This is a genomic window from Streptomyces sp. LBL, assembly GCF_029893585.1.
Lineage (GTDB): Bacteria > Actinomycetota > Actinomycetes > Streptomycetales > Streptomycetaceae > Streptomyces.
The window spans coordinates 285302-340733 of sequence record NZ_JARXYX010000005.1; the positions used below are offsets into that span (position 1 = coordinate 285302).

Below are 55432 nucleotides of genomic sequence, written 5' to 3' on the forward strand. Positions count from 1 at the left end.
GGTTCAGCGCGCCCATCATGCGCACGACCTGGTCGACGTACGGCTCACCCCAGGACGGCTTGAAGGGGTTGACCAGGTGCTTCCAGTTCTCCGGCCGCCGCAGCGCCCCGTCGCCGACACCGAAGGCCTTGCCCTGGAAGACGTTCTCGGCCTCGATGAGCCGCTCGTCGGTGGCGATGTCCAGCCCGTGTGCCTTGGCGATCGGCGTGGCCGTCTCCTGCGCCCGCTCCAGCGGGGAGGCGCCGACGTGACTGATGTCGCGGGCGGCGAGGTGCTCGGCGACCCGGTCGGCCATCTGCCGGCCCAGCTCCGAGAGGTGGTAGCCCGCGAGACGGCCGTAGAGGACACCGTCGGGGTTGGCGACCTCGCCGTGCCGCATGAGGTGGACGACGGTGATGTCGCTGGTGCTGTTGCTCATGCTGCGGTGGCCTCCGCTGCCGCTCGGGCCGCCGCCGGAAGGGCGTCGGCGATCCGCTGGATGGCCCGCTCGTCGTGGGCCGTGGACACGAACCAGGACTCGAAGGACGACGGCGGCAGATAGACGCCGTTCGCCAGCAGCGAGTGGAAGAACGCGGTGTAACGGTACGACTCCTGCGCCTTGGCGTCCTCGTAGGTGCGCACCGGCCGGTCCGTGAAGAAGACGCTGAACATGTTGGAGGCGTTCTGCACCGTGTGCGCGACCCCCTCCTTGGCGAGCGCGTCCGAGACCAGCGCCTGCACCTGCGCCGACACGGCGTCGACCGTCTCGTACGCCGCGTCGTCGAGGAGCCGCAGCTGGGCGAGGCCGGCGGCGGTGGCGACCGGGTTCCCGGAGAGGGTGCCGGCCTGGTAGACGGGCCCGGCGGGCGCGAGGTGCTCCATCACATCGGTGCGCCCGCCGAAGGCGGCGGCCGGGAAGCCACCGCCCATGACCTTGCCGAAGGTCATCAGGTCGGGCCGGACGCCGTCGATGCCGTACCAACCGGCCCTGCTGGTCCGGAAGCCGGTCATGACCTCGTCGGAGACGTACAGGGCGCCGTTCGCGGCGCACGCGTCCTTCAGCCCCTGGTTGAAGCCGGGCAGCGGCGGTACGACGCCCATGTTGCCCGGGGATGCCTCGGTGATCACGCAGGCGATCTCACCGGGGTGGGCCCGGAAGGCGGCGTGCACGGAGTCGAGGTCGTTGTACGGCAGGACGATCGTGTCGCCGGCCTGGGCGCCGGTGACGCCGGGGGTGTCGGGCAGCGCGAAGGTCGCGACTCCCGATCCGGCGGCGGCGAGCAGCGAGTCCACGTGACCGTGGTAACACCCGGCGAACTTGATCACCTTGCTGCGGCGCGTGAACCCGCGGGCGAGCCGGATGGCCGACATGGTGGCCTCGGTGCCGCTGGACACCAGCCGCACCTGCTCCAGGGGCTCGATCCGGGCGACCATCTCCTCGGCGAGCGCGACCTCGCCCTCACCGGGCGTACCGAAGGAGGTCCCGCGCGCGACGGCGTCCTGCACGGCGGCGATCACGTCCGGGTGCGCATGCCCGAGGATCATGGGCCCCCAGGAACAGACGAGGTCGACGTACTCACGCCCGTCGGCGTCCGTCAGATACGGGCCGGTGCCGGACACCATGAACCGGGGCGTTCCGCCCACCGCGCGGAAGGCACGCACCGGGGAGTTCACACCACCCGGTGTGACGGCGGCCGCGCGGTCGAACAGGGCCTGCGAGACAGGCACCTCGTATGCATAGGGATATTCGCTCATGACCTGCGACTTCTCCGACCTTCCCCGACTACTCGGACTCCGGTTGCCAGTGACCACCTCAGGGTAGGCCAGTGGACGACGGGGACGGCGAGGCCACTGTCGCCCCGCGCCCGACCTGCCTCCCGGACCGCTCCCTGCCTGCTTCCGGCCCTGCTCCGGGCCTGCTTCCGGCCCTGCACCGAGCCCGTCCCTGACCCGGCAGACAGTCACGGACGCCCCCCTGCCCGGTGTGATCTGCGAAACTGAATGCTGATACACACAGCTCACCCGGCCCTGGCGTACGTATAGGTGTACGGATGGCGTGCGGATGAGTGTGCGGATGGGTTACGGATTGGTGTACGGATAGGCCTACGGAGGCCTGTTCAGAGGCTGCGAAGGCCTGCGGACAGGTGTTTCAACGCACGTTTCGGCGGGCGGCCGTGGGGGAGGTCACTGACACGATGATCGGGTTGCGCGGCGGGGGTTGCGCGTCCTGGAACAGCACTCGGGTGGAGATATGCATCGCGGTGGCGGACTGGGCGAGGGGACTGACGACCTGGGTCCTCGGCGTGCCCATCGGGGAAGGCACCGACGCGAGGCGGAGGAATCGAACGAACCACGTCACGGACACGTTGTACCGGGCGGGCCGGGTGGACCGAGTGAGGAACTGGAGCGGGCCGACCGACGGGTCGACCGGCTGAGGCCGGGGAGCAGGAATGGTGGTCGGGTGGGGGTGACGTACAAGTACTTCGGCGCACCGGACGGTGCGACCGCAGCCCGCGTCCCGATCTCGATGCGCCCCGAGGAACTCGGCGGCGACGAGCTCGGGATGAACGGCATGTTCACCAAGATCAAGCCGGAGACGATGGCGGCGATGGTCCTCACCGGCATCGAGGGCGTCCCGCTGAACAAGGTCCCGCCCCTGGAACTGGTCGTCCTGCACCCCGACTACGCGGTGGTCAGACTCCCCATGACGGTCGTCGACCCCCTGCGCGGCATCGGCGAGGAGGCGGTCGGCGCGGCGGCCTTCATATGGTCGACGGTCCCGGACCGGGGCGGCCCCCGGGACGCGTTCAACGTGTACCAACTGCTGCACGAGTGGCAGGACTTCTCGCATCGGCTGCATGAGGCGGGGCATCAGCCGTATTGCCTGGTGTGGCCGTGACCTGGTGTTTCTTGCGAATCGGGCGGGGTCTTCGGGCCTCGCCCTTTTTGGTGCCGGAGAGCGGCCGTCAGGCGGCCAGGGCACATTGAGCGACTCTGTCGGGGATCTTGGTTTTCCTTGATCACTGCCCTTGGCGCCACCAGCGGGGGCTGGGCAGTTCGTGGGCGTCGAGGTACTGCTGGAACGCCGTCGGTGATCAGTGCCGACGGGAAGCCACGGACGTTGTCCGCGCGGTCGAACCGGCCCAGCGCGGACTCGCATGCGGCGAGAGCAACCAGGCGGACACCACGCAGGTCGACTTCCAGGAAGTCGTAGGCGAAGACCCGGCCGTCGTCGTCACGGTCCGGGGTGAGGTAGAGGCAGTGCATCCACGGCGCGTCCTGGTCCAGCGTCCCGTGTACGGCGATGTGGACCACGTCCGCCATGGCCAGTTCGGCGAGCAGCCTGTCACGCGTGGCCGCAGGCCCGGTGACGGCGTCCGTGCCAACCGCGTCGGCAACCTTCCGCGCGCTGCATCCCGCCAAGCGGCCTCCGCCCCGCAGGCGTCGGCGACCTCGGCGACCAGCCTCCAGTAGACGTACAGGAGCTCGACCAGACCGCGGTGGTCGTGGAACTCGTCCCGGAACAGCAGTTCCACCATCGCCTCGGCGGGCAGCGCTTGGTCCGTGTGTTCCGCCAAGGCTTGTCGCGTCTGCTCCAGTTCGCGCGCCTGTTGCTTCGCCTGGGACAGCGAAAGGATCCGGTCGCCCGCGGCGATCGCCGTCTCCCGCCAGCCCAGCGGCTCTTCCAGGCGGAGGTCATGCACAAAGTACGCGCCGTCTGGGCTGAAGACGGACAGCACGCCTCCTTCATCCAGCGGGACACACCACCTGTGATCGACAGGGTGGCCGAAGGGCAGTTCGTTCAGCGAGAGGAGCCCTGGGAGGCCCCACCAGCTGTTCGCGCGCGTCGTGAACACGACGGCTGCCACCTGATCAACGCTGATGGTGGGCGGCCGGCCCGGCCGGGGCTCGTCCACCAGCCCGTCCAGCCGCTCGGCGAGAAACCGCCGCCGCCACTTGCGGACCGTGTCCGCGGCCACCCACAACTCGCGGGCGACCGCGACAATCGGCGGCACCTCAGGCCCCGCACACGCCAGCACGATCCGCGCGCGCAGGGCCAGCGCCTGGGCCGACGACGCCCGCCGCGTCCACCACTCCAACACCGCCCGCTCGTCATCGGACAGCAGCAACGGTTCCAGCCTCGGGCCCCGACGAGGAACTGACACACCAGCAGCAGAAGTCACGCAACTACTAACGATCAACTACTGGCGCAGGACGCTAGCGCTTCTTGTACGTCGCGGTCACCTCGACCTCGACGAGCCACCCCCGCACGGCCAGCGAGGCGAGCTCCATCGTCGCCCGCGCCGGGCGGGCCTTGTTCGCCAGCAGCGGCGGCTTGGGGGCCGAGGTTCCCATGGGCACCGCGACGACCTGCTGCGACTTCAGGTCGACGTTGGCGAAGTACTGCCGGTACGCGCGGTTCCAGCCCGCGTAGTCGGCGGTCTCGGCGCCCGGCGGTTTCGCCAGGTAGGCCTTCATCGTGATGACGTCGGCCGGTGTGACGCCCGCGGCCTCCAGGTTGGTCCTGATGTTGCGCAGTACGACGAGCGACTGCGCCTCGGTGATCGTGACCCCCTCCGCCCCCTCGGTGAGAGAGGGGTCGGTGTAGCGCTCGGGCGTGCCCTCCGGCGCACTCGGGTTGAGCGCGGACGGGCCGAGGCCGCTGCTCTGGTAGACGGCCACCTCCCCGCCCAGCGCCACGCCGTTCGCGATGGCCGGGTTGGACTGCCCCTCGGGCAGCATCACGCGTACTGTCTTCGGGCCGGGCCACCAGCCCCCGGCGTCGGCCAGCGCGGTGCCGCCGGTGAGGAGCGTTCCGGCCAGGGTCGTGGCGGTGAGGATCTTCGTACGTCGCTTCATGCGGCCATCACCCTCTCGTGGATGTCAGTGACGACCTTGCGGGCCGAGGAGAACGCGCCGTGCTGCCAGGCGATGACATGGCTGAGCCAGTCGCCGGCGAAGTAGACATGGCCTGCGGGCTTGTTGAGCAGCTTGTACTCCGGGCCGGTCTGCGAGGGCCAGGACACCCAGCCGGCCTCGATATGAGGCGTGCGGTGCCAGGCGACACTGAAGGACTGGTCGAGCTCCGTGCGGTACTTGTCCCCGTGGATCTTCACGCCCTGGCTCACCGCCCGCTCCACCCGCTTGGCGTGGGGCAGGGCGCTGTAGGTGAGGGCGTTGGCGCCGGTGTTGTAGTAGCCGATGAGGGTGCCACGGCGGCCCTGGTAGCCGTAGGAGGGATACCAGAGGGCCGCCAGGTCCATGTCGGTCGCCGTGATGCCGCCGTAGATGTGCTCGTCCGTCTCCCACCAGCGACTGCGGTACTCGAGCCCCACCTTGCCGACCGGGGTCGCGGCGGGGTACTTCAGCGCGGCGGTGACGTCCGCGCCGAGGTTGTGCTTGATCCGGGCCATGACCATGGGCGGAACCGCCGCCACGACGAAGTCGGCGCGCCGGCTGCGGGTTCGGCCCTGTGCGTCCTGGTAGACGACCTCGGCGCCGTCAGGGAGATCCTTGACCTCCATCGCCTTGGCGCCGTAGGTGATCCGGTTCTCTCCGACGGCCTTCGCCAGCGCGTACGGGATCGCGTCCATTCCGCCCACCGGCTGGAACATCAGCATGGCCTGGTCGTAGCCGAACTCGAAGGAGAAGCGCTGCCCGACGCCGCTCCCGATGACGTCCGACAGGGACGGCACCGGGGAGAGCACCGTGCCCTCCTCGAAGGCCGCCCCCGGCTCGACCGAGTACCCGCGCCGGTCGGAGCCCGTGTAGCCGAAGCCGTCGGCTTTGCCCTTGATGGCACCGAAGTTCTGCAGGAACGCGATCAGCCGTTCCTTGTCGTCGGCGGTGAGTTCTCTGTCCAGGGCGCCCTGGTCGGTGGCCTTGGCGAGCAGCTCGGAGACATATCCGTAGGTGTCGGCCTTCGCGGTGCGCCAGCGGATCGCCTTGCCCGCCTGGGCGGCGCTCTTCTCGTGGTAGATGTACGCGTTGGCGTTCTGGTTGGTGAACACCTCAAGGGGAACGCCCAGTTCACGGCAGTACTCAAGGGTGACGTGGGACTGCGGCAGCCGGGCCGGGCCCGCGTTCATGTACTGGCCCTTGGAGAAGGAGGCCGTCTGGGTGCTCCCGTCCAGGTCGGTGAGCGTGGTGCCGCCGCGGACCGTCCAGTTGCGGCCGCCGGGGCGGTCCTTCGCCTCCAGGATCCGGCAGTCGTAGCCCGCCTTGCCCAGCTCGTACGCCGTCGCCAGGCCGGCTATGCCGCCGCCGAGTATCAGGACCTTCTTGCCGCTCTGTCCGGTGAGCGAGAAGTCGCTGGTTCGGGGCGGCCGGTACTCCTCCGCCCGTGCGTCGGGGACCGGTGCCACACCGAGCGCGCCCATGGCCGAATACAGCATGCCTGCGCCGCCCGCGACGCCGACAGATCTCAAGAAGTTGCGGCGGGATGCCTCGTGCCTCATCAATGTCTCCTCACACGTGGGGACGCCTCGTCCGGCCGAACCCGGCCAGGTGGGGGTGGGTTTTACCGGTGATCCGGAAGGCGTTCCGCGAGCCTCCAACAGGTGTGTTACAGCGCCATGCCAATGACGTCTCCATGACATGAGCGAGGGGAGATTTTGAGCCAGCCGGAGGGGGATGGGCTGGCCCGGGCCCTCAGTCCTCCGGGTTCTTGAGCACCGGGAAGCGGCGCGGTGCCACCAACAGCAGGACCAGGAAGGCGAGTCCGGCCGCGCAGGCCGCGCCGAAGTGGACGGAGTGGACGGTCTCCGCGACCGCCCGGCGTACGGGTTCGCCGGGGGCGCCCGAGTCCAGGGCCCGGGTCACCGAGTCCAGGTCGCCGCGCCGCCGAGCCGAACGGCCAGCACCCCGTTGGCGATCGCGCCGAAGAGTGCGGCGCCGATCGTCTGGCCGCTCTGGCGGCAGAAGAGTACGGACGCGGTGTCAGTGCCGCGCTCCGCCCAGCCGACGGTCGACTGGACGCCGACGATCAGGGGGAGTTGGAAGAGGCCGAGCGCGGCGCCGAGCAGGAGCATCAGGAGGGTCGGCTGCCAGGCCTCGCCCGGGTAGGGGAGGAAGGGGAAGGCGAACAGGATGAAGGTGGCCGCGCCGAAGCCGAGCATCGCCGTGTTGCGGAAGCCGATGCGACGGTGGACGTGCTGGCTGGGTGCGGCGGACACCGGCCAGCTCAACGTCCATACGGAGAGTACGAATCCGGCGGTGACGGGGGCGAGGCCGAGGACCGACTGCGCGTACGTCGGGAGGAAGACCGTCGGGGCGACCATCAGGAGGCCCAGCGCGCCGAGTGCCAGGTTCACGGCGGCGATGGTGCGGCGCCGCCAGACCCAAGCCGGCGCACAGGAAGGGCTCGTAGCGTCATACACATCCCCCGGTACGACCTGCTCGACGGCGAAGCCAGACTTCAGGTACTCAGTCGTTCAACTCCAGCGGCTCGGAGTACTGGTGTGTCCGGTGATTGCGTGAGCACCGGGCCAGGTGATGACCACGAAGCAGTATGCGGTGGACGATAATATGGAAAGCATGTAATTGGTGGAGGATTAATGCCCCTCTCGTAGTGCATGAGTTGGGCAGCCGGTGGGTACTCCATTGGGAAATGGCGGTGAGTTGCGGCGGGGAGGGTGTATGGAAACTCCTGATCGCGAAAAGGTAGCAACTCGATTGCTCGCGGCTTCGGTCAAGCACTCGTTCGATCCCGATACGGAGATCGACTGGGGTGCACAGTTGCTGGAGGGAGCATGGTTCCTGCCACCGGAACTGTGTTCGCTGTACGACACGCCGTTGTGGGGCCGGATGCCACGCGAGCAGCAGATCGACCTGAGTCGGCACGAGGCAGCCTGCACGGCCTCCATGGGAATCTGGTTCGAGCTCGTCGGCATGCAGGCTTTGTTGCGGCATTGCACAGCCCTCGATCCCACCACTGAACACGTCCGGTACGCCCTCACCGAAATCGAGGAGGAATGCCGCCACTCGAAAATGTTCGCCAGGGAGGTGCTCCGGCTCGACACACCCACCTATCGGCCGGGGCGAGTAGATCATATTCTCGGGCACTTCCTTCCCGCACTGCCCTCTTCCTCTATCTTTACCGCGCTGCTGATAGCCGAAGAGGTGATGGACTGGATCCAGCGCCAGACGGTCCGTGACGAGCGAGTGCAGCCGCTGGTGCGTGATGTCATGCGCATCCACGTGGTCGAGGAATCCAGGCACATCCGGTATGAACGCGAAGAGATGCGTCTCAGGATGCAGAGCGCATCCCGACGGGAAATGGAATTCACTCGATATGTGAGCGCCGTTGTTGCGGGTGTCGTCGCCCGTTCGATGATCCGCCCCCAGGTGTACGCCTCGGTCGGGCTCGATCCGGCCGAGGCCGTCGCCGCCGTGCGGGCCAGTGCACATAGACGGGAGGTGCTGGTCCAGGCGGCAGGCAGGCTGACTACCTTCCTCGGGGACATCGGCCTGTTGTCAGGTCCGTGCCGCAGGCTGTGGCGTACCTCGGGCTTCCTACGTTGATCGGCCCCCTGACGAGGCGGGCGCGGCGCTGTGCACCGCTGTCGATCTCGGCGAGCAGCGCCGACCTGCGCATCTGTGATCCGGGCCAGGGCAGCGTCCCCGCGGTGGCGGTCCTCGCGGGCTCTCGGGCCACGAAGCACCGCTGAATGAACGTGCGGAGGACGTCACCGTCCTTCTGGTCGAAGCGGCCCACTCTGAGGTGCAGGCCCTGTATGGGCCGTGGGGATACGCCAAGGTCGGCGAACAGCAACCCTTCGCTGACTCGCCGTTGTTCGCGGTCATGGTCAAGGACCTCCAGCACTGAGGCTCTCGTCCAGGAGCGACGAGGCGGCTGTCGAATCCGGCACGAACAAGGCGCTGCCCTTTTCGCCCTGAAGGCGATGCCTGATCAAGTGGAGCCCCCGGTTTCCCACATGTGGCGGGGATCACGTCGTGGGGAAATCCTGCGGCCCGGCTCGGGCGTCTAGCGGGTGTGAGATCAGTCAGGGCAGCGGCGCCGCTGCACGAGTTGGACGAGGAGCGTCTCGTCCGGCTGGTGGCAAAAGGCGACCGTGCCGCGTTCGAGGAGTTGTATCGGCGTACGTCGCCGTGGCTGGCGGTGCGGCTGCGCCGCCGGTGTGTGGACGAGCAGATCGTCGCGGAGGTCATGCAGGAGACCTACATGGCGGTGTGGCGCGCGGCGGGGGCGTTCGCCGGAGCCGCGGTCGGAGGGACGGCCACGGGTTGGCTGTGGACGATTGCGGCGCGCCGCCTGGTCGACGCGTTCCGGCGCAGGGCTCACCACGCGGAGCCGCCGACGGCTGCCGCTCTGCCCGACGCGGCGCCCGCCGCCGAGGAGGAGGCGCTCTCGGCAACCGTCGGCGGTGACGTCGGGGACGCGCTGCGGTGCCTGGCGCCGGAGCTGAGACAGGTACTGCAGGCCATGGTGCTCGACGGGTTGTCCGTCCGGGAGACCTCGGTCCTGCTCGGGCTGCCCGAGGGCACGGTGAAGACCCGTGCCCGCCGGGCCCGGATCGCGATGCGGAGGGCGCTGGCGTGAGTGTGGGACACGCGTCGATGCGGATCATCAAGGGCTACGCGCGCGGCGGCACGGACCTCGCCGCCGACGAGGTGTGGGCCGTGGAGGCCCATCTGGAGACGTGCCGGGTGTGCCGTGACCGGCTGGCTGCCGCTGTCGGTGCCGAGGTGGCCGCCGTGGCGTCGCTGGTCGACACCGTGTGGTCCGGCCTCGAACCCCGGTTGGCGGTCACCGCCACGATGCCGCGCGGACGACTCTGGTCGGCGCCGCTGTCGAGGTGGCTGACGAGGTGGCTGACGCCCACGATGGTGCCGTGGCTGGCCATGGTCGTGGGCGTGACGCTGTTGACCCTGCTGCTTGACCTGGCTGGCACCGGCATCGGCATCGGTTCCGGCTCCGGTTCCGGTTCCGGTTCCGGCGAGGTGTCGCTGGTGCTGCTGTTCGCGCCGGTCCTGCCCGTGCTCGGCGTCGCGGCGTCCTGGTCGCGCGGTCTTGATCCGGCGTACGAACTGACGGCCTCGGTGCCCAGGGCCGGGCTCCATCTGGTGCTGCGGCGCACCGCGTCCGTGCTCGGCGTGGTCGTCCCCGGGCTGCTGGTGGGCGGATGGGTGACCGGGGTGATGGTGGCTCAGTGGCTGCTGCCCTGCCTGGCCTTCACGGCGACGACGCTGGCGCTCGGCGGTGTCGTCGGTGTGACCCGCGCCGCCGTCGTACTGGCCGCCGTATGGGCCGCCGTGGTCGTGGCGCCGACCCTGGCCACCAGCCGTACGACCTTCGCCCTGCAGCCGGCCGGGCTACCCGCGTGGGGGCTGGTCCTCGCACTCGGCATCGGTGTCGTGATCGCCCGCAGAGGCGCGTACTCCGTGCTGGGAGCCCATCGATGATCGTCGGAAAGTACACCGGAAAGTACACCGGAGAGAACGCCGGAGAGAACACCAGAAAGAACGTCGGCAAGAACATCCGAAGGGAACACCACATGACGTCCGCGGTGAGCGCGGCCGACATCGCGCCGACGGCCTACGCCTGGGAGATCCAGGCCACCGGGCTGAAGGTGAGGGTCGGAAGGAAACGGATGGCCGTCGACGGCCTTGACCTGTCGCTGGGCACCGGCGTCCACGGTCTCCTCGGCCCCAACGGGGCGGGCAAGACCACCCTCATCCGGGCTCTGGCCACCGTGCTGCGCCCCACCGAGGGCAGCCTGGAGATGCTCGGCGAGTCCGTGGGCGGCAAGGGCGAGCACCGTGCGCTGCGCCGTCGGATCGGTTACCTGCCGCAGGAGTTCGGCTACTACAAGCGGTTCACGGTGCGCGAGTTCGTCGAGTACATGGCGTGGCTGAAGGAGGTGCCCAAGGCGGACATCCCCGCGGCGGTGCAGCGCGCGGTGGAGCGCGTGGGGCTGGCGGACCGGGCCGACGAGAAGATGAAGGCGCTGTCGGGCGGCATGGTCCGGCGGGTCGGCATCGCCCAGGCCATCGTCAACGACCCGTCGGTCCTCCTGCTGGACGAACCGACGGTCGGCCTCGACCCGGCGCAGCGGCTGCGCTTCCGCGAGTTGCTGCAGGAACTGGGCACGGACACCTGCGTGGTCGTCTCGACCCACCTGGTGGAGGACGTGGCCGCCGCCTGCACCGACGTGGTGCTCTTCGCCGAGGGACGGCTGGTCTTCAAGGGTCCTCCGGACGAGCTGGCCTCGGCGGGCGGCCCGGAGCACGTGGGTGACAGCCCGCTGGAGCGCGGCTACTCGGCCCTGCTGCTCAACCCCGAGCAGGGAAGGGGCACTTGGTGAACGGCAGAGTCCTGCGTATCGAGTTGAGGCGTTCGGTCGCCCCGTGGGCCGGCGTCGTGGTCCTGGTACCCGCGCTGGCGTTCCTGTACCTGCTGAACGGCGCCTGGTGGAGTGGCACCACGGCGTGGACGGCCCAGTGGACACCGCTGGCCCTGTGGACCCGCTCCCTGCTGTTCTACCTGTGGCCGCTCGCCGTGGGGCTCGGGGCGCTGCAGGGACTGCGCGATCACCGCTCGAAGATGTCCGAGCTGCTGACGAGCACGTCGCGGCCCGCCCGACACCGCGCGGCCATCCTGGCGGGCGCGACGGCGATCACGCTGGCCTCGGCCTTCGCGTTCCTCGTCCTCGTGGGTGGGGTCCAGGTGCTCGCCCACACCGAGTACACGCACCTCGGGTGGCTGCCGATCTCGTTGGTGGGGGCACTTTCCCTCGTCGCGGGGGCCGTGCTGGGCATGGGGGCCGCGAGGGCCCTGCCGTCCCCTCTCACCCCGCCCGCGCTGGCCATGGGCGCCTTCGTGTTCACAGCCCTCATGTACATGTCGCTGGGACGGACGCAGACGGACACGGCGGACGGGTTCACGAGCACGGAACCGAACCGGGTCTCGCTGCTGTCACCGACGGTGGAAGACGCACGCGAGGCGTTCGTCACGCTCTCCGCCTCCGTGCACGTCGGGCAGACGATCTGGCTGCTCGGCATGGCCGCGACCGGCTTCGCGCTGCTCGTCGCCGCGACCCCGCGCGCCCGACTGACCGCCCTGGCGCCCGTCCTGGCGGGTGCGGCGATCGCCCTGCTCGTCCTCCCCGCCGACGCGCGCCGGATGTACGTCGTCGATGAGGCCGCCGCAGAGCTGGTGTGCAACGGCCCGGTGTGCGTGACGAAGACGCAGCAGGTACAACTCGCGGACCTGGCGGGTCCCGGCAAGGAGGCGCTGCGGCTGCTGCACGGTGCCCTGGGCGATCAGGCGCCGGCCTCGATCCGGGAGAACACCGCAGTACTGCCGGAGGGCTCCACGCCTCAATGGTCCCGCAAGACCGTGCTCCTCGACTTCGACGACGACATCGTCGCCGCCGCGAAGGGCGAGGAGCTCACCCGAGCCCTGATCGCCAAAGGCATGGTGCCAGGGTGCACCCCCGTCGGCTGGAGCGGCTTCGGGGGAGATGAATACGCGCAGACCGTCGCGGTGGGCTGGGTCCTCGGGGACCTCAAGCCGCTCCGCGGCACACCGGCAAGTATGCGCCGCAAGGTCGAAGCCGAGACCCGCCCGGTGTGGAAGAAACTCAAGGCGCTTCCCCGGTCCGAGCAGCTCTCGCGGATCAACGCGATGCGCGCCGCCGCGCTCTCCTGCAAGGGCAGCCCGTTCGATGTGATATCCGGCGGTGCGTCCCGGTGAGATGGCTGACGTTGTACGCACGTTCGCGTCAGGTACCCGCGTCGCTCGCCGCGATGCTGATCGGCGCGGTGGCGGTGTGGGCACTCGCCCGGGACGGGAGCTCGGGGCCCGGTGATCCGAAGCTGCCCGCGCTCATCCTCACAACGGGGGCGATGGCGGTCTCGGTCGGGCTCGGCGGGCAGGACCTCGCACTGGACCGGACGGCCGCGATCCGCTGGATACCTCGCAGGGCGGCGCATGTGCTGCTCGCCGGCGCGGCCGTCGCCGGGGTGCTGCTGACAGTGCAGACCATGGGCGTGTCCATGGCCACCACCGCGTTCGTCGTCCGGGACAGCGCGGGCCTGATGGGGCTGGTCGCCCTGGGCGCGGCGATCTCGGGCGGCCAGTACGCATGGACGCTGCCGTTCGCCTGGCTCTCGTTCGTGTTCTTCGCCCCGCCCCCGACGAATACGCCGATGCAGGCGGTGATGTGGATGCTGCTGCCACCCGGCACGGCAGCGGGCACCTGGACGGCCCTGGTCCTCACGGTCACCGGCACCACGGCCTACGCCGTCGCGGGACCGAGACGGTAACCGGACGGGGCCACGAGACCGGGCCACGGGACGTCCTGTTCGTCTGCGTCCACAACGTAGTCCCCTGAGAGGTCTCCTACGCGAGTCCCTGGCGCCGTGGGGTCGTCTCCAGGAGTTCGTGGGCCATTCGGTGCGCGGGTTCCGCGGTCTGCGCGGCGACGCGGTGGAAGGTCTCCTGGGCGGGGCGGGCCGGCCACTCGGGGGGCAGGTGGCGGGCCGGGAGTCTGGGGTCCGTGCGGATGGTCCAGAGCCACTCGCTGACCAGCCGCAGCAGGGTGCCGATCGGATCCTCGCCGGAACCGGCGTCCAGCCGGGCGGTCCAGCGCTTGTCGAAGGAGACGTACCGGGCGGCGATGCTCTCCAGGTCCCAGGTGTCGCGGATCATGAGCCCGATGTCGGTGGCCTCGTCGGCCTGGGCGTGGAAGATCTTGACGCGGTCGGCGAGGCCGAGCTCCGCGACCAGGCCGGCGACGTCGACCCTCCCCGGAGCGACCCACAGCCCGCTGTACAGCGCGCCGAATCCGGACCAGGCGAGCCGTGAGCGCAGGTCGTGGCGCTGGCGTTGCCAGGACTCGGGAAGCGAGAAGCCGAGCAGGGTCCAGGCGCCGTCCCAGTCGTCGTTGACGGCGCCTTTCTGCCAGATCCGGATCCGGCCGTCCTCCAGGACACGCGTCGCCTGCGGGGTGAGCCCGAAGTACATCCGGCGCCCCTCCCGCTGACGCCGCAGCAGGCCCCGGTTGACCATGCGGGTCAGCGTGGAGCGTACGGCCTGTTCCCCGACGCCGACGCGCCCGAGTACGTCGATGATGCTGCCGGAGTAGACACACACGTCGCCCTCGTCCAGGACGTGGTTGCCGAAGAAGGCGAGCATCAGCGACTGGGGGCGCGACTGCGGACTGTCTGAAGAGTCGGTGCCGGAAGGGTCGGTGCCCGACTCACCACTGTCCGCAGCGCCGCTGCCCGGACCGCCGCCGGTGTCGCTGGTGTCGCTGGTGTCGCTGTGCAAGGGATCCAAGGTGTCCAAGGTGTCCAGGAAGTCGTCGTCCGCCACGGTGGCAAGCGTACGACCGCCCGCCGACAGCGCGGCGGACGGTCGTACGGAGTCACCGCCGGTCGGCGGGGTGGGCAAGGTCGTACGGCCGCAGGTACGGCGAGGGGTGGTAGGTGACGTAGCGGGCGGGGGTCGTGGGGTCGGCCGCGGTGGCCTTGGCGTCGAGGGCCTTCGGGTCGGTGGCCTGCCAGCCGCCGGTGGTGATGCGGTCCTCCAGGGTGTGCAGGGCGGCGAGCTGTTCGGCGGGGCTGAAGGTGCAGTGGCCGGCGTTGTCGACGTATGCCTGCCGGAGGAGAGGGGCCTCTCCGGCGGCGGCGACGGCGCGGCGCAGGGCGCTCTCGGTCTGGACGGGGACGAGGGCGTCGCCGGTGGTGTGGATGTCGAACTGCGGTGTGGCGAGCCGGCCGGTGAAAGAACTGGTGCGGCTCATCCACGTGACGGCGGACGGGTCGGCGCTGATGCGCGGGGCGCGGTCGAGGGTGGCGAGGTCGGCGCGCAGGGAGAGCCCGGCCTTCTTGTACAGCTCGGTGACCTCCTTGCGGACGGAGGAGCGGCCGAGCAGCGCCGCGTAGTCGACGCCGGTGTTCCATGACATGTTGCCGCCCGCGCGGACCTCGGCCTCCTGCCGCCGGTTGAAGGCGGCGATCTTCAGCAGGCCCTTGACGGCGTCGTACTGGTTGGCCTGCTGTCCGTCCCAGTCGGTCGCGGCGGGGCGGGTCTGCGTCGGCTGGTTCCAGACCGGGATGTTGTGCAGGGCCGCGGCCAGGGCGATGCGGGCCCGTCCGTCGGCCGTCGACTGTGCCGAGTCGACCACGGTGGTCAGGGCGTTCGCCGCATCGGTGGCGGCCGTCTGGTCCGGCAGTCCGGTCAGGGGGACGTCGGAGCCGGGTGCGAGGAGCGTCTTGAGGGCGAAGACGGGGTCGAGGGTGTTGTTCCAGTTGGCCACGCCTCCGTGGACCAGGCCGCACAGGGAGAGGGAGCCGTCGATCCGGTCCGGGTGCCGCTCGGCGATCGCGGTGGTGACGAGGCCGCCGTACGACCTGCCCCAGGCGAGGGTGCGGCGGGCGGTGCCGAAGCGGTCGGTGAAGGCGGAGAGGGTGGCGAGCTGGTCGGGTACCGCGTCGGTCACCGCCCAGCCCGTGGTGGCGTACGAGGAGCCGACGAGCGCGTAGCCCTCCTTGAGCAACAGGGCCTTCGTGGCGTCGTCCGGGGCGTCCTGCGCGGGGTTGGGGCGGCCGGTGTCGTTGTATCCGTGGCTGAAGAGCAGGACGGTGCCGTTCCAGGCCGCGGGCACGTCCATCAGGTACGTCGCGCCGGAGGGGAGCCGGCCCTCGACGTGGCTCGTGGTGGCGGGGGCCGCCACGGCCGCGGTGGGCAGGGCGGTGACGGCGAGCAGGAGGGCCGCCGCGCAGGCGGTGCGGCGTGCGGTACGACGAGCGGTGGGGGTGCGGGTCGTCATGCGGAGATCTCCTCCGTGGGGGAATGGGGGCCCGTGTGGGGGTCCGTGTGGGGGTCCGTGTGGGGGGTGGTGGGGCCTTCGGCGGTGCCGGTGAGAGAGGTCCGGCTGGTCTCCCGGAGGAACCCGACGGTCAGCGCGGTGACGAGGGAGCCTCCGCACAGCAGCAGGGCGACGGGCGTACCGCTGCCGCCGTTCCCGGCGACCAGGCTGCCGGCGATCAGCGGGGAGAAGCCGGCGCCGATGAGGGTGGCGCTCTGGTAGCCGAGGGAGGCGCCGGTGTAGCGGACCTTGGTGCCGAACATCTCGGTGAGCAGGGCGCCCAGCGGGCCGTACATCGTGGACTGGGCGATGCCGTGGCCGAGGACGACGGCGAGGATCAGCAGTCCCGGCGACTTCGAGTCGACCAGCGCCATGACGGGGAAGGCGAGCGCGGCCGAGGCGAGCGCTCCGGCGAGGACGACCGGGCGGCGGCCGATCCGGTCGGAGAGCGCGGACGCGCAGGGCAGGACGACGAGGGCGACGGAGGCGGACACCGTGAGCGCGGTGAGCACCTGCGGGCGGGCGTATCCGATGCCGGTGGCGTACGCGATCAGGTAACCGGTCAGCAGGGACTGGGCGGTGAAGGCGCCGATGCCGACACAGCAGGCCAGCACCAGGGGGCGCGGGCGGCGCAGCACGTCGAGGACCGGCAGCCGCGACTCGGCGCGGTCCTTCTTCACCTCGGCGAACAGCGGGCTCTCGACGACCTTGAGGCGGACGAAGAGTCCGACGCCGAGCAGCACCGCGGTCAGCAGGAACGGCACCCGCCAGCCCCAGGCCGCGAACTCGTCCTTGGGCAGGGCGACGACGAGGGTGACGACGGAGGTGGACAGCAGGGAGCCGAGCGGGGCTCCCAGCTGCGTGAGGCTGGACCACAGCCCGCGCCGCCGTTCTCCCGCGTGCTCGACGACCATCAGGGTGGCGCCGCCCCACTCACCGCCGATGGCGACGCCCTGCACGACGCGCAGGGTGATCAGCAGGACCGGCGCCCAGACGCCGATGGTGTCGTACGTCGGCAGCAGCCCGACGAGGAAACTGGCGCCGCCCATCAGGCCCATGGTGAGCAGCAGCATCGACTTCCGGCCGAGGCGGTCGCCGAAGTGCCCGAAGAGGATGCCGCCGACGGGGCGGGCGACATAACCGGCGGCGAAGGTCCCGAACGCGGCGATCGTGCCGACGGCGGGATCGGCCCCGGGAAAGAACAGCTCGCCGAAGACGAGGGCGGCGACCGTTCCGTAGACGAGGAAGTCGTAGAACTCCACAGCGGTCCCGAGCAGCCCGGACAGGGCGACTCGGCGCAGTTGGCGGGTGCGCTCGGGGGTGCGCTCGGGGGTGCGTCCAGCGGTGTTTTCGGGGGTGGGGGACGGGGGCATCGCGGTCTCCCTTGACCGGGGGAAGGACACCGCGAAGTTAGGCGCTCCAGTGATCTCCGTCAATAAAGTGCACAACATTGGCTGGGCGAGTCCCCCTCAGGACACGCCCCCTCCTCCTCGGACCCGACCTCAGGACAGCCCTCAACCCCCAGCGCCGAACCTCCAGCCCTCAGCCCTAGCGCCCAGCCCCAGCCCTCAGCCCCAGCGCCCAGCCCCAGCCCCGGGCCCCACCACGAGGCCCACCCGGAACCCCCACCACGAGGCCCCACCACGAGGCCCACCCGGAACCCCCACCACGAGGCCTCGCCTGCGGCCCGCCCGGAACCCCCTCCCGGAGGCGGCCCCGCCTGTCAGCCCCCTCCCGCCGCACCTCCGCCCACCGTGAACCCGATCACCGACCCGCCCCCCGCGCGCCGGAACGCGAACGGCGCTCCCCCGTGCGCGAGTGCCACCTCCCGCACGATGGACAGGCCGAGGCCGGAACCGGGCAGGGAGCGGGCGTCGGCGGCGCGGTAGAAGCGGTCGAAGACGCGGATGAGGTCGGTGTCGGCGACACCGGGGCCGCGGTCGAGGACCTCGACACGGACCGTGCCCGGCCGGGTGGGACCGGCGATGTCGATCTCGATGGGCGCGGCGCCGGCACGGTCGAACTTGGCGGCGTTCTCGACCAGGTTGGACAGCGCGCGGGTCAGCATGCCGGGGCGGCCGTCGGTCGTCGTGTCGCCGCTCGCGCGGACCACGATCTCCCGTCCGATACGTCGCCGGGCGTGCCCGGCGACGTCCTCGGCGATGTCCGCGAGGTCGACCCGCTGCGGCGGCTCGCTGTCGGACTGTCCGGCCGCGAGGTCGACCAACTCGTTGACCAGGTCGGTGAGTTCGCGCGCCTCCTGGCCGAGGTCCGCGACCAGCTCCTCCCGGGTGCCGGGGGGCAGTTCGTCGATCCTGCGGAGCAGCGAGATGTTCGTACGGAGGGAGGTCAGCGGGGTGCGCAGCTCGTGTCCCGCGTCCTGGACCAGCCGTCGCTGGTCCTCCTCGGACTGGGCGAGACGGCCGAGCATGCGGTCGAAGGCGCGGCCGAGACGGCCGACCTCGTCGTAGCCGGTGACGGGCACCTGGATACCGAGGCGGCGGGTGCGGGCGACGTCCTCGGCGGCCGAGGTGAGGATCACCAGGCGGCGGGTGATGCGCCGGGCCAGCCACCAGCCGAACAGGCCCGCCGCGACCACGACGGCGGCCATCAGGATCAGTGTCCGCCGCTGGAGGGCACGCAGCAGGTCCTCGGTGTCGCTGAACTCCTGCGCCACCTGCACCGCGCCCCGGCCGCCGCCGAGCGAGACGGTGGCGACGCGGTAGACGTCGCTGCCGACGCCGACGTCCTCGTGCGCGACGACCTGCCCGGCCACGGCGACGGCCGCGACCTCGCGGTCGGCGACGGTCACCGGAAGCCCCGGACGGCCGGGGTCGACGACCGCGCCGTCCGACGCCAGCACCTGCACATCGGTACGAGCCGGCCGTACGAGATCGTGCCCGGGCGCCGAGGAGGAGAAGTCCCCCGGCACCATCACGTGCTGCCGCACCTCACCGCGCAGATCCTGCACTACCTGGTCGAACACCGACTCCTGGTCCACCCGCACCAGCCGCGCGGCCGCGCTGTACGACAGCACACCGACGAGCACGGTGACGGCGGCGGTGACGGCCGCGAACGACACCGCGAAGGTGGTCCTGAGCGACAGAAGCCGGGGCCGCCGATGCGACAGCAGCAGCCCGAGACGGCCCACTCATTCCTCCCGCAGCACGTAACCCACCCCGCGGACCGTGTGGATCAGCGCGGGCGCGCCCGGCTCGTCGAGCTTGCGGCGCAGGTAACCCACGTAGACGGCGAGGTTCTTGGAGCCGGGACCGAAGTCGTAGCCCCAGATACGGTCGTAGATCCTGGAGTGGTCGAGGACGATCCCCGCGTTGCGGACCAGCAGCTCCAGGAGCTCGAACTCGGTGCGGGTCAGCTCCAGCTCGCGCGTGCCGCGCCAGGCGCGGCGGGCCTGTACGTCCATCCGCAGCCCGGCCGCCTCGATCTGCCCGTCGGGCGCGGGCGGCGGTTTCGGTACGCCGGTCGGGGCACCGGCCGGGACGCCGCCCGGGGCACCCTCCGGGCTGGTGCGGCGCAGCAGGGCACGCAGCCGGGCGAAGACCTCCTCGACGTCGAAGGGCTTGACCACGTAGTCGTCGGCGCCCGCGTCCAGGCCGGCGATCCGGTCCTGGGTCTCCACGAGCGCCGTCAGCATCAGGATCGGCGTACGGTCGCCCTCGGCGCGCAGCACCCGGCAGACCTGGAGCCCGTCGATCCCGGGCATCATCACGTCCAGGACGAGCACGTCCGGCGGCGTCCGGTGGGCCTGCGCGAGCGCCTCGACGCCGTCGGCGACCGCGGTGACCCGATAGCCCTCCAGAGTCAGGGCGCGCTCCAGGGCGTGACGGATGGCGCGGTCGTCTTCGGCGAGCAGCACAGTTCGGGGCACGGGTTCAGTGTGCCCCGGCCTGCGGTGGTGTGGCCGGGTGAGCGGTCGAGCGGTCCCCCTTCTTACTGGGATCTCACCGTCACGATCTCACCGTCACACGGCCCCTCGCCTGGGCCCCCGGTCCCTGGGGCCTCGCGCCCGGGGCCCTGGCCCCGTCCTCAGGAACCGGACGGGCCGGACAGCGCGGGACCCGACAACGCGGCGAGCTGCTGGGCGAACGGCACGACCTCGAAGCCGTCGGCCTTCCTCGCGGGCTCCCGAGCCGCCGACGACCCGTTCACCAGTCCGTTCGTCAGCCCGTTCGTCAGCCCGTTCGTCAGTCCGTTCATCAGCCCCGCCAGCTCCCCCGCCGCCCGCTCGATCCGCCCGTCCAGACCCTCCGCGCCCCAGTCCTCCGAGGCCGCGTAGACCCCGGTCGGGACGACCACGGCCCGGAGGTAGGCGAACAGCGGGCGCAGGGCGTGCTCCAGGACCAGCGAGTGCCGGGCCGTGCCGCCGGTCGCCGCGATCAGCACCGGCGTGCCCGCCAGCGCGTCCTTGTCGCTCACGCCGAGCACGTCGAAGAACGACTTGAACAGCCCGCTGTACGAGGCCGAGAACACCGGCGTGACCATGATCAGCCCGTCCGCCCCGCTCACCGCGTCGAACGCGGCGGACAGCTTCTTCCCCGGGAACCCGTTGGCGAAGTTGTGCGCGATCTCCACAGCGAGGTCCCGCAACTCGACGACCCGCACGTCGACCGGGGTCTGCCGGCCCACGGCGGCGGCCAGCCGGTCGGCCAGCAGCCGGGTGGACGACGGGACGCTCAGCCCCGCCGAGACGACGACGAGCTTCATTCTTCACTCACTCCGTTCGCGGCGTGCGCCAGCAGGGACTGGTGGGTGGGGGCCTCCGGCACGTCGGCCGGGCGACCGACGGCGAACTCCTTGCGCAGCACCGGCACGACCTCCTCGCCGAGCATGTCGAGCTGCTCCAGCACGGTCTTCAGCGGCAGCCCCGCGTGGTCCAGGAGGAACAGCTGGCGCTGGTAGTCCCCGGCGTACTCGCGGAAGCCCAGCGTCTTCTCGATCACCTGCTGCGGCGAGCCCACGGTCAGCGGGGTCTGGTCGGTGAACTCCTCCAGCGACGGCCCGTGCCCGTAGACCGGTGCCTCGTCGAAGTACGGCCGGAACTCACGCACCGCGTCCTGGGAGTTCTTCCGCATGAACACCTGCCCGCCCAGCCCGACGATGGCCTGCTCGGGCGTGCCGTGCCCGTAGTGGGCGTACCGGGACCGGTACAGCTCGACCATCTGCTTGGTGTGGTCGGCCGGCCAGAAGATGTTGTTGTGGAAGAAGCCGTCGCCGTAGAACGCGGCCTGCTCGGCGATCTCCGGGGAGCGGATGGAGCCGTGCCAGACGAACGGCGGTACGCCGTCCAGCGGCCGCGGCGTCGAGGTGAAGCCCTGCAGCGGCGTACGGAACTTCCCCTCCCAGTTCACGACGTCCTCACGCCACAGCCGGCGCAGCAGGGCGTAGTTCTCGATGGTGAGGTTGATGCCCTCGCGGATGTCCTTGCCGAACCAGGGGTAGACCGGGCCGGTGTTGCCGCGCCCCATCATCAGGTCGACGCGCCCGTCGGCCAGGTGCTGGAGCATGGCGTAGTCCTCGGCGATCTTCACCGGGTCGTTGGTGGTGATGAGAGTGGTCGAGGTGGAGAGGATCAGCTTCTCCGTCCGCGCCGCGATGTAGCCGAGCATCGTGGTCGGGGACGAGGGCACGAAGGGCGGGTTGTGGTGCTCGCCGGTCGCGAAGACGTCGAGCCCGACCTCCTCGGCCTTCAGCGCGATGGCGACCATGGCCTTGATGCGCTCACGCTCGGTCGGCGTACGGCCCGTGGTCGGGTCCGGCGTGACGTCGCCGACGCTGAAGATCCCGAACTGCATGGTCGTTCAACCTCCATCTTGTTGACCATTCAACTATACCGATGAACGACCACCCTCCCCGCCTTATTCCATCGACCGCGGCCGCCTCCTTCCGCCGCCCCCGCCTCCCTGAACCAACCCATGAACCACCCCTGGACCGCCCTGGACCGCCATGGACCGCCCATGGACCGAGACCACCAACCGCCCGATCAGCCCACCCGCCTATCCTGGCCGAACAGGCTTCCACCCCACCCGTTCGCTCAGTCCGAGGAGCAGCCCATGGCCACCGCCGTCCCGTCCGCCGCCTCCCGCATCGCCGTCGTCACCGGTGCGAGCAGCGGAATCGGCGCCGCCACGGCCCGTCAGCTGGCCGCGGCCGGCTACCGCGTCGTCCTCACCGCCCGCCGCAAGGACCGCATCGAGGCCCTGGCCGAGGAGATCAACGCGGCGGGCCACCAGGCGACGGCCTACCCGCTGGACATCACCGACCGGGCCGCAGTGGACGAGTTCGCCTCCGCTTTCAAGACCATCGGCGTGCTGGTCAACAACGCCGGCGGAGCCCTCGGCGCCGACCCGGTGGCCACCGGCGACCCGGCCGACTGGCGCTCGATGTACGAGACCAACGTCATCGGCACCCTCAACCTCACCCAGGCCCTGCTCCCCCAGCTGGACGCGAGCGGTGACGGCACGGTCGTGGTCGTCTCCTCGACGGCCGGCCACGGCACCTACGAGGGCGGCGCGGGCTACGTCGCCGCCAAGCACGGCGCCCACGTCCTCGCCGAGACCCTGCGCCTGGAGATCGTCGGCCGCCCGGTCCGCGTCATCGAGATCGCCCCCGGCATGGTCAGGACGGACGAGTTCGCCCTCACCCGCTTCGGCGGCGACCAGGAGAAGGCCGCGAAGGTCTATGAGGGCGTCGCGGAGCCCCTGACGGCGGACGACGTGGCGGACACCATCACCTGGGCGGTGACCCGCCCCAGCCACGTCAACGTCGACCTCCTGATCCTCCGCCCTCGCGCCCAGGCCTCCAACACGAAGGTCCACCGGGAGCGGTGATGCCGGACGCCGAACGGGAGCAACACCGCCTGAAGGAGGAGACGAGGAACGAACGCCACATGTGGATGTGGCTGGCGTACTTCCTCTTCGGCATCCACATCGTGGCCTTCGTCATGATCTACGCGGTGACGCACGCCCCGAAGTGAGACCCCGTCAGCCCTTCACGCACACCACCTGCTTCAGCTTCGCCACGACCTCCACCAGGTCCCGCTGCTGCTCGATGACCTGCTCGATCGGCTTGTAGGCGCCCGGGATCTCGTCCACGACGCCGGAGTCCTTACGGCACTCCACGCCCCGCGTCTGCTCCTCCAGGTCCTTCGTCGTGAAGCGACGCTTGGCCGCGTTCCGGCTCATCCGCCGCCCCGCACCGTGGGACGCCGAGTTGAAGGACTTCGCGTTCCCGAGGCCCTTCACGATGTACGAACCCGTGCCCATGGAGCCGGGGATGATCCCGTACTCGCCGGAGCCGGCCCGGATCGCACCCTTGCGCGTCACGAGCAGGTCCATGCCGTCGTAGCGCTCCTCGGACACGTAGTTGTGGTGCGCGCTGATCTCCGGCTCGAAGGTCGGCTTCGCCTTCTTGAACTCCTTGCGGACCACGTCCTTCAGGAGCGCCATCATGATCGTACGGTTGTACTTCGCGTACTCCTGCGCCCAGAACAGGTCGTGACGGTACGCCGCCATCTGCGGGGTGTCCGCGACGAACACGGCGAGGTCGCGGTCGACCAGGCCCTGGTTGTGCGGGAGCTTCTGGGCCACACCGATATGGAACTCGGCCAGTTCCTTGCCGATGTTCCGGGAGCCGGAGTGGAGCATGAGCCAGACAGAATCGGCCGTATCCGTGCATACTTCGACGAAGTGATTGCCGGATCCAAGCGTTCCCATCTGCTTTCCAGCACGCTCGTGACGGAATTTGACCGCGTCGGCGACTCCGTCGAACCGCCCCCAGAAGTCGTCCCACCCAGCCGTGGCCAGCCCGTGGAACCGCCCCGGATCGACAGCGGCGTCATGCATCCCCCGCCCCACCGGAATCGCCTGCTCGACCTTCGACCGCAGTCGGGACAGATCACCGGGCAGGTCGTTCGCCGTCAGCGACGTCTTCACCGCCGACATCCCGCACCCGATGTCCACCCCCACCGCCGCCGGACACACCGCCCCGTGCATCGCGATGACCGACCCGACCGTCGCACCCTTGCCGTAGTGGACGTCCGGCATGACCGCCAGGCCTTTGATCCACGGCAGGGTCGCCACGTTGCGCAGCTGCTGGAGCGCGCCCTCGTCGACCGTCGCCGGGTCGGCCCACATACGGATCGGAACCTTCGCGCCCGGCATTTCCACGTACGACATATCGTCCTCATTCCCCCGGAAAACAGCAGAAGTCCTGAATCGCAAAAGCCATCGCCAAAGTCGATGAAAGGGACATCGGACCGGCGTCCATGGCCATGCGTGCGATACACATTGTCTCCAGGGGGCGCCCCCATGCGGCAAGCGATTAACCAGCGGGGACACTGGGACACCCCCAGGGAAACCACCGTCGAGAGGAGCCTGACCGTGCAGCGGAAGGCGTACGTACCCGGCGTCGCCGCGCTCCTCGCGGCCCTGTTCGCCACACTCGCCGGCTGCACCGGCAGTTCCGACGACGGCGGCACGACGGACAGCGCGAACCCCGGCGACCCCGGCACGGCCTCCCCCGCGGCCCAGCCGGGCCGGTACCGCACCCTTCCCGAACCCTGCGGCGCGGTCGGCCGGAGCACCCTCGACTCGCTGCTGCCCGGCATCCGGCAGATCACCGACGAGGACCAGCGGGAGAAGGCGTACGCGGGCGAACCGACCGTCACCTACGACACGGACCGCAAGGTCGGCTGCCGTTGGAAGGTGGAGTCCACGAACGCCACCGACCATCTGCTGATCGACTTCGAGCGGGTGGTGTCGTACGACAACTCCGTGAGCGACGACAGCCAGGCGCAGCAGCTGTTCGCGACGATGGAGGAGGCGGCCGACCTCCCCGAGGTGGCGAGCACCAGCGCCCCCTCGGACGTCGGCACCGGTGACGAGAGCACCGCGAGCGCCGGAAGCGCCGGAAGCGCTGCCCTTCCCGGAGCCACCCCGACCGCCTCCGCCTCTGCCTCGGCGCCCTCGTCGGCTTCGCCATCGCCCACGTCATCTTTGACGTCCTCTTCGTCCTCTTCGTCCCCCACGTCCTCGAGCACCGTCCCCCCGGCCGACCTCCAGCCGCGGCTCCTCGACGGTCTCGGCGACGCGGCCTTCCTGGACGATGTGCTGAGCAGTTCGGGTTCGACGGCCCAGCAGCGCACGGTGACTGTGGCGTTCCGCACGTCGAACGTGGTCGTGACGATGGAGTACGAGGAGCAGCCGGCGACCGTCGGAGTGGCTCCGGACAGCCAGGAAATGCAGGACAAGGCCCTGAAACTGGCCGCGCAACTGGCCGATACCCTGGCCGGCTAGCGCCCCTTCACAGAGCTCTCACTCCTCCGCACAAAGCGGCCGAAGGGAAGCCGCACCGCTTCCTCACCGCGTACCGTGGCCCCTCGGACCCGATCCGACGGCAGGAACCACAAGCGTCATGAGTGAAGGAACCATGCAGCGACCAGCACAGCGAGACCGACGGAACGAGCGAGACCAGCGCGATCGGCGGGCGAAGAGCCTCAGGCGCGTCCTTGTCTGCGCGGCGGCGGTCCCCGTGATGCTGATCGCCGCCGGCTGCTCCTCGGACTCCGGCTCGGACGACGCCGGCAGCGGCGGCAGCAGCAGCGCCAGCAGCAGCAGTTCGGGCGGCGCGGAGGCAGGGGCGCCCGCGAGCCCGACACCGACGGTGCAGGCGGCGGCGTACAAGTCGCTTCCGGAGCCGTGTGCGGTGCTGTCGAAGAAGTCCCTGGGCGAACTCGTACCGGAGGGGAAGAAGTCCGGCAAGGAGGGCACGTCCGACGACACGGCGACGCGGGCCAGTTGCTCCTGGAACAGCCTCGACAACAACGGCGTCAAGGGCTCCCAGTTCCGCTGGCTGAACGTGGCGTTGCTGCGCTTCGAGTCGGACACCTCGCGCGGCTCGGGCGACCAGCAGGCGCAGGCGTACTACGCGAAGCAGGTCCAGGACGCCCAGTCGTCCCAGGGCGCGAAGAACGCCAAGTCGACGCCGCTCGCCGGGACGGGCGACCAGGCGACGACGGTGACGTACGACCTGAAGAAGAAGGAAGGCGCCTTCAAGCAGCAGACGATCGTCACGCGCGTCGAGAACGTCGTCGTGACCGTCGACTACAACGGCGCCGGCCTGGCCGGTGAGAAGACGCCGAGTGCGACGAGCCTGACGAAGCTCGCCGAGAAGGCGGCCCAGGAGACGGTGGCCGCGGTGTCGGCGGCGAACGGTGAGGGCACGGCGAAGGGCGGGGGGACGGCGAGCAGCTCACCGTCGGCGTCGAAGAGCGCGTCCCCGTCGAAGAACGCGACCCCGTCGAAAAGCTCGTCCCCCTCGAAGTCCGGGTCGGATTCGGCGACAAAGGCGCCCTCGAAGAAGGCCTCCCCGTCCACATCAGCGCCCAAGAAGAGCTGACTGTCACACCTGGACACCAACTCGCAGCTCAGCAAGGACGTTTGACGGAGCCCGGTCCCCCACGGGGGCCGGGCTTCTGACGGTCCGACAACGCGTACGACGCACACATGTGCCACTCTGTTGCGCGCAACAACACGCAAGGGGAGGGGACTACGGGTGGCCGCGCCAATGCAGCTGACTCGGACACACCGGATTCTCATCGGCGTGGTCGTGGCCGGCGCCGTTGTCATCGCCGGTATCGGCTTCGCCGGTTCGTACTCGGCCGTCCGTGAGCTGGCGATCCAGAAGGGCTTCGGGAACTTCTCCTACGTGTTCCCGGTAGGCATCGACGCGGGCATCTGCGTCCTGCTGGCGCTGGATCTGCTGCTGACCTGGATCCGCATCCCGTTCCCGCTGCTGCGCCAGACGGCCTGGCTGCTGACGGCGGCGACGATCGCCTTCAACGGCGCGGCGGCCTGGCCGGACCCGCTGGGCGTCGGTATGCACGCGGTGATCCCGATCCTGTTCGTGGTCTCCGTCGAGGCGGCCCGGCACGCGATCGGCCGGATCGCGGACATCACGGCCGACAAGCACATGGAGGGCGTCCGCCTCACCCGCTGGATACTCTCCCCCCTGCCCACGTTCCTCCTGTGGCGCCGCATGAAGCTGTGGGAGCTCCGCTCCTACGAGCAGGTCATCAAGCTGGAGCAGGAACGTCTCGTCTACCAGGCCCGCCTCCGCTCCCGCTTCGGCCGGGCCTGGCGGCGGAAGGCGCCGGTGGAGAGCCTGATGCCGCTGCGGCTGGCGCGGTACGGGGTACCGCTGGCGGAGACGGCCCCGTCGGGCCTGGCGGCGGCCGGGATAGAGCCTGCTCTCCTGCCCCCGGCGCCCCGGCAGCCCGAGACGGCCGCGGTGGCGGCGGGCGGTGGTGCCGCCGGGGCGGCTCCCAGCCGGCAGCGAGCGGCGGCGCCTCCCGCAGAGCAGCGCCTGGAGCTCGACAGCACCCCCTACGCGGGGCGGCCCGGCCAGGAGCCCGTGCCCGGCCAGGGGCCCGAGTCCGGTCGCCAGGAGCCCGCGCCCGGTCAGGGGCCCGCGCCCGACCAGAGCCCCTGGTTCAAGCCTCCCGTGCAGGAAATCCGGTACCAGGGCGGCTACGACCCCACCTACGACCCCTCGGACCAGTACGCCGAGTGGTACGAGGAGCAGCAACAGGCCGACCAGTACCGCGAACAGTTCGAGGAGGAACCCCCGGCGCAGGAGCCCTCTCCGGAGGAGACCGGGACGTTCCCCATTCCGGTGGGCCCGAACCGCACCCGCGAGCTCGGCGAGGGCGGCGGCACCCCGGAACCGGACGAGGAGGCGTACTACCAGGTCTTCAAGCAGTCGATAAACGGCAGCTATCCGACCCCGCGCCAGTTCGGTGACAACGTCGAGACGACGTTCGGCATCCCCGTCGCGGACCCCGACGCCAAGCGCATGGTCCTGCGCTTCCAGAACCGCCACACCGCGGAACTGGAAGACGACCACATCGCCTGAGCCACATCGCCTGCACGAGGAGGGGGGCGCCCGGTGTTCACCGGGCGCCCCCCTCCTGGTGAACACCGGCACAGAACCGCCGATACTCCACCGCTACCCCGCCATCACTCCCCGAGCAGGGTCCGCACCCGCTCCTGCCCCACCGCCAGCAGCAGCGTGGGCAGTCGCGGTCCCGTGTCCCGCCCGACCAGCAGGTGGTACAGCAGGGCGAAGAAGGACCGCTGGGCGGTCTTGATCTCCGGGGGCAGCTCCTTGGGCGTGGCGTCGGCCGGGAAGCCGGCCTGCACCTTGGGCACGCCGTAGACGAGGTGGGACAGGCCGTCGAGCGACCAGTGCTCGGTGAGCCCGTCGAGCAGCAGCCGCAGAGACTGCTGGGACGGCTCGTCGAGGGACTTCAGCAGCTCGTGGTCGGGCTCCTCACGCACGATGGTCCGCTGGTCGGCGGGCACCTGGGTGTTGATCCACGTCTCGGCCTTGTCGAGCCGCGGCCGCACCTCGTCGAGCGAGGCGAGCGGGTTGGCCGGGTCGAGCTCGCTGAGGATGCGCAGCGCCTGGTCCTCGTGTCCGGCGGTGATGTCGGCGACGGACGCGAGGGTCCGGTACGGCATCGGCCGGGGCGTGCGCGGCAACTCACCGGCGGCGGTCCCGACGGCACGCGCGTGCGCGGCGACGTCCCCCGGCAGGGCGGAACCTCCCCCAGAGCCGGAAGCCTGGGAGGTGCCCCCAGCGACCTTGGCGTCGAGCTTGTCCCACTCGTCGTAGAGGCGCTGGATCTCCTGGTCGAAGGCGATCTTGAAGGACTGGTTGGGCCGGCGGCGGGCGTACAGCCAACGCAGGAGTTGCGGCTCCATGATCTTCAGGGCGTCGGCCGCGGTGGGCACCCCGCCCCTCGACGAGGACATCTTCGCCATCCCGCTGATGCCCACGAAGGCGTACATCGGGCCGATCGGCCGCTTCCCGCCGAAGATCCCGACGATCTGCCCGCCGACCTGGAACGAGGACCCCGGGGAGGAGTGGTCGACCCCGGACGGCTCGAACACGACCCCCTCGTACGCCCACCGCATCGGCCAGTCGACCTTCCAGGCCAGCTTGCCGCGGTTGAACTCGTTCAGCCGGACGGTCTCGCCGAAACCGCAGCCGGTGCAGGTGTACGTCAGCTCGGTGGTGTCGTCGTCGTACGCGGTGACGGTGGTGAGGTCCTTCTCGCAGTTGCCGCAGTACGGCTTGTACGGGAAGTACCCGGCGGAGCCGGAGCTGCCGTCGTCCTCGTTCGCCGCGCCGGACCCCTCGGCGGCCTCCAGCTCGGCCTCGTCGACCGGCTTCTGCTGATTCTTTTGCTGCTTCGCCGGGGCCTTCTTGGTGCGGTACTGGTCGAGGATCGCGTCGATCTCACCGCGGTGCCTCATGGCGTGCAGGATCTGCTCGCGGTAGACACCGGAGGTGTACTGCGCGGTCTGGCTGATCGGGTCGAACTCCACGCCCAGCTCGGCCAGCGACTCGGTCATCGCGGCCTTGAAGTGCTCGGCCCAGTTCGGGTGGGCGGAGCCCTCGGGGGCGGGCACGGAGGTCAACGGCTTGCCGATGTGCTCCAGGAAGGAGTCCTCGTCGACACCGGCGATGCCCTTGGGCACCTTGCGGAAGCGGTCGTAGTCGTCCCAGGAGATCAGATGGCGCACCGCGTACCCCCGCCGGCGGATCTCGTCGGCGACGAGATGCGGGGTCATGACCTCGCGCAGGTTCCCCAGGTGGATGGGTCCGGAGGGGGAGAGGCCGGAGGCGACGACGACCACCGGAGCGTCAGCGGGTGATGCCGCTTTGCCCGAGGCCCGACGCTCCGACTCCTCGATGACCTCATCCGCGAAACGGGAGACCCAGTCGGTGGTCTCGGTGCTCTGAGCCACGATCGGCACGTCCTCTTTTACTGAAGGCCTTTTGCGAAGGCTTGCTGAAGCTTGCGGGTGTCTTTGCTGGTGTCCTGCTGGTGTCCCCCATTCTCCCAGACCACCCAGCACCCCGGAAAACCGCTTTACGCACCGTGGGATACTGGCCGTGCCCATCCATCCCCACGAGGAGAACGGCACACACTCCATGGCCTCGGTCACGTCCCTCAGCGCTTGTGTCCAGCAGCACCTCGCGACGGCTCTCTCGGCTGCCCTGCCGGAGGCCGGTTCCGCCGACCCGCTGCTGCGCCGAAGCGACCGGGCCGACTATCAGGCCAACGGCATTCTGGCCCTGGCCAAAAAGGCCAAGGCGAACCCGCGGGAGCTGGCGACGCAGGTCGTCTCCCAGGTGGTCACCGGTGAGGTGATCAAGGACATCGAGGTCTCCGGGCCCGGCTTCCTGAACATCACGCTCACCGACAGGGCGATCACCGAGAACCTCGCCGCGCGGTACGCGGACGTGGACCGCCTGGGCGTGCCCTTCGTCGAGAACCCGGGCACGACGGTCGTCGACTACGCCCAGCCGAACGTGGCGAAGGAGATGCACGTCGGCCACCTGCGGTCCGCGGTGATCGGCGACGCGGTCGTCCACCTCCTGGAGTTCACCGGCGAGACGGTCGTCCGCAGGCACCACATCGGCGACTGGGGCACCCAGTTCGGCATGCTCATCCAGTACCTGGACGAGCACCCGCACGAGCTGGACCACAAGGAATCCCAGGTGAGCGGTGAGGAGGCGATGTCCAACCTCGACCGCCTCTACAAGACCGCACGCAAGCTGTTCGACTCCGACGAGGAGTTCAAGACGCGGGCCCGGCGCCGGGTGGTCGACCTCCAGGCGGGCGACCCGCACACGCTGGCCACCTGGCAGAAGTTCGTCGACGAGTCGAAGATCTACTTCTTCTCCGTCTTCGAGAAGCTGGACATGGAGGTCCGCGACCCGGACATCGTCGGCGAGTCCGGCTACAACGACATGCTCGCGGAGACCTGCCGGCTGCTGGAGGAGTCGGGCGTCGCGGTCCGCTCCGAGGGCGCCCTGTGTGTGTTCTTCGAGGACGTCAAGGGCCCGGACGGCAACCCGGTCCCGCTGATCGTCCAGAAGTCCGACGGCGGCTACGGCTACGCGGCCACCGACCTGTCGGCGATCCGCGACCGCGTGTTCCGCCTGAAGGCGAACACGCTGGTGTACGTGGTCGACGCCCGGCAGTCGCTGCACTTCCGGATGGTGTTCGAGACGGCACGCCGGGCCGACTGGCTGGGCGACGACGTCAGGGCGCACCAACTGGCCTTCGGCACCGTGCTCGGCAAGGACGGCAAGCCGTTCAAGACCCGTGAGGGCGTGACGGTGAAGCTGGAGGACCTCCTCGACGAGGCCGTCCAGCGTGCCACTGCCGTGGTCCGGGAGAAGGCCGGGAAGGTGGGCCTGACGGAGCAGGAGATCGAGGAGAACGGCCGGCACGTCGGCGTGGGCGCGGTGAAGTACGCCGACCTGTCCACGTCCGCCGTGCGGGACTACAAGTTCGACCTGGACCAGATGGTCTCCCTGAACGGCGACACCGCGGTCTACCTCCAGTACGCGTACGCCCGTATCCAGTCCATCCTCCGCAAGGCGGGCGAGGCCCGCCCGGCCGCCCACCCGGAGCTGGAACTCGCGCCCGCCGAGCGGGCGTTGGGCCTGCACCTGGACGCCTTCGCGGAGACGGTCACGGAGGCCGCCGCCGAGTACGCCCCGCACAAGCTGACGGCGTACCTGTACCAGCTGGCGTCGCTGCTGACGACGTTCTACGACCAGTGCCAGGTGCTGTCCGCCGACAACCCTCCCGCGGTCGTCGAGAACCGCCTGCTCCTGGTCGACCTGACGGCCCGCACCCTCCACCGCGGCATGGGCCTGCTGGGGATCCGGACGCCCGAGCGGCTCTGACGCGACCGCTGATGACCAGGCCGGCGCGGCGACCCGGATTCGGGTCGCCGCGCCGTTCTGGTCCGCCTCGGGCCCAGACTCGCGGAAGCGTGTGGTCAGGCCTGCTCAGCCGCCCGGACCTGCCCTTCACCGTCCGCCCGGCCCCGTCCGGCCTCCTTCTGGGCGCGCTCCACGATCTCCTCGGCCTGCCGCCGCAGCGTCGTCGCCCGCTCGATGGCCTCCGTACGGACCCTTTCGCTGTCCCCCATGGCGGACTGACGCAGCTCGTCAGCGTCCGCCTTCGCCTTGGACAGCAGCTCCTCGGCGGTGCGGGCCGCCTCCTCGATCTGCTGGACGGCCTCCCTGAGGGCCTCCGCGCGGATCTTCTCGCCCTCGGCGACCGCGTCGGCACGCAGTTGCTCGGCCTCGCCGCGCAGCCGACGGGCCTCCTCCCGCAACTCGACCGTCTTGGCCCGGTACTCCTTCGTGTCGTCCTTCGCCGTGCCCATGAGCCGCTCGGCGATGTCACGTGCCTCGGTCAGCAACCGGTCCGCCTCGATCCCGGCCTCACAACGGATCAGCTCGGCTTCCGCGGCCGCGTCCCACTTGGTTCTCCTCGCTTCCCCGGCCGCCGTGCCGAGCACGTCCTCGACGATTTCGGCCCCCTTGGCCCGCCGGAACGAACTCTCCTCGGAGGTCCCACGCGCCCGGTCGGATGCCTCGGCGACAACCTTCTCGGCCGCGACACGAGCATCCGCGACGGCCTGCTCCGCGTCCGACTTGGTGACCTCAGCCTCCTTGGTGGCCTCACTGATCAAACGGGCGATCTGTGCGAGCAGTACGCCCTGCACCGGTCCCCCTCCCCCGTCGGCGGACTGCCACCACCGCACGACGGTCCGGCCCAGCACTCCGTTACGCGTAACGAGTATGGCGCTTCAGTAGCCCGACGAGTCACCCGAGCTGCCGTACGACCCTCCCGCCGACCGCCGCAGCCGCCGCACCTCTTCCTCCACGCGGCGCGCGACATCGCCGATGCCCGCGCTCTCCTCCAGCCCGCTGTCACGGAGTTGGGCGGCGAGGGTGGTGAAGTAGTGGGCGGTGGCGAGGAGGTACTCGTCCACGTCGACGCCGACGGACGCGGCGGCTCCCGGAGGTATCCGGTTGACCTCGTCCAGGACGCGGTTGATCTGCACCGTGATCTCGTCCCGGACATCCCTCGTCAGCGCCACCGCCCGCCCGACCTGGGAAAGGATGGAGTGGCAGGATCGGGCGAGCTGCATGAGCAGCCGGTCGTCGCGGTTGAGGGAGGAGGATCCCGACGCGGCGGGGCTGAAGTTGCCCGACGAGATCCGGGCGTCCACGAACTGGGGCTCGTAGCGTCGCAGGTCGAAGGCGGTGGTCGCGCCGAGCGCCGCCCGGAAGCAGGGGTGGACCTGGAACTCCGTCTCGTGCGGCTGGACCGGCAGCCCGTCGTCGCCCGCGTACACCACGTCGTTGCCGCGCCGCACCCCGAGGAAGCCGGCCCCGTACAGCACGTCGATGATCCCGGGGAGTGTCAACGCGTTGGCGTACGCGGGGAAGTCCTGGTGGAGGGTCTCGGCCGCCGCCTCGAAGCGCCGGGTGAGCGCTGCGCGGGTGACGACGTACCCGGTGTTCTGGAAGAGGGGGACCAGGTTCCGGAGGAAGGGGTGCGCGACCAGGTACTCCGACGTCAGGTCCTTGAGCTTCCACTCCGAGAACTGGCGACCCGCCTGCTCCACGTCCGCCTCGGTGATGCGTTCCCGCTCATGGTCCAACCAGGCCTTCTCCTGGCAGGCGTTGAGGAACTGGATGGCGTCGCGCGGCCGGGGCAGACAGCGCCGGAAGAGATGACTCGCGGTCTCCTCACCGCCCACCGTGCGGGGAAACAGCTCCTGCCACAGCTGCTCCTCGGTCAGCTCCTCCCCGACGGAGGCCCGCGCCCGCGCCAGCGCGAGGTCCCGCAGCGCCTGTTCCGTCCAGGCGATCCTGAGTTCGTCCCCGTGGAACTTGTCACCCTCCCCGAAGGACAGCGAGTCGTAGATGTCGGCCCGCAGGAAAAGAAGGAAGCGTACGGACCGGCCGTACAGGCTCGCGGCGTGCTTGGCTGCCAGCAGCAGCCCGATCACCATGGAGTTGCTGTCCGGCTCGGCCGACCACACCTGCTCCAGCTGGTCGACCATGACCAGCAGCGGAGGGTGTACGACGCCGTCGCACCCCAGGTCGGCGAAGGCCCGCGCAACGCCCTGCTCGACGACCTCCAACTGCCGGGCCGCCCTCGCGCCTTCGGACGGCGACTGCGCGAGATCCACGCTCGCCTTCACCCCGAAGGCCTCCAGCGACAGCGAGGTCTGCAACCCGCGCGCCCCCTGCGCCAGCCGCTCCACCAGTCGGCCGCCGCCGCCCGGCGCCTCGCCGTTCTGCTTGAGGAACCGCCCGAGCGCCTTCACCGAGTCGGTCTTGTGCCCGCCGGCATGCGCGTCCCTGGCATGGTCAACCAGATGCCGGGCCGCGTGCACGGCGAACACGTACCGCCAGATCAGCGCCTTGGCCGAGTCCCCGGGCAGTCCCTGCAACTCGAACCGCCGGATCTCCTCCCCCGCGGCCTCGTCGGGGGTGACGAGCACCTTCCCGCCACGGTGCCCGCCCGCCCCGTCCGACATCAACTGCATGCAGATGGCGCTCTTTCCCGACCCTTTGCGCCCGATGATCAGCATCTTGCGACCGCTGAGCGCTGCCCGGTACGCGGCGTTCGGCAGGAACCCGCCGCGCAGCAGCAGTCCGTCGGTCACATCCCGCTCGGCGTCCTCCCGCCCGAAGTGCAACTGCGCGAGCACAGGCTGGTCAGCCATCTCATCCCCCCAAGTCGTGCGGATCCCCACGTTATCGGGACCCACTGACACCGGGGCGGAGAACACCTGACCAAGCTCCCACGCCCGCCCTCGTCGCCGTCGTCCACGATGTGCGGCACACCGGTCCCGCTGTCGTGCACCTCGACGACCAGGGCGTGCCCGTCGTCACGCAGGAAGAGCCGCAACTGGCGGCCCGGCGGCATCCCGTGGACGGCGACGAGGGCGGACAGTGCGTCGAGGTCGCCACCTGCCCCCACACCATCCACATCCGCGACTCCAAGAGCCCCCAAGCGAACGCCCCCACCCTCCAGGTCGCCCCCACCACCTGGGCCGCGTTCACCTCCGGCCTCAAGTAACCCGCCTGCCCGACCGCGTTGTCAGTGGCTCCCCCTACAGTCACCGACATGGCGACGCTTCCCAACCCGCTCCCCCGCCTCACCTCCCTCGGTCTTCACCTCCCGCCAGGCAGACTGATCGACGCGACGGACGAGGGCACCTGGCACGAACCGCTGCTCTGGCTCGCGGACGACAGAGCCACCCCCGACGCCTGGGCGGCGCTCCAGCATCCACCGCGAGCCGTCGGTCTGCTTCCCCTCGTCGTCGACGTCGGCGGTGGCCACGGCGGCCCGGAGGGCTGGGAGTTGAGGCCCGGGGAGATGACGTATCCCGGCGATCACGACCCCGAAGAGGTACTGGCCGACTTCTGGGACGCGTACGCGGCGGAGGGCGACGAGTGGCCTGGGCTCGCCGACTCCCCTGAGCCCGCGCCCGGTAGGGACAGCGACTCGGACACCGGCGACTCGGACACCGGCGACGCGGTCGCCACCGACATCGCCCGCTCCCTCCTCGACGACGGCGGCCCCCTGAAGGACCCCCGCCTCGCCCTCGTCCCCGCCCGCCGCAGCGCCGACATCCCAGCCGCGATCGGCTGGACGGGCCCGGCGAACCACGAGCTCGACACAGCCAGGCTGTCCGCGGTGCTCCGCTCCTGGGAGGACCGCTTCGGCATCCGGGTCCTGGCGCTCGGCTTCGACCACCTGCTGGTGTCGGTCGCCACCCCGCCCGCGACCCTCGCCGATGCGGAGGCCCTAGCCGCCGAGCACTTCGCGTTCTGCCCGGACAACATCCTGCAGGGCAGCGACCCGAGCCTGCGCGCCTACGCCGAGCGACAACTGCTCGACCAGGGCGCCTGGCACTTCTGGTGGGACTGACCGGCGTCAGCCCAGCAACGCCGTCCCCTCCGGAGGCGTGATGCCCGCCGAACGGAGGTCGCGAATCCCCCGCCACGCTGCCGGCCAAGGGCGTCTACTACGACAGCTCGCCGACAGTGCTGACAGTGACGTACTGGCAGCGCGACATGGGCAACGCGCTCGCCTACTGAACGCGCAACTGCTGGGCCACCTCGGTGGCCCAGTACGTGAGGATGTTCTGCGCGCCGGCCCGCTTGATGCCGGTCAGCGACTCCAGGATCGCCCGGTCCCGATCGATCCAGCCCTTCTCGGCGGCGGCCTCGATCATCGAGTACTCGCCGGAGATCTGATAGGCGGCGACCGGCACGTCCACGGCGTCGGCGACCCGGGCCAGGATGTCCAAGTAGGGCCCGGCCGGCTTCACCATCACCATGTCGGCCCCCTCCTCCAGGTCCAGGGCCAGCTCCCGCAGGGACTCCCGTACGTTCGCCGGGTCCTGCTGGTAGGTCTTCCGGTCACCGCGCAGGGAGGAGGCGACGGCCTCCCGGAAGGGCCCGTAGAAAGCGGACGCGTACTTGGCCGTGTAGGCGAGCACCGCAACGTCCTGCCGCCCGATCTGATCGAGAGCGGCCCGGATGACCCCGATCTGCCCGTCCATCATCCCGCTGGGCCCGACCACATGGGCACCGGCGTCGGCCTGCACCCGGGCCATTTCGGCGTACCGCTCCAGGGTCGCGTCGTTGTCGACTCGCCCCTCAGCGTCCAGCACCCCGCAATGCCCGTGATCGGTCGTCTCGTCGAGACACAGATCGGACATCACCAACAGGTCGTCACCGACCTCGGCCCGCACATCACGCAGAGCCACCTGCAGGATCCCGTCCGGATCGGTCCCCGGCGTCCCCACGGCGTCCTTCTTCGACTCCTCCGGCACGCCGAACAGCATGATCCCGGAGATCCCCGCGGCCACGGCCTCGGCGGCGGCCTTCTTCAGACTGTCCCGGGTGTGCTGCACGACCCCCGGCATCGCGGCGATGGGCACCGGCTCGGCGACACCCTCCCGCACGAAGGCCGGAAGGATGAAGTCAGCGGGATGCAACCGGGTCTCGGCGACCATGCGCCGCATGACGGGAGTCGTCCGCAGCCGCCTCGGCCGCGCACCGGGAAAGGATCCGTACGTAGACATACCGCCTACGCTACGCCCGCCCCAACACCCGCTTTGCCGACGCACCGTCGGCCCCCACCGCCTCGGCCCGGGGCACCACCGCCTCGCTCAGACAAGAGAAGGCGGGCGCACCAGGACCCGCGTACGGCGGGAAGGGGAAGGGGAAGGGGGCGGGGCGGGGGTGTCCGCCCGCAGCGGTTGTCGCGTCAACACCAGCCAGTCGGCAGGAAACCGATTCCGCGCCGTTCCGGGGACGGACACCCCCGACCCTCCCCCGCCCCACCCCGAACCGTGGGCGCTACACACGCCCCCACCACCCCGCACAGGCGCCGCAGGCATCACCACACCCGCGCCCCTGCGCAGCCCAAGCGCCCAGGAGACACCACAGCCAACCGGCAGGCAGGCATCCCACCGACAGCCCGCGCCCGAGCCCCAGACCAGCCCACCCCGAGCCCCAGCCCGAGCCCCAGACCAGCCCACCCCGAGCCCCAGCCCGAGCCCCAGACCAGCCCGAGCCCGAGCGCGAGCCCCGCAACCCCACTCAGGTGGTCGTACGCCTCCGCCGAGCCCCCGGTCGCCGCTCGCTCGGCCGGGTCACCGGATCCCCGGCCTCCAGCGCCGCGGCCCGGCGCCGCAACCCGAAGTCGGCAAGAGCCTCGACCAGCCTGTGCACGGACGGCTCGGGAGCCATCACATCCACCCGGAGCCCATGCTCCTCGGCGGTCTTCGCCGTAGCGGGCCCGATACACGCGATCACGGTCACGTTGTGCGGCTTCCCGGCGATACCCACCAGGTTCCGCACCGTGGACGACGAGGTGAACAGAACGGCGTCGAACCCGCCGCCCTTGATCGCCTCCCGGGTCTCGGCCGGCGGCGGCGAGGCCCGCACGGTCCGATAGGCGGTGACGTCGTCGACCTCCCACCCGAGCTCGATCAGCCCCGCGACCAACGTCTCGGTGGCGATATCCGCACGCGGCAGGAACACCCGGTCGATCGGATCGAACACCGGGTCGTACGGAGGCCAGTCCTCCAACAAGCCGGCGGCGGACTGCTCCCCGCTGGGCACCAGATCCGGCTTCACACCGAACGCGACCAGGGCCTTCGCGGTCTGCTCGCCCACCGCGGCAACCTTGATCCCGGCGAAGGCCCGCGCATCGAGCCCGTACTCCTCGAACTTCTCCCGCACGGCCTTGACCGCGTTCACCGAGGTGAACGCGATCCACTCGTAGCGCCCCGTCACCAGCCCCTTGACCGCCCGCTCCATCTGCTGGGGCGTCCGTGGCGGCTCGACGGCGATCGTCGGCACCTCGTGCGGCACGGCCCCGTAGGACCGCAGCTGGTCGGAGAGCGAGGCCGACTGCTCCTTCGTACGCGGTACGAGAACCCGCCACCCGAACAGCGGCTTGGACTCGAACCACGAGAGCTGCTCACGCTGAGCCGTGGCGGACCGCTCACCGACCACGGCTATCACCAGCCGTCCGCCTTCGGGCGCGGGCAGCACCTTGGCCTGCTTCAGCGTCTGGGCGATGGTGCCCAGGGTCGCCGTCCAGGTCCGCTGCCGAGTGGTCGTACCGGCGACCGTGACGGTCAGCGGTGTATCGGGCTTACGACCGGCGGACACCAGTTCGCCTGCGGTGGCACCGACGGAGTCCAGGGTGGTCGTGACGACAAGGGTCCCGTCGGACGCCCCCACCTCCGTCCAGCACCGGTCCGAAGCGGTGCGCGCGTCCACGAAGCGGACGTCGGCCCCCTCGGCGTCCCGCAGCGGAACACCGGCGTACGCGGGTACGCCGACGGCGGCCGCGACCCCGGGAACGACCTCGAAAGGCACCCCCGCGGCGGCGCACGCCAGCATCTCCTCGGCGGCGTACGCGTCGAGCCCGGGGTCCCCGGACACCGCGCGTACGACCCGCCTGCCGCCCCGCGCGGCCTCCATGACAAGATGTGCGGCATCCCGCACGGCGGGAACGCCGGCGGTTGTTGACGCGCCGTCAACAACCGTCAGTTGAGGCACGCCTGTGGCCGGCGCAGAACCGGAAGCAAGATCCCCGGAGGGATCCGCATCCGTGTTCACGACGGCGACACCGGATCTGGCATGCGTACGGACGACGTCGAGCACCTCGTGCCCGGCGACGAGAACGTCCGCCTTCGCCAGCGCCTCGACGGCGCGCAGAGTCAGTAGCCCCGGATCTCCGGGTCCGGCACCCAGGAAGGTGACGTGCCCGTGTCCAGGACCGGCGGGAAGAGTGGTGGGGCTCACAGTGCTCGCTCCCCCATCAGACCGGCCGCGCCCTGGGCAAGCATCTCGGCAGCGAGTTCGCGACCGAGCGTCATTGCCTGGTCGTACGACTCGGGCACGGGACCGGTGGTGGACAACTGCACCATCCGCGTGCCGTCGGTCGTGCCGACGACGCCGCGCAGGCGCATTTCCTTGACAATCTGGCCGTCGGCCTGGGTGTCCCCCCGCTCGAGCGGAGCCGAGCGTGGGGGAAGGTCGGCCAGCGCACCCACAGGGGCGCTGCAACCGGCCTCCAGGGCGGCGAGCAGGGACCGTTCGGCGGTCACGGCGACCCGCGTGAACGGGTCGTCGAGCTCACCGAGAGTGACGATCAGGTCCGCGTTGTCCGCGGCACACTCGATCGCGAGTGCTCCCTGGCCGGGAGCGGGCAGAACCGTGTCGACCGACAGGAAGTCGGTCACCTCGTCGATCCGGCCGATCCGGGTCAGTCCGGCGGCGGCCAGGACCACGGCGTCCAGCTCACCGTCCCGGACGAATCCGATGCGGGTGTCGACGTTCCCGCGGATCGGCACGGTCCGGATGTCCAGCCCGTGGCCGAGTGCGTACGCGTTCAGCTGGGCCATCCGGCGCGGTGAACCCGTACCGATGCGGGCCCCGCGCGGCAGGTCGGTGAACTTCAGCGCGTCCCGGGCGACCATGACGTCCCTCGGGTCCTCGCGCTCGGGGACGGCGACCAGCGTCAGCTCGTCGGGCTGCCCGGTCGGGAGGTCCTTCAGCGAATGAACCGCGAAGTCGATCTCGCCCTTGAGCAGCGCCTCGCGCAGCGCGGTCACGAAGACGCCCGTGCCGCCGATCTGTGCGAGCTGTTCGCGGGAGGTGTCACCGTAGGTGGTGATCTCGACAAGCTCGACGGGCCGGCCGGTCACCTGGCTCACGGCGTCCGCCACCTGCCCGGACTGGGCCAGGGCGAGTCTGCTCCGCCTGGTCCCGAGCCTCAATGCCTTGCTACTCATGCCGGCCCTCGGTTCTTGCCGTTGTTCTGGGTGCTGTCCTCGGCGCTGTCGGCGGCGTTGTCCTCGGCGCGGGAGACGGAGGCCACCGTCTCGGGGTCGAGGTCGAACAGGGTGCGCAGCGCGTCCGCGTACCCGGTGCCGCCGGGCTCGGCCGCGAGCTGCTTGACCCGTACGGTCGGCGCGTGCAGCAGCTTGTCGACCACACGCTTCACGGTCTGTGTGATCTCGCCGCGCTGCTTGTCGTCCAGCCCCGGCAGCCGCCCGTCGAGCCGGGCGATCTCACCGGCGACGACATCGGCGGCCATGGTGCGCAGGGCGACCACGGTGGGCGTGATGTGGGCGGCCCGCTGCGCCGCGCCGAAGGCCGCGACCTCGTCGGCGACGATACGGCGGACCTGGTCGACGTCGGCCGCCATCGGCGCGTCGGCGGAAGCTTCCGCCAGCGACTCGATGTCGACCAGCCGCACTCCGGTCAGCCGGTGCACGGCCGCGTCGATGTCGCGCGGCATGGCGAGGTCGAGCAGGAAGAGCGAGGGCTCGGGACGCGGGATCTCGGCGACCGGCTCGGGCCGGCGCCGCTCGGGCACCCGGCCGACCGCGGCCGCCGCGGCGGCGAGCGCGGCGATGGCGTCCGCCTCCTCGGCGGGGTCGAGCGTGGTGACCAGGCCCGCGGGGGCGGAGCCCTGCTGACGGGGGGTGCCGTTGTCCACCCAGGCGGCGTGCTGTTCGAGGTCGGCGGCGGCCATCCCGGCCACGGCCGCCTCACCGAGCACGGAGAACCCGGCGGTCGCCTGCACGGCCGGCACATCGAGCGGACAGCCCTCCTCGGTGCCGAGGGCGGAGGGCGCCGGCGTGGCCGACACGGCCGACGCGGCGGAAGCAGTCGTACGACCGGACTCGCCGGCCGGCTGCCCCGCACCCGGCGTCCACGCTTCGGGAGAACCGTCACTGCCGAGAGAGCCGCCACCGCCGGGGGAACCGTCACCGCCGGGGAAGCTGCCACCGCCGAGGGAACCGTCACCACCGGGGCCGCGACCCGCCACCGCGGCGGCGACCGCCTCGGCCGTGAGGACCAGGCCCGTGGCCCCCGTACAGGAGACGGTGACATCGGCACGTGTCAGCTCGACCGGCACCGATTCCATCGGGACCGCGCGGGCCAACACGTCCGTGTCGTCGCCCTCGCTGAGTATCTGGGCGAGACGTTCGGCGCGGTCAGGGGTGCGGTTGGCGACCACGATCTCGGCGACCCCGGCCCGCGCGAGCGTGGCCGCGGCCAGCGAGGACATCGAGCCGGCGCCGATGACCAGCGCCTTCTTGCCGCGGGCCCATCCCTTGACCGGCGCGCCGGCGGACAGTTGCTCCAGGCCGAAGGTGACCAGGGACTGTCCGGCACGGTCGATGCCGGTCTCGGAGTGGGCGCGCTTGCCGACCCGCAGGGCCTGCTGGAACAGGTCGTTCAGCAAGCGCCCGGCGGTGTGCAGTTCCTGCGCCTTGGCGAGGGAGTCCTTCATCTGGCCGAGGATCTGCCCCTCGCCGACGACCATCGAGTCGAGCCCGCAGGCCACCGAGAAGAGGTGGTGGACGGCCCGGTCCTCGTAGTGCACGTAGAGATAGGGAGTGAGCTCGTCGAGCCCGACCCCGCTGTGCTGGGCGAGCAGCGTGGACACCTCGGCGACACCGGCGTGGAACTTGTCCACGTCGGCGTACAGCTCTATGCGGTTGCAGGTGGCGAGGACGACGGCCTCGGCGGCCGGTTCGGCGGCGGCCGTGTCCTGCAGCAGCTTGATCTGGGCGTCCGCGGACAGCGTGGCCCGCTCCAGGACACTGACCGGGGCGCTGCGGTGACTCAGCCCGACGACGAGGAGACTCATGCCGGCATCACGGCGGGGACATCCCCGTCGGGTCCCTTGTCGGCGGACTCCTTGCGGACGGCGGCAGCCGGGGCGGCGCCGTCGACAGCGGCGGCGGCAGCCTCCTCGCCGGCCTTGCGCTGCTCGTGGAAGGCGAGGATCTGCAGCTCGATGGAGAGGTCGACCTTGCGCACGTCGACGCCGTCCGGGACGGACAGCACGGTCGGCGCGAAGTTCAGGATGGAGGTGATTCCGGCGGCCACGAGCCGGTCGCAGACCGGCTGGGCGGCACCGGCGGGCGTGGCGATGACACCGATCGACACGCCGTTGTCCTTGATGATCTTCTCGAGCTCGTCCGTGTGCTGGACGGGGATCCCGGCGACGGGCTTCCCGGCCATCGCGGGGTCGGCGTCGATGAGGGCGGCAACCCGGAAGCCACGGGAGGCGAACCCGCCGTAGTTGGCGAGAGCGGCGCCGAGGTTGCCTATACCGACGATCACTACCGGCCAGTCCTGGGTGAGCCCCAGTTCACGGGAGATCTGGTAGACGAGATACTCGACGTCGTAGCCCACACCGCGGGTGCCGTAGGAACCCAGGTACGAGAAGTCCTTGCGCAGCTTCGCGGAGTTGACCCCCGCGGCGGCCGCGAGCTCCTCGGAGGAGACCGTGGGCACCGAGCGCTCCGACAGTGCGGTCAGCGCGCGGAGATACAGCGGAAGGCGGGCGACGGTGGCCTCGGGAATCCCTCGGCTACGGGTCGCCGGTCGGTGAGTTCGGCCAGTTGCCACGGTGCTCCTGCGGGTAGAGCGGGGCTGCAGGCGGTCACACGTCCCCGGACCGCCCCGTCCCCAGCAGGCTATGTCTTTGTGAACGCGTGCACAAAGACGGTGTCCGATTTGCCCGGCCAACGTGACCGGGGTCACGCGCCCCTCGCGCGCCGGTGTGGAAACGGCGCGCACGGACCACCGTTCCTTTTCTCCTGGGGGCAAAACCGCACACTCTCCTCTACGATCCTCGCCCCCGAGACCAGTTCATCGTCGATCCTAAGCCAAGGCTTTGCGGAGGCGATCCTCGTTCACACGCCAGAAGGTGTGCTGTTCGCCGTCGACGAGGACGACCGGGATCTGCTCCCAGTACTGGTCATGGAGCTGTGGATCCCGCGTGATGTCCTTTCCTTCCCAGGGAACGCCGAGTTCGGCGCACACCTTCTCCACGATCGCCTGCGCGTCGTCACACAAATGGCAGCCGGGCTTCCGGATGAGTGTCACGAGCCGGTCCTGCGGGCCGCGACCCGTGCGGCCGAAGAGGGGAGTCATGCCGGCCATTCTCCTCTTTGTTTAACGGCGGAGTCGCGGAGAGTTCACAGCCTCCCAACCTCACCGCTCCGGAACCAGCGAACAAACTGGCTATGCTCACGCCATGGCCGCTCTCGGATGGCTCACCTCCCGTAGGCGCTCCGCCACGGCACGCAGCGTGCTCGCCGGCGAGGCCTCGGCGGAGGCAGCACGCAAGTCCACCCAGGACGTAGTCGGCGAGGAGCCGGTGTTCCCGGTGCACGGCGACGCACACGCCGCCGCCTTCTTCGACCTGGACAACACCGTGATGCAGGGTGCCGCCCTGTTCCACTTCGGGCGGGGCCTGTACAAGCGGAAGTTCTTCGAGACCCGTGACCTCGCGAAGTTCGCCTGGCAGCAGGCGTGGTTCCGGCTGGCCGGCGTCGAGGACCCGGAGCACATGCAGGAGGCCCGGGACTCCGCGCTGTCGATCGTCAAGGGCCACCGCGTCGCCGAGTTGCAGTCGATCGGCGAGGAGATCTACGACGAGTACATGGCCGAGCGCATCTGGCCGGGCACCCGGGCCCTCGCCCAGGCGCATCTGGACGCGGGCCAGAGGGTGTGGCTGGTCACGGCGGCCCCGGTGGAGATCGCCCAGGTGATCTCCCGCCGCCTCGGCCTGACCGGCGCGCTCGGCACGGTCGCCGAGTCGGTCGACGGCGTCTACACGGGCAAGCTGGTCGGCGAGCCGCTGCACGGCCCGGCCAAGGCGGAGGCGGTGCGCGCCCTGGCGACGGCAGAGGGCCTGGACCTGACCCGCTGCGCGGCCTACAGCGACTCGCACAACGACATCCCGATGCTCTCGCTGGTCGGCCACCCCTACGCCATCAACCCCGACAGCAAGCTACGCAAGCACGCCCGCCAGCTGGAGTGGCGCCTGCGGGACTACCGCACGGGCCGCAAGGCGGCGAAGGTGGGCATCCCGGCGGCGGCCGGTGTGGGCGCGGTGGCGGGCGGCACGGCGGCGGCGATCGCCCTGCACAAGCGTCGTCGCTGAACAGCGGCATACAGAAGTCGCTGAACGGCGCGCATACAGAAGCCCCTGGACAACGGGCGTCAGAACAGGTCACGGCGTCCGCCACGGGGCCAATCCAGTGGCCCTCCCCGCATATCGCCGTAGCCAGTCACGTTGGCTGCACACGGCCACAACATGCCCCGGACCAAGACGGAACACGAACCGTTTCGATCATCAATCGATCACTGTCTGGCGCTTGATCGACTGCCAATCGGTTACAGAAGCGACGTAATCGACGATTTTAGCAACTGCGTGTAGCAGTGCCTGCACTAAGCGTTATTCTCCTCAGACGCAATCCGGATCCCCTTCCGTCGCTACGACGGGTGAACGGTTCCGCACTGCACGTGATGCAAGCTCTGCCTCTGGGAGTCCCGTGTACCCACACGTCGGGGTTGACGCCTCGGGCCTGGCTACGCTGCGCGCAACGGTCCACAACCTGTTGCGCGGCTTTGTCCCCACTGCGTACGCCGTCCCTGCCCTCGCCGTCGCCACCACCCCCGTCGGCCCGTACTACGCGCTCGCCGACGGCAGCGCCGCAGTCGGAAGACGAGGGCGTTCGACCGGTGCCGCCCACGCGCGCCGTCCCGCCGCGGACAGCGACAGCGCCCGCATGATGGACCTGGTGGAACGCGCCCAGGCCGGCGAGGCCGACGCCTTCGGCCGTCTCTACGACCAGTACAGCGACACCGTGTACCGGTACATCTACTACCGAGTGGGAGGCAAAGCCACCGCCGAGGACCTCACCAGCGAGACGTTCCTGCGCGCCCTGCGCCGCATCGGCACCTTCACCTGGCAGGGCCGCGACTTCGGGGCCTGGCTGGTGACGATCGCCCGCAACCTGGTCGCCGACCACTTCAAGTCGAGCCGCTTCCGGCTGGAGGTGACCACCGGCGAGATGCTCGACGCCAACGAGGTCGCGCGCTCCCCCGAGGACTCCGTTCTGGAGTCCCTCTCCAACGCCGCGCTCCTGGACGCCGTACGACGGCTCAACCCCCAGCAGCAGGAGTGCGTCACTCTCCGTTTCCTCCAAGGTCTGTCCGTGGCCGAGACCGCCCGCGTGATGGGCAAGAACGAGGGCGCCATCAAGACCCTCCAGTACCGGGCCGTCCGCACCCTCGCCCGGCTCCTGCCGGATGACGTCCGCTGACGGAACACGTTCGGTAACTCTCAACTCGCGGTCCGTGAAAGCCCGTTGGCTTCGCGATCCGATCATCCGCCGTCCGTAACCCAAGTGCCACGCCACTCGTTGTGCGGGATGCAGGCTCCCTGTGGTCACCCCCTGGCCGACTTCGATCACCCGATCGTGTGCTTGTGGTCAGGGCGTGCAACCCTCAGGACCCCCTGGGGAGTCGACCGTCTTGACGAGAGGAGGTGCCGCCAGTGATCGCGAACGTTTCGGCGCACCGGCGGGCGAACGCCTTCGCCCAGACCCTGGACGAGCAGTCCGACCGGGGCACGGCGGCCGAGCAGTCCGAAGGACCCCCGCCGTCCCCGGCTGCTGCGGAACAGACCGAGCAGGGCCGGCTGACGGCCTTCGCGACGCGTCTCGGCGAGTTGCCCAAGCCACAGCTGGACCCCGAGGTCAAGGTCGTCCATCGGGCCCAGTTGGTGGCCGCGATGGAGGCCATGCTGCTGGAGGGCACCGTACCGGGAGGCGCGGCGCGGGACCCCTCGGTGCCCGGGCAGCGCTCGCCCCGGGCCCGGGGCACCCATCGGGCGAGCCCACTGGGAAAACTCCGACCGCGTTCCCGCCTGACCAAGGGTCTTGCCGCGGGCGGGCTGAGCGTCAGTGTGGCCGCGGGCGCCTTCGGTGGAGTCGCCGCTGCCAGCTCGGACGCCCTGCCCGGTGACTCGCTCTACGGCCTCAAGCGAGGCATCGAGGACTTCAAGCTCACCTACCTGTCCGACGGCGAGGACGAACGCGGTGTCGCCTACCTCGACCAGGCCTCCACCCGCCTGAGCGAGGCCCGCCGCCTCATGGAGCGCGGCCGCGACGGCGACCTCGACCACGAGTCCCTCGGGGAGATCCGCCGGGCCCTGTCCGGCGTGCAGCACGACGCCTCCGAGGGCCACCGTCTGCTCACCGCCGCGTACCAGCACGACCCGGATTCCCTGGGCCCCATCCAGGCCCTCGACGCCTTCTCGCGCTCGCACCGCGACGCCTGGGGCACCCTGCGCGACAGACTGCCCGTGCAGCTCGGTGACGTCAGTCAGCAGGTCACCTCGGTCTTCGACGCCATAGACGAAGAAGTCGCCCCGCTGCAGTCCCGCCTCCCGCAGCCCCCGGCCCAGGGCGACAGCGGCCAGGGCCGTCGGCAGGGCTCCGGTCCGGCGGCCTCCGACAGCTCGTCCGGTTCCGGCCGCTCGTCCGGTTCCGGCCGCTCGTCGACCCCCAGCACCGGCAGCGGCAGCTCCTCCGAGAGCAGCGGCACCGGAAGCCACCGCCCCAGCAGGCCCGCCGGCTCCGCCGACGCGGACGACGGCCTGCTCGGCAGCGACACCGGCGGCCTGCTCGACCCGCCGAAGGACACCGGCAGCACGACCCCGTCCACCAGCACCCCACCCACCACCGAACCGGACGTCACCCTCCCACCCCTGCTCCCGGGCCTCCTCCCCGGCCTGGGCATCGAGGGCGAGGACACCAACTAGAGGCCACACCAGGCCCGTACGGTACGACGACGGGGGCGCCCCTTCTCAGGAAGGGCGCCCCCGTCGTCGTACGACGCGCTGGAGAACAAGGCGCTGGAGAACCAGGCGCTAGAAGAACACCGACCGCCGCTGCACCAACAACTTGTACAACGTGTGCTGGATCTGCTCCCTGACCTGGTCCGTCAGGTTGAACATCAGCATCGGGTCCTCCGCAGCCTCCGGCGGAAACCCGTCCGTGGGAATCGGCTCACCGAACTGGATCGTCCACTTCGTCGGCAACGGAATCGCACCCAGCGGACCGAGCCACGGAAAGGTCGGCGTCAACGGGAAATACGGGAAGCCCAGAACGCGCGCCAAGGTCTTGGCGTTGCCGATCATCGGGTAGATCTCCTCGGCCCCGACGATCGAGCAGGGGATGATCGGCGCGCCCTGCCGCAGCGCCGTGGAGACGAAGCCGCCACGGCCGAAGCGCTGCAGCTTGTAGCGCTCGCCGAAGGGCTTGCCGATGCCCTTGAAGCCCTCCGGCATCACTCCGACCAGCTCGCCCTGTGCCAGCAGTCGTTCGGCGTCCTCGGCGCAGGCCAGGGTGTGCCCGAGCTTGCGGGCCAGCTCGTTGACCACCGGCAGCATGAAGACCAGGTCCGCCGCCAGCAGACGCAGATGGCGGCCGTCGGGGTGCTGGTCGTGGACGGCCACCTGCATCATCAGGCCGTCCAGCGGAAGCGTCCCCGAGTGGTTGGCGACGATCAGCGCCCCGCCGTCGGACGGGATGTTCTCGACGCCCTTCACCTCGACCCGGAAGTACTTCTCGTACATGGGGCGCAGCAGGGACATCAGAACCTGGTCGGTCAACTCCTCGTCGTAACCGAAGTCGTCGATCTCGTAGTCCCCGGTGAGGCGGCGGCGCAGGAAGGCGAGACCGCCCGCGACACGCCGCTCCAGACCGCGGTGGTCGGTGCGGTCCTGCGGCTGCTCGGGCGGCTGTTCCTCACGGGTCACAGCAACATCATCCTGCGTGGACGGCCTGCTGGGCAAAGACGGGACCTCATGGACCAGCGGAGACTCCGTGCCCTTGCGCCGTTTCCCCGCGCTCCGGCGCCGCGGCGGCCGCTGCACGGCGCTCCCGCGGGACCGGTCGTCGTCGAACGGAATGACCTTGGCGTCCGCCATCGTTGATGCGCTCCTCAGTTGGCGCTCTGCGTCTGGGGGTGGCCGCCGCCCGCGAAGGGCAACGCGGCGACCCGGTCGACGGCCCCGGCCACGGTCTCGGGCGGCAGGAGCCCGGGTCCGCGGCTGCGCGCGAACTCCGCGAAGGTCTCCGCCGTCGTGTACTTCGGCCGGAAACCCAACGTCTCCCGCATCTGGGTCGTCGACACGACCCGGCCGTGGGTCAGCAGCCGGATCTGCTCGGGCGAGAAGTCCGTCATACCCAGCGTACGCACCAGGGAGCCCGCCCAGGTGACGGCAGGCAGGAGCAGGGGCACGGTGGGCCGGCCGAGCCGCCGCGAACACTGCGACAGCAAGAGCACGCCGTCGCCCGCGATGTTGAAGGTGCCGCTGTTGAGCGTGCCCCGCTCCGGCTCGTGAGAGGCGATCCGCAGCACCTCGATCACGTCGTCCTCGTGCACGAACTGCAGCCGCGGGTCGTATCCGAACACGGTCGGCAGCACCGGCAGCGAGAAGTACGAGGCGAGCGGGGTGTCCACGGTCGGACCGAGGATGTTGGCGAACCGCAGCGCACACACGGCGACATCGGGCCGCCGCCGGGCGAACCCCCGCACGTACCCCTCGACCTCGACGGTGTCCTTGGCGAAGCCGCCACTGGGCAGCGACTTCGGCGGAGTGGTCTCGGTGAACACGGCGGGATCCCGGGGCGCGGACCCGTAGACGTTCGTACTGGACTTCACCACGAGCCGCTTGACGTTCGGCGACTTCTGACAGGCGCCGAGCAGCTGCATGGTGCCGATGACGTTGGTCTCCTTGACCGAGGTCCGGCTGCCGCTGCCGAGCGCGGTCGCGGTCACGTCCAGGTGGACGACCGTGTCGGCGGCCGTCTCCGCGAGCACCCGCGCGATGGTGGGCTGTCGCAGATCGGCCTGGATGAAGTCGGCACCGCCCAGATGGTGCTCGGGCGGCACGACGTCCACGGCGATGACCCGGTCCACCTGTGGGTCACGCTGGATCCGTCGTACGAACCGGCCCCCCAGTTGACGGGCCACTCCGGTCACGAGCACGACCTTGCCCAAGATCAGCGCCTTCCTTCCAGCCCTCGTACTGCCCCGCGTACCTGCCCCGCGTACTACCCCGCACCGTGCCGCGTTCCCCGTGTACGGCCAACCTAGCCGGTCGGTGTCGCGCTGTGATGACCGCCCACTGCACGAAGTGACGGCACCCACAGACGTACGAACAGACCAAGCCATGTGGCCCACATGCATACGCACAACGCACCGCCCGGGTGTCCGGACACGCATGTGGCCCCCCACCGATGTGGTGGGGGGCCACAACGCGCTGTGTGTGCGCGGTGCCGCGTACTTCTGTTGCGACTACTTCTTGTTGCGACGCTGAACGCGCGTGCGCTTGAGCAGCTTGCGGTGCTTCTTCTTGGCCATCCGCTTGCGCCGCTTCTTGATAACAGAGCCCACGACTACCCTCGCTCACTTCTCATCACTCGGTGCTGGGCGCCATGGGCCCATACGACCTACAAGGGCTTAGCCTACCCGCCCGAGCGCTGAGGTCGTAATCGAGGTGCCGGGGTGATCCTTTGCCTAGCCCTGAGGATCACCCCGGGCCGTCGTCGTCAGGCGGTTTCCACCCCCACATAGCTCTCGCGGAGGTACTCGTGAACCGCGTTCTCGGGGACACGGAAGGACCGCCCCACCCGGATCGCAGGCAGATGACCGCTGTGCACCAACCGGTACACGGTCATCTTCGACACTCGCATCACCGAGGCGACTTCCGCCACGGTAAGGAACTGAACCTCGCTCAGAGGCCTCTGCTCAGCAGCCATGACACACCTGAACCTTCCGCACTCGACGGTCACCGGCTTCCCCTTCCGGTGACTCTTCGTCGTTGCGTGCTCACTCCCCAATGTAGGGGCGGGTGATGCAAGTGGGGAAGAGGTGCACCCATCGGAGGCCTACTGTGACAGACACGCTCGATTGAGTACGTAGCGGGTAAGCGGCCGGTAGTACTCGGACCGCACGGCGTCATCAAGTGGAACGACAACGGACACGACCCCTTCCGCCTCCCCCACGAACAACGCGGGGTCATCCGTGTCGGCCGGCCCAATGGCCTCAAACCCCAGCTGACCTGCTCCGCAGACCCACCCGTGATCCCCGATGACGAGCTCGGGCAGAGGCCCTCCGGCATCCGCGGCCGCGGCCAGCGCGACCCGAACCGGGAGCGGTGAGTGCGTGTGCGCACCAGCCGCCCGGCCGGAGCTCGGCGGGCCGGGTTGTCGCACCAGCGCGACTCCTCGTACGTAGTCGAGGTTGTACGTGCGTAGACCAAACCGGGTCGTTATGTCGACACAGCGACCCTGCGCCGGGGTGAGAACAGTACATCCCGCCGCCGACAACGCGTCCGCCAAAGCGGCGTAGAAGCCGAGCAGCCGATGCGGGTGCCCGGTACCGAGCAGCACGGGCGCGCCACGGTCGGCCACGTCGGCGAGCCGCCCCGCGAAGGCATCCAACGCGGCCACCGTCAGCTCCGGATCGATCACATCATGACCAGATACATGCCCCGGATCGGCCGAAACCCCACACTTGTCCGCCATCAACTCAATCAATTCCCGCACCCCCCAGCCCCGTTCAGGATCAATCCCGATCAGAACCCGGGGATCACGAGCCGCGAACAACCGATAACTCCGAAGACTCTCCTCCCGCGAGGTAGCCACAACCCCCGCCAACCGAGCCGCAAGAAGATGAGCGCGCAACGCCTCAGTGCCCCACACCCCTGCGATGCTGACGGACAACCCCCCACCCACACCCACCGAACAGAAAAACTCCGCACAGTCGGCGTAACGACGGCACGCTCACGGGACGCGGCGCGGGGCGGCGGAGCCCCGGACAAGGACGCAGGAGGCGTAGTCCGCGCCAGGTCCACGTCGGCAACACCGCCGGGGTCCAGGGCCGGAGCCCCGCCACCGGCGGGACCGAAGAAGCGGCGGGCCCCCTGGGAGCACCTGAGGCACAGCCCCGCCGGATCCGAGACGCAGTCCCGCGAGCGGTCGCAGGAGACGCAGTGCCCGCCGGGGTCCCAAGAGACGCAGTGCCCGCCGGGGACGAAGGGGCGGAGCCCCTGGGAATCGCTACCGGTAGGGGCGGCGGGGGCGAGAACCGCCACACCTCAACCCACCGAACGCCTCAACCCACCGACGCACCGAACACCCCAGCGCACCCCCGCCCGCCCCCAACCACCCCACCCAGCCCCAACCTCCCCACTCCTCAAGCCAAAAGCCCCCGCAACGGAAACACGGCCCGCCGCGCCGCCAGCACCGCCTGATCCAACCGATCCGCAGGGTCGTACCCCGACTCCCACCCCGCCCAGGACACCGGCCACCGCCCGTCAGTCATCCGCGCCGGCCCAAGCTGCCGAGTCCGGGCGAAAACCTCCTGCCGCCACCCCTCGGGGATCATCGCCTCCGGCGCCACCGGCCGCCCCGCCGCGATCCCCACCAGATGCGTCCAGGACCGCGGCACCACATCCACCACCGCGTATCCACCCCCGCCCAGCGCCACCCACCGCCCCTCGGCGTACTCATGCGCCAGATCGTGACAGGCGGCCTGCACAGCCCGCTGCGCGTCCAGCGACACCGCCAGATGCGCGAGCGGATCCTCAAAATGCGTATCGGCCCCGTGCTGCGTCACCAACACCTGAGGCCGAAAGTCAGCGATCACCTCAGGCACCACCGCGTGAAACGCCCGCAGCCACCCCGCATCCCCCGTCCCCGCCGGCAACGCCACATTCACCGCCGCCCCCTCCGCGGACTCCGCCCCGGTCTCCTCCGGCCACCCGGTCTGCGGAAACAACGTACGAGGATGCTCATGCAGCGAGATCGTCAGAACCCGCGGATCCTCCCAGAACGCCGCCTGCACCCCGTCCCCGTGATGCACATCGACATCCACATAGGCGACCCGCGAAGCCCCCAGCTCCAGCAACCGAGCGATGGCCAACGACGCGTCGTTGTAGATACAGAACCCCGACGCTCCCCCGGGCATCGCATGATGCAACCCACCCGCGAAGTTCACCGCGTGCAGCGCGTCCCCCCGCCACACGGCCTCCGCCGCCCCCACCGACTGCCCCGCGATCAACGCGGACACCTCATGCATCCCGGCAAACGCCGGATCATCGAGCGTCCCCAGCCCGTACGACGAGTCCGCGGCCCGGGGATCCACGGAGGCCGCCTTCACGGCCTCGACATAGTCCTCCCGGTGAACCAGCCGCAGCGTCGACTCCCCCGCCGGCTTGGCCGCGACGACCTCGGCCTCCCGATCAAGCCCGAACGCCTGAACGAGCCTCCAGGTCAGGGCCAGCCGAACGGGATCCATCGGATGGTCCGGACCGAAGTCATAGCCCGTTACTGCCTCGTCCCACATCAGCTGTGCGCGGCCGCTCATGCCCGCCACCGTATCGGTCCGGTTGAGTGTCGAACGACCTGGCGTACACGAGCGTCACCAGCACCAACACCATCGGTACAAGCATCGCCCCCCGGTAACTCCAGGCATCCCCCAACGCCCCCACCAACGGCGAACCGATCAAAAAACCCACATAGTTGAAAACATTGAGCCGCGCGACCGCCGCATCCGACGCCCCAGGAAACAGCCGCCCAGCCGCCGCGAAGGTCTGCGGCACCAGCACGCACAACCCCAGCCCCAACAAGGTGAACCCGAGCATCCCCGCCCACGCCCCGGGCGCCGAGGCCACCACCGCGAACCCCAGGGCAGCCACCACCGCCCCTCCCCGCACCACCACCACAGCCCCGAACCGCCGCACCCCGAAGTCCCCGATGGTCCGCCCCAGCAGCGTGGTCACCATGTACACGTTGTACGGCACGGTCGCCAGTTGCTCCGAGCTCCCCAGCACATCCTGCAGATACTTCGCACTCCAGTTGGAAACCGTCGAGTCCCCGATGTAGGCGAAGGACATCACCAGACACAACGGCAACAACAGCTTGAAGACAACCCCGGTGTTCGCACCCGTGCCCTCCCCCTTCGCCGCCTCGTCCCCCACGCCGACCTCCCTGTCGACGTACCACCGGCTCCCCACCAGCGCCGCCGGCAACAGCACGACCGCCACCGGCAGATACGACACCCACAACGCCAGATGCCAGTGCGCCCCCACCCACGCGAGCGAGGCCCCCAGAATCCCGCCCAGGCTGTACACAGCATGGAAACTCAGCATGATGCTGCGCCCGTACGACCGCTGCAGACTCACCCCGAGCATGTTCATCGAGGCGTCCAGCGCACCCACGGCCAGCCCGAACGCCGCGAGCGAGACGCCCAGTTCGACCATGGACTCCCCCGCACCCACCCCGAGCAGCGCCAGGAGCACCACGGGCTGGGCCCACCTCAGCACCCGGCTGGGGGGTATCCGCTTCACCAACTGCTCGGTGCTCACACTCGCGGCCCCGGCGAGGATCGGCACAGCCGCGAGGAACGCGGGCAGCAACGCGTCGGAGACGCCGTACCGGTCCTGGATGGCGGGGATCCGCGTCACGAGCAGCGCGAAGGCAACACCCTGCGCGAAGAAGCTGAACGCCAGCGAGGCCCTGCCACGCCGCAGCACATCAGTCATGGCGGCGAGCGTAGGGCCCCGGTGTACTCGTGGGTAGATCCAGCCAAAGATGAATTCCTCTCAGCTTCACTCGATCACTCGGCGGCAGCGCCCCCGGCCACCACCGGAACAAGATCCAAGTGCCCCTGCCCTCGCCCCTGCTCAAGCTCCTGGCCCTGCCCATCGCCCCGGTCCTGCCCCAGGCTCACCAGCTCCGCCTCCAGCATGGCCGCCATCGGCCCGGCACCAAGCGCCCCGCTGACGAGGAAACCCAGAGCCATGGCGACGACCATGATGACGTTCCCGAGCCAGACCATCGTGTCCACCGGCAGCGTGTACACCCCCACCACCCGCACCACACACTCCCCCAGCAGCACCACGCCCCACACCACGGAGAAGACCCGCTCGCACCGCCGAAAGGCAGCGGAGCCGCCCTGCAGCCGCACCCAGGCGGCCTCCCGTCGTTCATCCCCCTTCACCAGCCACGGCTTCATACCGGCGGTCATCACCGGCTTGCCCATCACCACGGACGCCAGGATCCCGATCCCCACCACGCTGCTGACCCCGCTGTCCTTTGCGAGCATCAGCCGCGGATCCCCGGCGACGAACGCGAGCAGTACCCCCGCGACGTTCACGAACAGGATGAGTGCGGCAAGCCCGTTGACCGTTCGGTCCTTCGCCACGCTCCACCCTGTCCGCACGGCCGGCAGCACACTGCTCCAGCCGAGCGCGGCCGCGGTGCTCATCCCGATGGCGTTCCGGAACAGGTAGTACGACCCGACCGGCACCGCCACGTCCATCATGAGCGGAGCCAAGGCGTTCCTCTTCGTCTTCGTCATGCCCTCAGCTTCGCGCGCAGCCCCGGACGCCAGTAGAAACGATCGTCCGGACCTCGGCATGACAAATGTCAGACCAGCAGGTCAACCAACTTCCCCATGTCCGAGAAGAGTTGAGTAGCGTCCGCAAGCCTGTCGCCAGGCGTCATGGCGGTGAACCCGCAGACGTCCATCCCGGCCGCCACAGCCGCCCGCACCCCCAAGGGACTGTCCTCGACCACCACACACCGTGCGGGCTCGACCCCCATCCGCTCGGCGGCATACAGGAACAGATCCGGCGCCGGCTTCCCTCGCCCCACATCCTGCGAACTGAAGATCCGCCCGTCGTCGAACCACCGGTCCAGCCCGGTCTTCCGATGCCCCACCCGGATCCGCTCATGACTTCCGGAGGACGCCACACAGTACGGCACCCCATCCGCGGCAAGCTTCTCCAGCACCGCCAGGGCTCCCGCCACCGGCTCCAACTCCCGTTCGAACGCGGCGAACACCCGCCCATGGAAGACATCGTCGAAGTCCTCCGGCAACCGCCGCCCGGTCCGCTCCTCCACCAGATCGTGTACGCGGTGCATAGCGGCCCCCATGTAGTCGCGCAGGAAGTCCTCGTACGAGGTCGGATGCCCGAGCTCGGTCAGATAGCCGGCCAGGAGCTTGTTGGAAATCGGCTCACTGTCGACGAGGACACCGTCGTTGTCGAAGATGACGAGGTCATAGCGCATGCCCAAGACCCTAGACGACCCGTAACAGACGCCCCTTAAAAGCAGACGACCCGTAAACGCAGGAAACCCCGCACCAACCGGTGCGGGGTTTCCTTCAAAAATTGTTCGGCGGCGTCCTACTCTCCCACAGGGTCCCCCCTGCAGTACCATCGGCGCTGTAAGGCTTAGCTTCCGGGTTCGAAATGTAACCGGGCGTTT

At 70.0% G+C, this 55432-nt stretch carries 49 protein-coding genes, 1 rRNA gene and 2 pseudogenes (1 of these 52 only partly in view); 19 read left to right on the plus strand and 33 right to left on the minus strand.

The genetic code is table 11. The features are described from left to right. Positions 1-418, minus strand: the 5' portion of a protein-coding gene (locus M2271_RS08390) for a histidine phosphatase family protein (protein WP_280886463.1). The gene continues 275 nt to the left of window position 1, outside the view; the window shows 418 of its 693 coding nt (coding positions 1-418); the start codon lies at positions 416-418; its stop codon lies off the left edge, out of view. After that, complete coding sequence (hemL, locus tag M2271_RS08395; RefSeq protein ID WP_280886464.1) at positions 415-1734, minus strand: glutamate-1-semialdehyde 2,1-aminomutase; 1320 nt, start codon at positions 1732-1734, stop codon at positions 415-417. Before hemL ends, M2271_RS08390 begins: the two co-directional genes overlap by 4 nt. 496 nt (positions 1735-2230) lie before the next feature. Between hemL and M2271_RS08400 the strand changes: the two genes are divergently transcribed. Next, positions 2231-2878 carry a hypothetical protein gene (locus tag M2271_RS08400; RefSeq protein ID WP_280886465.1) on the plus strand — a complete coding sequence of 216 codons (648 nt, stop codon included), beginning with the start codon at positions 2231-2233 and terminating at the stop codon, positions 2876-2878. Positions 2879-3074: 196 nt separating this feature from the next. On the opposite strand, the gene M2271_RS08405 is transcribed toward M2271_RS08400, so the two are convergent. From M2271_RS08405 to M2271_RS08420, 4 genes and pseudogenes are all read right to left on the minus strand, one after another. Then, on the minus strand, positions 3075-4109 hold the full coding sequence (locus tag M2271_RS08405; protein ID WP_280886466.1) for a helix-turn-helix domain-containing protein: 1035 nt from the start codon (positions 4107-4109) through the stop codon (positions 3075-3077). An 88-nt stretch (positions 4110-4197) separates the two neighbouring features. Then, a complete protein-coding gene (locus M2271_RS08410; RefSeq protein WP_280886467.1) occupies positions 4198-4839 on the minus strand; it encodes a Rid family hydrolase in 642 nt (213 codons plus the stop codon). Then, positions 4836-6437 (minus strand): flavin monoamine oxidase family protein, encoded by a 1602-nt coding sequence (locus M2271_RS08415; RefSeq protein WP_280886468.1) that lies wholly within the window; start codon positions 6435-6437, stop codon positions 4836-4838. Before M2271_RS08415 ends, M2271_RS08410 begins: the two co-directional genes overlap by 4 nt. Positions 6438-6630: 193 nt before the next feature. Further along, positions 6631-7322, minus strand: a pseudogene (locus tag M2271_RS08420) (MFS transporter); the annotation flags it as partial. A gap of 295 nt (positions 7323-7617) precedes the next feature. Here M2271_RS08420 and M2271_RS08425 point away from each other — a divergent pair. The 7 genes from M2271_RS08425 (at position 7618) to M2271_RS08455 (ending at position 13269) form a co-directional block, all read left to right on the plus strand. Then, positions 7618-8502, plus strand: a complete 885-nt coding sequence (locus M2271_RS08425) for a diiron oxygenase (RefSeq protein WP_280886469.1) — start codon at positions 7618-7620, stop codon at positions 8500-8502. A 199-nt stretch (positions 8503-8701) separates the two neighbouring features. Then, positions 8702-8806 carry an acetyltransferase gene (locus M2271_RS08430; protein ID WP_280886470.1) on the plus strand — a complete coding sequence of 35 codons (105 nt, stop codon included), beginning with the start codon at positions 8702-8704 and terminating at the stop codon, positions 8804-8806. Between the two features lie 231 nt (positions 8807-9037). Continuing rightward, positions 9038-9541 carry an RNA polymerase sigma factor gene (locus M2271_RS08435; RefSeq protein WP_280886515.1) on the plus strand — a complete coding sequence of 168 codons (504 nt, stop codon included), beginning with the start codon at positions 9038-9040 and terminating at the stop codon, positions 9539-9541. Beyond that, positions 9538-10404, plus strand: a complete 867-nt coding sequence (locus M2271_RS08440; RefSeq protein WP_280886471.1) for a zf-HC2 domain-containing protein — start codon at positions 9538-9540, stop codon at positions 10402-10404. Before M2271_RS08435 ends, M2271_RS08440 begins: the two co-directional genes overlap by 4 nt. A 92-nt stretch (positions 10405-10496) precedes the next feature. After that, the gene (locus M2271_RS08445) at positions 10497-11306 is read left to right on the plus strand and encodes an ABC transporter ATP-binding protein (protein WP_280886516.1); all 810 of its coding nucleotides are present in this window, start codon (positions 10497-10499) and stop codon (positions 11304-11306) included. Continuing rightward, a complete protein-coding gene (locus tag M2271_RS08450; RefSeq protein WP_280886472.1) occupies positions 11303-12697 on the plus strand; it encodes a hypothetical protein in 1395 nt (464 codons plus the stop codon). Before M2271_RS08445 ends, M2271_RS08450 begins: the two co-directional genes overlap by 4 nt. Beyond that, complete coding sequence (locus M2271_RS08455) at positions 12694-13269, plus strand: hypothetical protein (RefSeq protein ID WP_280886473.1); 576 nt, start codon at positions 12694-12696, stop codon at positions 13267-13269. The genes M2271_RS08450 and M2271_RS08455 overlap by 4 nt, the downstream gene beginning before the upstream one ends. 76 nt (positions 13270-13345) lie before the next feature. Here the strand turns inward: M2271_RS08455 and M2271_RS08460 are convergent, their stop codons facing one another. The 7 genes from M2271_RS08460 to M2271_RS08490 all read right to left on the minus strand — a co-directional run bounded on the left by M2271_RS08460 (position 13346) and on the right by M2271_RS08490 (position 21631). After that, entirely contained in the window at positions 13346-14143 is a 798-nt protein-coding gene (locus M2271_RS08460) for a PaaX family transcriptional regulator C-terminal domain-containing protein (protein ID WP_280886517.1), read from the minus strand. Positions 14144-14372: 229 nt separating this feature from the next. Further along, complete coding sequence (locus M2271_RS08465) at positions 14373-15779, minus strand: alpha/beta fold hydrolase (RefSeq protein WP_280886474.1); 1407 nt, start codon at positions 15777-15779, stop codon at positions 14373-14375. After that, complete coding sequence (locus M2271_RS08470; protein ID WP_280886475.1) at positions 15776-17191, minus strand: MFS transporter; 1416 nt, start codon at positions 17189-17191, stop codon at positions 15776-15778. The genes M2271_RS08465 and M2271_RS08470 overlap by 4 nt, the downstream gene beginning before the upstream one ends. Before the next feature lie 350 nt (positions 17192-17541). Then, positions 17542-18969, minus strand: coding sequence for a HAMP domain-containing sensor histidine kinase (locus M2271_RS08475; protein ID WP_280886476.1), 1428 nt, complete (start codon positions 18967-18969; stop codon positions 17542-17544). After that, positions 18970-19695: a response regulator transcription factor gene (locus M2271_RS08480; protein ID WP_280886518.1), complete on the minus strand. Its 726-nt coding sequence runs from the start codon at positions 19693-19695 to the stop codon at positions 18970-18972. A gap of 170 nt (positions 19696-19865) precedes the next feature. Continuing rightward, positions 19866-20543 (minus strand): FMN reductase, encoded by a 678-nt coding sequence (locus M2271_RS08485; RefSeq protein ID WP_280886477.1) that lies wholly within the window; start codon positions 20541-20543, stop codon positions 19866-19868. Beyond that, positions 20540-21631, minus strand: a complete 1092-nt coding sequence (locus M2271_RS08490; protein WP_280886478.1) for an LLM class flavin-dependent oxidoreductase — start codon at positions 21629-21631, stop codon at positions 20540-20542. The genes M2271_RS08485 and M2271_RS08490 overlap by 4 nt, the downstream gene beginning before the upstream one ends. A gap of 258 nt (positions 21632-21889) precedes the next feature. On the opposite strand from M2271_RS08490, the gene M2271_RS08495 reads away from it, so the two are divergent. Together M2271_RS08495 and M2271_RS08500 are read left to right on the plus strand one after the other, a co-directional pair. Next, the gene (locus M2271_RS08495) at positions 21890-22666 is read left to right on the plus strand and encodes an SDR family NAD(P)-dependent oxidoreductase (RefSeq protein ID WP_280886479.1); all 777 of its coding nucleotides are present in this window, start codon (positions 21890-21892) and stop codon (positions 22664-22666) included. Beyond that, entirely contained in the window at positions 22666-22812 is a 147-nt protein-coding gene (locus tag M2271_RS08500; RefSeq protein WP_280886480.1) for a hypothetical protein, read from the plus strand. Before M2271_RS08495 ends, M2271_RS08500 begins: the two co-directional genes overlap by 1 nt. 7 nt (positions 22813-22819) lie before the next feature. Here the strand turns inward: M2271_RS08500 and M2271_RS08505 are convergent, their stop codons facing one another. After that, positions 22820-24013, minus strand: coding sequence for an RtcB family protein (locus M2271_RS08505; protein WP_280886481.1), 1194 nt, complete (start codon positions 24011-24013; stop codon positions 22820-22822). 204 nt (positions 24014-24217) lie between these two features. Between M2271_RS08505 and M2271_RS08510 the strand changes: the two genes are divergently transcribed. The 3 genes from M2271_RS08510 to M2271_RS08520 all read left to right on the plus strand — a co-directional run bounded on the left by M2271_RS08510 (position 24218) and on the right by M2271_RS08520 (position 27749). After that, the gene (locus tag M2271_RS08510; RefSeq protein ID WP_280886519.1) at positions 24218-25132 is read left to right on the plus strand and encodes a DUF3558 domain-containing protein; all 915 of its coding nucleotides are present in this window, start codon (positions 24218-24220) and stop codon (positions 25130-25132) included. Between the two features lie 118 nt (positions 25133-25250). Beyond that, positions 25251-26234 (plus strand): DUF3558 family protein, encoded by a 984-nt coding sequence (locus M2271_RS08515; RefSeq protein WP_280886482.1) that lies wholly within the window; start codon positions 25251-25253, stop codon positions 26232-26234. 156 nt (positions 26235-26390) lie between these two features. Continuing rightward, a complete protein-coding gene (locus M2271_RS08520; protein WP_280886483.1) occupies positions 26391-27749 on the plus strand; it encodes a DUF2637 domain-containing protein in 1359 nt (452 codons plus the stop codon). 104 nt (positions 27750-27853) lie between these two features. Here the strand turns inward: M2271_RS08520 and lysS are convergent, their stop codons facing one another. Then, entirely contained in the window at positions 27854-29659 is a 1806-nt protein-coding gene (gene lysS / locus M2271_RS08525) for a lysine--tRNA ligase (protein WP_280886484.1), read from the minus strand. A gap of 178 nt (positions 29660-29837) precedes the next feature. Between lysS and argS the strand changes: the two genes are divergently transcribed. Then, positions 29838-31607, plus strand: a complete 1770-nt coding sequence (gene argS, locus M2271_RS08530; protein WP_280886520.1) for an arginine--tRNA ligase — start codon at positions 29838-29840, stop codon at positions 31605-31607. A gap of 131 nt (positions 31608-31738) precedes the next feature. Here the strand turns inward: argS and M2271_RS08535 are convergent. Both M2271_RS08535 and M2271_RS08540 read right to left on the minus strand, forming a co-directional pair. Next, positions 31739-32416 (minus strand): annotated as a pseudogene (locus M2271_RS08535) (hypothetical protein); the annotation flags it as partial. A gap of 105 nt (positions 32417-32521) precedes the next feature. Further along, positions 32522-34456, minus strand: a complete 1935-nt coding sequence (locus M2271_RS08540; protein WP_280886485.1) for a hypothetical protein — start codon at positions 34454-34456, stop codon at positions 32522-32524. Positions 34457-34641: 185 nt separating this feature from the next. On the opposite strand from M2271_RS08540, the gene M2271_RS08550 reads away from it, so the two are divergent. Continuing rightward, entirely contained in the window at positions 34642-34812 is a 171-nt protein-coding gene (locus M2271_RS08550; RefSeq protein ID WP_280886521.1) for a DUF397 domain-containing protein, read from the plus strand. Positions 34813-34860: 48 nt separating this feature from the next. Further along, positions 34861-35667, plus strand: coding sequence for a DUF4253 domain-containing protein (locus M2271_RS08555; RefSeq protein WP_280886486.1), 807 nt, complete (start codon positions 34861-34863; stop codon positions 35665-35667). A gap of 163 nt (positions 35668-35830) precedes the next feature. On the opposite strand, the gene hemB is transcribed toward M2271_RS08555, so the two are convergent. From hemB to M2271_RS08585, 6 genes are all read right to left on the minus strand, one after another. Further along, a complete protein-coding gene (gene hemB / locus M2271_RS08560) occupies positions 35831-36829 on the minus strand; it encodes a porphobilinogen synthase (protein ID WP_280886487.1) in 999 nt (332 codons plus the stop codon). A gap of 520 nt (positions 36830-37349) precedes the next feature. Beyond that, complete coding sequence (locus M2271_RS08565; protein WP_280886488.1) at positions 37350-39068, minus strand: bifunctional uroporphyrinogen-III C-methyltransferase/uroporphyrinogen-III synthase; 1719 nt, start codon at positions 39066-39068, stop codon at positions 37350-37352. Continuing rightward, positions 39065-40060, minus strand: a complete 996-nt coding sequence (gene hemC / locus M2271_RS08570; RefSeq protein ID WP_280886489.1) for a hydroxymethylbilane synthase — start codon at positions 40058-40060, stop codon at positions 39065-39067. The genes M2271_RS08565 and hemC overlap by 4 nt, the downstream gene beginning before the upstream one ends. Continuing rightward, positions 40057-41931: a glutamyl-tRNA reductase gene (locus M2271_RS08575; protein WP_280886490.1), complete on the minus strand. Its 1875-nt coding sequence runs from the start codon at positions 41929-41931 to the stop codon at positions 40057-40059. Before M2271_RS08575 ends, hemC begins: the two co-directional genes overlap by 4 nt. Then, positions 41928-42698, minus strand: coding sequence for a redox-sensing transcriptional repressor Rex (locus tag M2271_RS08580; protein ID WP_280886491.1), 771 nt, complete (start codon positions 42696-42698; stop codon positions 41928-41930). Before M2271_RS08580 ends, M2271_RS08575 begins: the two co-directional genes overlap by 4 nt. Positions 42699-42953: 255 nt before the next feature. Next, positions 42954-43235, minus strand: a complete 282-nt coding sequence (locus M2271_RS08585) for a glutaredoxin family protein (RefSeq protein ID WP_280886492.1) — start codon at positions 43233-43235, stop codon at positions 42954-42956. Positions 43236-43329: 94 nt separating this feature from the next. Here M2271_RS08585 and M2271_RS08590 point away from each other — a divergent pair, with 94 nt between their 5' ends. The 3 genes from M2271_RS08590 to M2271_RS08600 all read left to right on the plus strand — a co-directional run bounded on the left by M2271_RS08590 (position 43330) and on the right by M2271_RS08600 (position 46908). Next, positions 43330-44241, plus strand: a complete 912-nt coding sequence (locus tag M2271_RS08590; RefSeq protein WP_280886493.1) for an HAD-IB family hydrolase — start codon at positions 43330-43332, stop codon at positions 44239-44241. Positions 44242-44632: 391 nt separating this feature from the next. Next, positions 44633-45406 (plus strand): ECF subfamily RNA polymerase sigma factor, BldN family, encoded by a 774-nt coding sequence (locus tag M2271_RS08595; protein WP_280886494.1) that lies wholly within the window; start codon positions 44633-44635, stop codon positions 45404-45406. Between the two features lie 233 nt (positions 45407-45639). Then, positions 45640-46908 carry a DUF5667 domain-containing protein gene (locus M2271_RS08600; protein ID WP_280886495.1) on the plus strand — a complete coding sequence of 423 codons (1269 nt, stop codon included), beginning with the start codon at positions 45640-45642 and terminating at the stop codon, positions 46906-46908. 108 nt (positions 46909-47016) lie between these two features. Here the strand turns inward: M2271_RS08600 and M2271_RS08605 are convergent, their stop codons facing one another. From M2271_RS08605 to rrf, 10 genes are all read right to left on the minus strand, one after another. Continuing rightward, positions 47017-48078, minus strand: a complete 1062-nt coding sequence (locus tag M2271_RS08605; protein ID WP_280886496.1) for a lysophospholipid acyltransferase family protein — start codon at positions 48076-48078, stop codon at positions 47017-47019. A gap of 14 nt (positions 48079-48092) precedes the next feature. Further along, complete coding sequence (locus tag M2271_RS08610) at positions 48093-49154, minus strand: NAD-dependent epimerase/dehydratase family protein (protein ID WP_280886497.1); 1062 nt, start codon at positions 49152-49154, stop codon at positions 48093-48095. Between the two features lie 297 nt (positions 49155-49451). Continuing rightward, on the minus strand, positions 49452-49550 hold the full coding sequence (locus tag M2271_RS08615) for an AURKAIP1/COX24 domain-containing protein (protein ID WP_003948845.1): 99 nt from the start codon (positions 49548-49550) through the stop codon (positions 49452-49454). 155 nt (positions 49551-49705) lie between these two features. Further along, positions 49706-49915: a helix-turn-helix domain-containing protein gene (locus tag M2271_RS08620; RefSeq protein WP_016437488.1), complete on the minus strand. Its 210-nt coding sequence runs from the start codon at positions 49913-49915 to the stop codon at positions 49706-49708. Between the two features lie 129 nt (positions 49916-50044). Next, positions 50045-50860 (minus strand): phosphatase, encoded by an 816-nt coding sequence (locus tag M2271_RS08625; RefSeq protein WP_280886522.1) that lies wholly within the window; start codon positions 50858-50860, stop codon positions 50045-50047. A gap of 493 nt (positions 50861-51353) precedes the next feature. After that, positions 51354-52526 (minus strand): acetoin utilization protein AcuC, encoded by a 1173-nt coding sequence (locus M2271_RS08630; RefSeq protein WP_280886498.1) that lies wholly within the window; start codon positions 52524-52526, stop codon positions 51354-51356. Beyond that, positions 52477-53703: an MFS transporter gene (locus M2271_RS08635; RefSeq protein WP_280886499.1), complete on the minus strand. Its 1227-nt coding sequence runs from the start codon at positions 53701-53703 to the stop codon at positions 52477-52479. The genes M2271_RS08630 and M2271_RS08635 overlap by 50 nt, the downstream gene beginning before the upstream one ends. A 74-nt stretch (positions 53704-53777) precedes the next feature. Next, on the minus strand, positions 53778-54521 hold the full coding sequence (locus tag M2271_RS08640; protein WP_280886500.1) for a VC0807 family protein: 744 nt from the start codon (positions 54519-54521) through the stop codon (positions 53778-53780). Between the two features lie 68 nt (positions 54522-54589). Further along, positions 54590-55234 (minus strand): HAD family hydrolase, encoded by a 645-nt coding sequence (locus M2271_RS08645; protein WP_280886501.1) that lies wholly within the window; start codon positions 55232-55234, stop codon positions 54590-54592. Between the two features lie 103 nt (positions 55235-55337). Continuing rightward, a 5S ribosomal RNA gene (rrf, locus tag M2271_RS08650) occupies positions 55338-55432 on the minus strand; the annotation flags it as partial.

Coding starts and splice junctions, on each gene's coding strand:
- M2271_RS08500 (WP_280886480.1), top strand. CDS start 22,666: ATGCCGGACGCCGAACGGGAGCAACACCGCCTGAAGGAGGAGACGAGG.
- M2271_RS08540 (WP_280886485.1), bottom strand. CDS start 34,456: ATGGCTGACCAGCCTGTGCTCGCGCAGTTGCACTTCGGGCGGGAGGAC.
- M2271_RS08425 (WP_280886469.1), top strand. CDS start 7,618: ATGGAAACTCCTGATCGCGAAAAGGTAGCAACTCGATTGCTCGCGGCT.
- M2271_RS08645 (WP_280886501.1), bottom strand. CDS start 55,234: ATGCGCTATGACCTCGTCATCTTCGACAACGACGGTGTCCTCGTCGAC.
- hemC (WP_280886489.1), bottom strand. CDS start 40,060: ATGAGTAGCAAGGCATTGAGGCTCGGGACCAGGCGGAGCAGACTCGCC.
- M2271_RS08495 (WP_280886479.1), top strand. CDS start 21,890: ATGGCCACCGCCGTCCCGTCCGCCGCCTCCCGCATCGCCGTCGTCACC.
- M2271_RS08555 (WP_280886486.1), top strand. CDS start 34,861: ATGGCGACGCTTCCCAACCCGCTCCCCCGCCTCACCTCCCTCGGTCTT.
- M2271_RS08400 (WP_280886465.1), top strand. CDS start 2,231: ATGCATCGCGGTGGCGGACTGGGCGAGGGGACTGACGACCTGGGTCCT.
- M2271_RS08635 (WP_280886499.1), bottom strand. CDS start 53,703: ATGACTGATGTGCTGCGGCGTGGCAGGGCCTCGCTGGCGTTCAGCTTC.
- M2271_RS08605 (WP_280886496.1), bottom strand. CDS start 48,078: ATGGCGGACGCCAAGGTCATTCCGTTCGACGACGACCGGTCCCGCGGG.
- M2271_RS08415 (WP_280886468.1), bottom strand. CDS start 6,437: ATGAGGCACGAGGCATCCCGCCGCAACTTCTTGAGATCTGTCGGCGTC.
- argS (WP_280886520.1), top strand. CDS start 29,838: ATGGCCTCGGTCACGTCCCTCAGCGCTTGTGTCCAGCAGCACCTCGCG.
- M2271_RS08515 (WP_280886482.1), top strand. CDS start 25,251: ATGAGTGAAGGAACCATGCAGCGACCAGCACAGCGAGACCGACGGAAC.
- M2271_RS08445 (WP_280886516.1), top strand. CDS start 10,497: ATGACGTCCGCGGTGAGCGCGGCCGACATCGCGCCGACGGCCTACGCC.
- M2271_RS08485 (WP_280886477.1), bottom strand. CDS start 20,543: ATGAAGCTCGTCGTCGTCTCGGCGGGGCTGAGCGTCCCGTCGTCCACC.
- M2271_RS08470 (WP_280886475.1), bottom strand. CDS start 17,191: ATGCCCCCGTCCCCCACCCCCGAAAACACCGCTGGACGCACCCCCGAG.
- hemB (WP_280886487.1), bottom strand. CDS start 36,829: ATGTCTACGTACGGATCCTTTCCCGGTGCGCGGCCGAGGCGGCTGCGG.
- M2271_RS08640 (WP_280886500.1), bottom strand. CDS start 54,521: ATGACGAAGACGAAGAGGAACGCCTTGGCTCCGCTCATGATGGACGTG.
- M2271_RS08410 (WP_280886467.1), bottom strand. CDS start 4,839: ATGAAGCGACGTACGAAGATCCTCACCGCCACGACCCTGGCCGGAACG.
- M2271_RS08490 (WP_280886478.1), bottom strand. CDS start 21,631: ATGCAGTTCGGGATCTTCAGCGTCGGCGACGTCACGCCGGACCCGACC.
- M2271_RS08585 (WP_280886492.1), bottom strand. CDS start 43,235: ATGGCCGGCATGACTCCCCTCTTCGGCCGCACGGGTCGCGGCCCGCAG.
- M2271_RS08630 (WP_280886498.1), bottom strand. CDS start 52,526: ATGAGCGGCCGCGCACAGCTGATGTGGGACGAGGCAGTAACGGGCTAT.
- M2271_RS08590 (WP_280886493.1), top strand. CDS start 43,330: ATGGCCGCTCTCGGATGGCTCACCTCCCGTAGGCGCTCCGCCACGGCA.
- M2271_RS08505 (WP_280886481.1), bottom strand. CDS start 24,013: ATGTCGTACGTGGAAATGCCGGGCGCGAAGGTTCCGATCCGTATGTGG.
- M2271_RS08620 (WP_016437488.1), bottom strand. CDS start 49,915: ATGGCTGCTGAGCAGAGGCCTCTGAGCGAGGTTCAGTTCCTTACCGTG.
- M2271_RS08465 (WP_280886474.1), bottom strand. CDS start 15,779: ATGACGACCCGCACCCCCACCGCTCGTCGTACCGCACGCCGCACCGCC.
- M2271_RS08575 (WP_280886490.1), bottom strand. CDS start 41,931: ATGAGTCTCCTCGTCGTCGGGCTGAGTCACCGCAGCGCCCCGGTCAGT.
- hemL (WP_280886464.1), bottom strand. CDS start 1,734: ATGAGCGAATATCCCTATGCATACGAGGTGCCTGTCTCGCAGGCCCTG.